We start from the raw sequence: 43,749 nt of genomic DNA, 5'->3' as shown, positions 1-43,749 counted from the left end.
GGTATTGCTGCGATTATGGCGGTCCGCTCTGCTACCAACATTTCGATCCCTGCAATCCTGTGGTCGGGGGACACCTCATCAGCAGTGCTCAAAAAAGTAGCCGTCAGTGGCATGAAGCTTTTGTCAAAACCGGTTTCTGAGCGAACCTTATTAACCGCACTTGCAAAATATAAGCCAAAAACGTTGACCGAAGGCGCTTAAAAGTGATGGCAGCGAAACATGAAGAGCGGTGCAGAAGAGATCGTCACGACAGTCGCGTATCTGTTGCTCCCCTTCCATGGGTCAGCTCGGCATTGACTCGCAGTGCAGCTTCTACGCGGTTTCTGACTTGAAGTTTGTCGTAAGTAACGCAGGAAACCTGTCTGACGTGTCCTTCGGAGACGCCAAGCTCTCTTGCGATCTGTTTCCCTGAGAGACCACGTGCAATGCAACGCGCCACGTCCCACTCTCGAGGAGAAAGCCCAAGATGACGTTGATTTTGGTTACCTAAGGGAGCTTGAGTCGAGCAGGCAAAGCGGAGCAAGACTTCTTCTGGGATCCAGAGTTCACCTCCCAAGATCCTGCTCAGTCCAACGAACATTTTTTTGTGCGCGCCTCCTTTCAACAAAATTCCTCGAGCGGCGTAGTCACGCATGCAAATTCGCAAAATTTCAATTTCATCATCGTTTCTAGGAGCAAGTCCAGTGCAGATGACCACGGGAACATTGGCTAGATTTCTGGCCTGGAAATGCTCGAGTGTCGCGGCGCCGCGGTTCTCACCATCCAGATTAAGATCCAGGAATACCAAGTCTGGCGGCGGTGTCTTGTTGACTTCTTCAAGCCCGCTGACGAGCGTAAAGACGGGCGTAATGTCGATTGCGGTTGCGCTCAGCTCGGACGCGTGTGTTTGAACATATTCGCAAAGAGCAACGCAAAGAATTTCGTGGTCATCGACCCACAGGATTTTCATGGTCGCTTATCCTCTTCGTACATCCGAGAAAGGCAATCGATCGTACGCTACATTTGCGCGAAACATTCCTTAGCAGCATAGCATGTCGGGCGAAGCCACAGACCCTTGAAAGACGATAGCGAGCCTCCCTTTTTGCGACTCTTGCGAGGGGTTGCTGCCTCACCGCCTTAAAATATTGCGCAGCGGAGTTATTTATTCGTCGAAACAGGAGATGCGTTTGAGTACTGTGCGTTGTAGAAAAATAGGACACTTGGTGGTGGATTCACTTGCAGGGCGTTGCACGAGCGAATCGGGCCTCCGCGGCAGCCGCGGACGTGACTGCGATCCGGGAAGTGTCTGGCGCGCCGACAGCCTCGTCGTTGGATGTCTTGCTGCGTACCGACAGTCGCCTCGCCGATTCTTTGCCAGCAAGCCAACGCCGCATTAGCAACATTCGGCGGTCGCGAAAGATCCCAACACGCATCCCGACCGTTTTGCAGAGTCTTGTCGCCGCCTTGTTCTCCGACGTCTCCGCAAGAATTCGCTGAACTGCGAATTCATGTGCAGTGCTCCCGCGGCTACTCCTCAATCCACTCCAAATGTTGTCGAACGTTCGCTTACTGAGCGATACAGTCGCCCGAATGTCTGAGTACGGCTACCGACGAATGACGGCTCATGGCCGAGAGCGCCAGATCGATCAAAGTTCGATAGAGCCGACCTTGCGATTCGCGACGTCGGCCCTCTGATGAGCGGCTCGAACGCGAGCTGACGGCCATCTGCCGCCATTGCCGCGTGCTTTCTCAAGGACATTCAAATGTCGACTCCCCGCCGGATAACGGCCCTTCGTGCTCGAATCGATTTGATGGCTGTCCGTAGAGCCATTCCGACCCACAGCGAGACCACCACCGATCTTGATATATGACCGTCTTTTAATGCACTGGAGTTGCCTTCATGCAAGTGCTGGTCGACGCTGACGGTTGCATCAAAGCCATGTTGTCGCGACGCTGGTTGCGAACCAATATTTGTGCAGCCCGCCATCTTCCTTGGCCAGGTCGATTCAGGTGGCGGTGGGTTTTAACGCGGCCGACGCTCGGATCGTCGAACTGGTCGCGTCAGGCGACCTGATGAATTCAGGTGACATACCGCTCGCCGCCGGTGGCCATCGCATCGCTGCCTACGCTGGCAGCGATTCGCCGGACTGCTCGCGCGCGAGGTACTGGGCGTACCACTCCGGCCAGTTGTCGTCGTGCTTGCCGCCAGCGCACTTCTCATGTTCGCCGTGTGCAGCGGCGGCACGCCGCAGCGCGGCCGCGAGGTCGTTCGGCGACGTGAACTTCGTATCGAGGCTCACACGACCGGGCAGGCGCGTGGTGACTTCCTGCAGCAGCCAACTGTTGCCGTCCGGGTCGATGAACCTGGCGTATGAGGAGTAGGTGTTGCGCTGCGGATGCGGACCGCTCTGGGCGGGTTCGCCGGGGGTCAGGTGGAACACTTCGCTCACGTCCACGCCCAGGTCGATGAGCTCGGCGCGAGCCGCCTCGATGTCGGACACGACGAGATAGAGCTGGGCCGAGCCCGGTGTGGCCGTCGTGACCCCTTTGCCGAAGTGGATCGATCCGGGCGAGCCCGGCGGCGTGTACTGCAGGATCCGGAAGGCGTCTCCCTTGTTGATCTCGGCGTCAAGCTTCCAGCCGAGGCTGCTATAGAAACGCTTGGCGCGATCGACGTCCGAAACGGGGATGACGACCACTTCGAGCTTCAGGTCGTTCGTGGCAGTGACTTTCATAATCAAACTCCATTCAGGGAGATTTGCTTTGCAGAATGTGAAGGCATCTCCGTCCATACCGCGGCGTCGGCACGCGCTAGCAACCGAGCTACCTGATTGCGGCCGTCAGGTTCGACCGGGCGCCTTCGAGGGTTCGGCGCCAGCAAGGGTCCGATTTGCGTGCCGTCCGGCAGGCGGCCGAAGGCATTCACTTGGAATCATGCGTGGAGAAACATCGATGAGCGCTACTTGCGCAGCGATCTGAGGCCCGCGCGAACCTCCTCTGCAAATAATTGCGGCTGCTCCCACGCCGCAAAGTGCCCGCCCTTGTCGAGCCGGTTGTAATAGATGAGGTTGTGATACGCCCGCTTTGTCCAGCTCAGCGGGGCCTGATAGTTTTCGCGAGGAAACACGCTCACGGCCGCCGGGACGGACACATTGGCGGCGCCTATGAGATTGAAGTGGGACTCCCAATAGAATCGAGCCGCGGAAACCCCGGTGTTCGTGAACCAGTAGAGTGTGATGTCGTCGAGGACGTCGTCCCGTGTCAGGTTGCCTGCGGATTCTCCATTGACGGGGCGCCCGAACACGGCCGAAGTCAGTGCCGCAGCCGGCTGAACGTAGCCGTCACCGTGATCGAGAAGCCAGCTTGCCAGTCCGACAGGTGAGTCTGCGAGTCCGTAGAGCGTTTGCGGGCGTGTGCCCATCTGCAATGCATAGGCGCGTCGCTTCTTTGCCGCGCTGCTCAATTGCTCGTAAGCGTGCCTTTCTTCGTCCACGAGGCCGGCTGGCGGCGGATCACCGGCTTGAAGCGCCTTTGCAATATCCAGCGGAACCGTCGCGGGGAAGTTGACGTGAATGCCCAACAATTCCGGCGGCGCCTGCTTGCCCATCACGTTGCTGACGACACCGCCCAGATCGCCGCCTTGCGCCGCAAACTGCATGTATCCAAGGCGCTTCATGAGTACGACCCAGGCACGCGCGGTACGCTCCGGACCCCAGCCGGTCGTGGCCGGTTTGCCTGAAAATCCGTAGCCGGGCAAAGACGGAATAACCAGGTGAAAAGCGTCCGACGCGCTCGCGCCATATGCGGTGGGATTGATCAGCGGATCGATGATCTTGAGCTGCTCGATGACCGAACCGGGCCACCCATGCGTGACGATGAGCGGCATCGCGTTTTCATGCTTCGAGCGAACGTGGATGAAATGAATGTCCAGCCCATCGACTTGGGTCACGAAATTCGGCAGCGCGTTCAGTTTCGCCTCGACCTTACGCCAGTCGTAATCGGTCGACCAATGACGCGCGAGTTCCTGAATCATCGCGAGCGGCACACCTTGCGAGTCATCGGTGACGGTCTCGCGTTCGGGCCATCTCGTCGCGTTGACGCGTCTTCGCAAGTCGACGAGTTGGGGTTCCGGCACATGCACATGAAGCGGACGAATAGCAGTCTTGGCACTGCCCGTCGCCTGAGAAACTTCGGTAATCGCTTGATCCGTATCCGCAAATGCGAGCCGACTCAGCGAGCCCGCAGCAACGGTCGCCGCAGCCACGCTAATAAAACGGCGACGCGACGGGGTTTGAGGTGGGATATTGTTTGACATACGAGTTCCAGGTGGGGCTAAGGCCCGGTTGTCGAAAACTTCTACTGCTGGTTCAGGGACGCGATGAGTTCGTCGGTCGTCACAATGGCGTGGGCGTACGTGGGGCCGTTGAGCTCATGCGCGGCATGCATCATCTCCGGCCTGAAGGCGGCGGTCGCATCTCGCACGAGCGTGACGTGGTAGCCGAGCTCCGTCGCGTAGCGGGCAGTCGCTTCGATGCAGGTATTCGCCAGCAGGCCGACGACGATCACATGCGTGATGCCCTTCTGCCTGAGCTGATAATCAAGATCAGTATTGGCGAACCCGCTCGAGCCCCAATGCTCCTTGGCGATGATGTCGCCGCTCTTGGGGGCGAAGTCGGGATGCCATTCGCCGCCCCATTCCCCGCGCGCAAAGTGATGGCCGTGCATGACCTTGAGCTGATTGGGATTGGGATGGTCCCAGTCTTCATAGTCGCCCGGCTCCCAACGACGGTGCGGTACGATGACCACCGGAATGCCACGGGCACGGATGGCGCGGTCCAGCGCGCGCAGGTTCTCGAGCAGGCCGACCGTCTGGGCAATCGGTTCGACAAAGGGATAGACCTTTCCGCCTTCCGACAGAAAATCATTGTAGGGATCGACCAGCAGGTAAGCGGTGCGATCAATGGGATATTTCACTTCGCTCATGAGATTTCTCCAAGGATTGTTGGGGTAGGGATTTCAGCTTATTGGCTGAGAGTGGAAGGGATGGCGCCGGAGCGACGCCGTCCGTTTCGAGCGATTTCTAACGCAGAGGCCTGAATGCCGTCCTGACTTCCTGGACGAAGAGCTGCGGCTGCTCCCAGGCCGCAAAGTGCCCGCCTTTGGGGAGACGGTTGTAGTGAATGAGCTTCGGATATGCCTTCTCCGTCCAACTCCGCGGTGCCGCATAGATCTCATCGGGAAAGACGCTCACGGCAACCGGAATGGTGATGTGCTTCGGTGCAAAAAAGTCGAGCGTGTTTTCCCAATAGAGACGAGCCGAAGAGACGGCCGTGTTCGTCAGCCAGTAAAGCGTGATGTTGTCGAGGATGTCGTCTCGCGTGAGGCCCTCGGATTGACCGTCAAAAACGCGTGCAATGAGCGCATAGCTGCGCGCGTCGTGGTCGAGCATCCAGCTCGCGAGGCCGACAGGCGAATCCTCGATCCCATAGAGCGTCTGCGGGCGATTCGCCATCTCCTGGGCGTAGCCCAAGCCATGCTTGTAGAAGACATCAAGCTGGTCGTAGGCATGCTTCCCGTCGGCTGAGAGGCCCGCGGGCGCCGGGCCACCTGACTGAAGCGCCTTTGCAACATTGTCCGGCACAGTGGCCGGCATATTCGTGTGAATGCCGAGCAATTCCGGTGGCGCCTGCAGTGCCATCTGCTCCGATACCGCATCCCCCCAATCGCCGCCCTGCGCCACAAAGTGCTGATATCCGAGGCGCCTCGTCAGCACGGTCCAGACGCGTGCGATGTGAGCAGGATCCCAGCCGGGTGTGGTGGGCTGCCCTGAAAACCCGTAGCCCGGCAGCGACGGAATCACTACATCGAAAGCGTCCGATGCACTGCCGCCATGGGCCGTTGGATTTGTCAGCGGATCGATGACCTTCAACTGCTCGATGATCGAGCCCGGCCATCCGTGCGTGATGATCACCGGCAACGCGTTCCTGTTCTTCAAACGAACTTGGATGAAATGGATGTCCACCCCGTCGATGTTGGTCACGAATTGCGGCAAGGCATTCAGCGTCGCTTCGACCTTGCGCCAGTCGTAATCGGACTGCCAATAGCTCGCGAGTTCGCGCATCGTTGCGAGCTGCACGCCTTGCGATGCATCCGTTACCGTTTCCTGCGTGGGCCACTTTGTCGAGGCGATCCGCCGACGCAAGTCCGCGAGAGCCTCATCAGACACATGGACTTTTGGGAACGGACGGATCGACGTGTTGTCTGCGCTCGACGCCGCTGCGGCGGCCCGGATCCCGGAAGCCTGCGCAGTCGCCGCGCCGGAGTTCGAGGTGATGGGCGACTGCACAGCGACCTCTACGCCACCGGACGTCGAAAGTGTCGTTTCGGCGTGTGCCGCGAGCGCGGGAAGAACAATGCCGATGGCCGCTGCGGCCAATGCGGAAGCGGCAAGATGACGCCGTCTGCCAATCAGCGAATAAAGTCCGAACATGATCAAGCTCCTAATCGGCGGAAGGCGCCCGACGGCTACCGGCACACCCTTGAAATTCGTGGGGTGAAGACGCGGACGGCGGGGAGGAAGACCGTCGGCGTCCCCTGGCTCAACGCAGCGGCCTGAAGGCCGCCCTAAGTTCCTGGGCGAAGATCATCGGCTGCTCCCATGCTGCGAAGTGGCCGCCTTTCTCAGCCCGGTGGTAATAGACGAGGTGGAGGTAGGCCTTCTCGGTCCAGCTCCGCGGCGCCTGATATTGCTCGCCGGGGAACACGCTCACGGCCACGGGGATCTTGACGCCTTTGGCGTTAAAGAAGCCGCCCTTGTATTCCCAGTACAGACGAGACGCAGATACCCCGGTATTCGTCAGCCAGTACAACGTAATGTTGTCGAGTATCTCGTCACGCGTCAGGTCGCCCGTGGCGCTCGTGGTCCGGTTCAGGGCCGAGACGACTGCCGCGGCCGGCTGGCCATCGGCATCGTTGTGATCGAGGAGCCACGCGGCGAGGCCAACAGGTGAATCGGCAATGCCGTAGAGCGTCTGCGGACGCGAGCCCATCAACCGGGCGTAGTCCACTTCCTTGAACGTCAGGGCGAGCTGCCCGTAGGCGCGTTTCTCCTCCGCTGACAAACCGGCTGGCGCCGGGGCGCCGATCTGGAGCGCCTTGTCGACGTCGGCTGGAACCGTCGCGGGCATGTTGGTGTGGATGCCGAGCAGTCCCTGAGGCGCCTGCAAACCCATCTGATCGACGACGAACGCCCCCCAGTCGCCGCCCTGAGCGACGTAGTGCGTGTATCCGAGACGGCGCATCAGTTCCGCCCAGGCGCGCGCCATATGCTCGGGCCCCCAGCCGGTGGTCGTCGGCTTCCCAGAGAAACCGTAGCCCGGCATCGACGGGATGACCACATCGAACGAATCTTCGGCTTTCCCGCCATACGCGACAGGGTCGGTTAACGGTCCGATCAGCTTGATCTGCTCGAGCACGGAGCCGGGCCAGCCGTGGTTGATGATCAACGGAAGCGCATTGGGGTTCTTCGAACGAACATGGATGAAGTGAATGTCCACCCCGTCGATGGTCGTTACGAACTGCGGAAGTGCATTCAGCTTCGCTTCAGCCTTGCGCCAGTCATAGTCCGTCGCCCAATAGCGTGCGAGTTCCTGCATGGTCGCGAGCGGCACGCCCTGCGAAGCATCTGTGACGGTCTCCTTGTCGGGCCATTGCGTGGCGGCGATCCGCCGACGCAGGTCCGCGAGAGCCTCGTCGGACACATGGATCTTCGGGAACGGACGGATCGAGTCGTCCTCAGCCGTTGCGCGCTGTGTCGCGGAAGGCTGGTCCGCAACCGGAGCCGCATGGACGTAGCTAAAGGTAGCGGTCAGGACAAGGCCGAGGGCAGCCGCCGTCGATGCAAGAAAGCTGCGCCTGATTGGCGCTGGCGATATGATAAACACGGTCATTCTCCGAAAAGAGCGCACGGCCTGCGGCGCGCGCCGGGTTATGCGCTCGGTTAGCGTTATCGAAGGCAGATGTTGCGAGGAGCACGCGACTTTGCGACACGGCCAGATCACGAGATGCCGCACGGGTGGACCGAGCGCTCTGGGCTCTGCCGAAGGATGGAATGCGATCGGCGCTCTGTTGTCGCTCGGGCAACTGCCGGTCAGTGATGGTTGTACAGCGCGTTCCGGTCAGCCTTCGAGATGGCCGGGCGACCCGCGTCCGACGAACCGCCGGCGACGCCGCCGATGCCTGTCGCGGCATTCTGTGCAGCTACCTTTGCTTCGGCTGCCTGAATGTCGGCCGGGTAATAGGGGTCCTGGCCATGGGCCGGGTTATAGCCGGCCTTTTCGAGCTGTATCAGCTCAGCGCGCACCTGCGCACGGGTGACGGGCTGGTTCGCCTGGGCGAACACCGCGACAGGCGCAGCGAGGGCAGTGGCAACGGCAATGGCTTGAATCAGAGATTTCATGGTAACTACCTCCAGCGGGTTTCAAATTCGGTAGGCGGGCGAGAAATCACCCGTTTTTTTGGGAGCTCAACAAACTGCGGGTGGCTTGCGTGTAACTGAGGGCCATCAGGAAGACATGATCGGCATACGCGGCGCCGATGCCGGTGGACGTGCCCGTTATGAGCACCGCGGCTTTTGCGGACATATCACTTCTCCTTTCGAGACCGTTGAGCGTAAGTGCATATGCACATGTCAACCCGAATGGTTGCCGTTCACGCGGCAAAGTTACTGGCCACGATAGATGTCGTTGAACCCGATCGGCGCAGTGGCGAACGAACGGGCACGCGTCGCGCGGAAACCCGAATCGGCGCTGCCGTTCGCCGACGGGCCATACGACGTTGCGGCGACATCATGCGAGCGATGGAACACATGCGGCACAGCGACCGGGTAGTTCGCCGGTTCCGGATAGCGCGTGTCGCTCTGCGGAAACTGACCGGCCTGTTCCGCAGCGACGAGTTCGGCGCGAACCTGGGCGCGCGTCACCGTCGATTGGGGTTGAGCTTGGGTGGCAAGCGGCAAACAAAGTGCAGCCGCGATAAGTAGAGCGTGATAAGCGCGATTCATGTTAAACACCTTTTCCAGACGTTGCGTCAGCAACGGGTTAGTGAGTTACGGATTTCCACCCGCGCGCAGCTATGGCGCCGGCGGATGCCTGCCGGAATCAGGCCTTCGACAGTTCGCCGTCCACCAGCCGCCAGAGGCCGCGCGGGTTGTCGTGCCGGAGCGCCTCCGGCAACAGCTCGTCGGGGAAGCCCTGGTAGCAGACCGGCCGGAGGAAGCGTTCGATCGCGCTCATGCCAACCGACGTGAAACGGCTATCGGAAGACGCCGGGAACGGGCCGCCGTGAATCGATGCGTAGGACACTTCCTGCGGATGCGCAAACGCATTGATGACGATGCGGCCAGTGCGGCGTTGCAGGACAGGCAAGAGCCTTGCAGCCAGCGCATGATCAGCGTGTTCGATATGCATCGTCGCCGAGAGCTGGCCGCGGAACTGCCTCGCGAGGGCAACCAGTTGCCCGTCATCCCTTACGCGCACCAGCAGTGCCGCAGGGCCGAAGACCTCTTCCGACAATGCCGGCTCTTCAAGCAGGCGCGAGCCATCAATCTCGAAGAGGAATGACTGGCCATCCCACTCGCTTTCGGGACGGCCACCCGCCGCGATCTGCTCCGCCCCCGCGGCGAGCTGACGGGTCACATTCTTGTGGTACGCCATGTTGATGCCTGGCGTCAGCATCGTGCGAGATGGCATCGCGTTGATACGGGCAATCATCGCCTGCTTCAGTTCGCTGTAGCCCGGGCCGCCGACGGCGAGCAGGATCGCCGGCTTCAGGCAAGCCTGGCCCACGTTCACCAGCATGCGTTCGGCGAAGCCGTCGCCAATCTCGCTGCCACGCGAGAGGAGCGCGATGGGCAGCACGAAGGTGGGGTTGACGCTGGTCATCTCCGTGAAGACCGGGATCGGATCCGGACGCTGCTGAGCGCGCCGGAATAGTGCCATGCCGCCCGCCTCGGAACCTGTGAAGGTCACGCCCTTGACCAGCGGATGGTCCACCAGCGCTTCGCCGATCGCATTGCCGTCGCCGCGCACCAGGGAAAAGACACCTTCATGCAGCCCCGAGTCCGTTATGGCCTGCTGGATGATGCGGCCCATGATTTTCGATGCGCCGGGATGGGCGTTGTGAGCCTTCAGGATGACCGGACAACCGGCCGCCAGCGCGGACGCCGTGTCGCCGCCCGCGACTGAATACGAGATGGGGAAATTGCTTGCCCCGAAGATTGCAATCGGACCAAGGCCGATCTTCTGCATCCGGTGATCCATGCGTGGCCGGGGCTGACGCTCGGGCTGCGCGGGATCGATCGTTGCCTGTCGAAAGCGTCCCTGACGCACGACCGTGGCGAACTGACGGAACTGCGCGGCCGCCTTGGCGGCTTCCGCTTCGAGCTGCGCGGCCGGCAAGCCGGTTTCTAGCGCGGCACGTTGGGCCAGGGCCGGGGCATTGGCATCGAGCCCATCGGCAATGCGCTCCAGGAAAGCGGCACGCACATCCAGGCTGGTGTCGTTGTAGCTGTCGAAGGCGTCGTCGGCCAGTTGCGCCGCGCGGTCGACTTCCTCGATGCCACCAAAGGCGAAGTCCGGTGCGAAATAGAGATTGGTTGCGGGATTGAGCGCCTGCATTGTGCCCGCCGTAGCACGCATTTCCTGCGCGCCGATCAGGAGATTGCCGGTCAGATTCATGCTGCGTTCCCCTGCGATGAAATGGGCAGGGCGGCAACCAGCTCAGCCGTCGTCAGGATTTCGTGGGCATATGTCGGCCCGTTCAGGTGGTGCGCGGCGTGCATCATCTCCTTAAAGAATGCAGCGGTAGCATCGCGGACGAGCGTCACGTGATAGCCAAGCTCCATGGCGTAGCGCGCGGTCGATTCAATACAGGTATTCGCCAGCAGGCCCACGACGATTACGTGCGTAATACCTTGCTGCTTGAGCTGGAAGTCGAGGTCGGTATTGGCGAAGCCGCTTTGCCCCCAGTGCTCCTGGATGACGATGTCGCCGTCCTGCGGCACGAAGTCCGGATGCCATTCACCGCCCCACGTCCCCTTCGCGAACGTGTGTCGCTGCTGAATCAGGCGTTGCGTCGGATTCGGGTGTTCCCAGTTGTCGTAGTCGCCAGGCTGCCAGCGCCGATGCGGTACATAGAACACCTGGATGCCCGACGAGCGTGCGGCCGCGACCGATGTGCGCAGGTTGTCGAGCAGGCGAACGTCGTCGGCGATGTCCTTGAGCATCGGGAACACCTTGCCGCCATCGGACAGGAAATCGTTATACGGATCCACCAGCAGCAGGCCGGTTCGCTCCTTGCGATAAACAGGGTTAGCCATTTTAGTACTCCTTCAAAAAGGGTGTGCGACCGGGGTCGGGTGTCCCCGTGCCGCCGGACTGCCTTGTTCGGAATGCGCGACGTCTCGCGCATCGGTATGGCCTAGTATAACTATGAAAAGCATAGTGAAGACGCAAGAATAACTATGATTGTCATAGTGAAACTAAACGCAGGCCTTCCCGAGCGAAGCGGCGCGACAGGCGCAAATGCGCCGAGCATGCTACTATGAAAATAATAGTTACTATTGGAGAGTCGTCGTGGCTTCTGTATCGGATGACAAGGCAGATACGGTGTGCCCAGTGGCACGCTCGGTAGATGTGGTGGGCGATCGCTGGACCATCCTTGTACTGCGGGAGCTGTACATGGGTGCAACGCGGTTCGAGGACATACAGATCCAGACCGAAGCTACGCCACAGATGACGACCACGCGGTTGAAGGCGCTCGAAGCGGACGGCATGGTCGAACGCCAGCCGTACAGCGAAAAGCCGTTGCGCTACGAATACCGCCTGACGAAGAAGGGCTTGGCGTTCTATCCCGTGATCTACGCGCTACGGGCATGGGGCGAAACCTGGCGCAAGGAGAAGAATGAGGAAGTGGCGATGCATTTCGTGCATCGCGAATGCGGTCACGATGTCGGGCTCGCCAACGTATGCCCGCACTGCGGGAAACCAGTGGAGCGTAAGGATCTGGACGCCTCAATGAGCGATAGTTTCGCGACGGAACGCGCCGCGCGACGCACTTCCTTCAAACGGAAATGACGAGAAGTCAGAAAGGCGGCACCGGACTCCCATGTGGCCACTGGGAGCATGCCTCAATCTAACGGGAAAGGAAGTTCAGTAACGAACCGGCTTGCTACCAGCTGATTTTGATATCCGGGACTTGGCACACTCTGCCGCCCGGTCAAGAGAGGTTGCAAGGTCGCCATTCGACCGAGGTGGTCTTCGACTGATCGCGCCGCCGTCACTCCTCCCGATCCGCCGCCAACACGAGCAGGGCCGGGGTGCATCCGCGCAAGACGCACCGGCTAACCTTTGGCGGCACGGCAGAAGGCCGTCGCGTCATCGTGACCGATCGGCCTTCCCCGGCGACGTGTCGCGCCGAGCAAGGAGTCGTGTGTCAGCGGCGGCGCAAATGCTTCCGCCGTCGCCGCGCCAACGATGTGTCTTCCAGCGAGTTGAACAAATGGTTGGACGTACATCGATCAGAAGCAGGATGCGCACCCGGCGATACCGGTGCCAACCTGCGTCACCTAGCGTCTTCGCTGTTGTTTCATGCGATGGGGCTACCACCACATCAGATACGCCAGCAGGACTCGGGTGCTCATCTGCGCCGTCTCGCTGCACTCGCTTGACCGTAAGCGCCAGCTTTAGCACACCGTATCGAGAATTGTTTGCAAGTGACGATCGAGCGGTGCCGCACCGCGGCGGTTGATATCGACTCGTGAGTCTGCATCGGGGTGATGGAAGCGCGCAGTCACGATGACCGGCGCGCGGCCTGTAAGTCAGCCGGTCTCCGCCTTGGCCTGCTGTTGCCGTGCATAATTGAACGGCAGCAGGTCAGTCACGTCCGCATCCGGCGCACGCTGCGGCAGCTCCGTGAGGACATGCAGCAGGTAGTCGTACGGCTCGACGCCGCAAGCCCGGCATGTCAGCACCAGGCTGTAGATCGTGGCGCTGGCCTTTGCGCCATCAACCGTGTCACTGAACAGCCACGATCTTCTCGAAGTGGCAAACGGCCTTACGTCGCGCTCGATCACATTGTTATCGAGCGCGGCGCGACCATCAGTGACGTAGCGACTGAGATATTCCCACTGGTTGCGCGTATAGGCAATCGCCTTGCCGAGCAGGCTCTGCGGCGTCACCTTCGGTGCCAGTTCATCGAGCCACGCCTTGAAGGCCTCAAGCAGCGGCACACTGTGTTTTTGCCGCAAGTCGTACGTATAGTCCACACGTGTCTGGCCGGCGGGCAGATCGCCTTTGGCCAGTGCCTCAACGCGGTATAGGGCCTGGAAGTACTCAAGCGCCTTCGCCACGCGAGCGTTCGGCATCTTCTGCTTGCCAGAATCCGTCTTTTTTGTAGCCGCCTTATCCGCCTTGACGAATAGCCTGCGCGCGTGCGCCATGCATCCGAAGTGCGTTGCCTTTTTAAGCGTGCGCCAGGCACTGTAGCCGTCGCTCATCAGCATGCCGCTGTAGTCGCCCAGAAACTTCTTCGGATGCTCCTGGCCGCGTCCCGACTGATACTCGAACAGCACCACGGGCTCGGCGCAGTCCTGGGCGCTGCGGTAGCACCACTACAAGGGCTTCCCCATTAAGCGCAAGCTCGACAAATTTTCAGATCCTCTTGTTTAACTGTCTGCAAAGTGTGAAGGTGAAGGACTGCGATACTACAAACGGTCATGTTGGGCTAGTGCCCGGACCCTGATGAAAGACGCGCGCGAGGGCCTCATTCATGTATCGGGAACGAACTCCCCGTGGTGCTAACAGGCACTCCCCGCGCGGGTCCAACCCACTTCACATCACTGCTGGCAGCGCAAAGTGATCTTCTATCTGCTCCGATATTGCTTCTCGTTGCGAGATTCCTAATTTAACGGGTGTTCGGTTGCCTCGTTCAGGCGTTCACTGGCTCGTACTTGAAGTCGTCGCCGTATCGAAGAACCGCCCATGCCATTCGCGCGTTCTTGGCCGCAATCGCGATCGCCGCACGCCAATAACCACGGCGTTCCACGAGACATCTGACCCAGCGGCTGAAACGGTCCTGCTTGTCTCGTAGATTTGACATCACGGCGCGAGCGCCACTTACGAGAAGAGTACGCACGTAGGAATCACCTGCCTTCGTGATTCCCCCGAGTCGCGCCTTGCCGCCACTGCTGTACTGTGACGGCGTTAGCCCGAACCACGCAGCGACCTGACGGCCGTTCTTGAAGTCGCGTGCTGCACCAAGGGTCGCGAGCAATGCGCTGGCCGTTGTTGGTCCGACGCCTCGCAATTGCATAAGCCGACGACTACGTTCGTCTTCTCGCGCCAGCGTGCCGATGGCGCGATCATATTCTTCGAGACGTTCATCGAGGCGATCGACGTGCTCGAGCATATCGCGAATGCAGCGATTCGCCCAACCTGGCAGCGCATCCAGACGGGCCGCGATATTGCTTCGCAATTTTTCCGGACTTTGTGGCAAGACGATCCCGAATTCCGACAGCAGGCCGCGCAGTCGATTATAGGTAGCTGTGCGTTCCTGAACGAAGCCCTGCCTTGTGCGATGCAGACAAAGGGTCGCCTGCTGATGTTCATCCTTGACAGGCACAAATCGCATGCTGGGTCGAGTCACGGCCTCACAGATGGCGGCTGCATCGGCCGCATCGTTCTTGCCTTGTTTGCCGGACATCCGGTATGGCGCAACAAGCTTTGGTGCCATCAATTTGACGGTGTGCCCGTACTGTTGAAATATGCGCGCCCAGTGGTGGGCGCCCGAGCATGCTTCCATGCCGATCACACACGGCGGCAGCTGTGCGATTAGCGCCACTAGCTGATCACGCATGACCCGGGGCTTGACCAGAACGGCTTTGCCCGACGCGTCAACTCCATGAATCGCAAATACGTTCTTGGCGAGATCGATTCCGACGGTGGCAACAGACATGAGATTCCTCGCTTGTTCGTGTTGATCGGGTAGTTTCGCTTTGCGGCGCGGGGTGAGGCCGGCTTTCGCCGCAGCCTCGGGGCGGGGAGGCCCTTTCATTCATGTAACTCTTGCTCGACGCGGACTTGCCGGGCTCTTTGAGTACCTGCACGGTTGTTTCATCACCGTGGATGAGCGGTTGCGACAGCAACGTTTTATGCAGCGCGTCGTACAGGCGGCCATAGTGCAGTTCGCTGGGGCGAATGACCCAATGGGCAAGCGTGCCGCGACTCACCGGAATCTGCCAGCGTGCGAGTGCCGCCTGCATCCGGTACAACGGCATGCCGTCGACGTATTTCGCGGTCGCGACCGTCGCGATCACCGACGCGTCCGCATGACTGCCCGGAATCGGCTGAACCGGCATCGGCGCAAGCACGACCGGGGTATGTTCAGCGTGACGCTCGCAGTGCCGGCAAGCCCATTTGGAACGTATGTTTTTACGGACCGTCCATTTGACCTCGACGTGCAACTGTTCGCTGACGTCCTCGCCGATGCGATGCATCGGATTGCCACAACAGGGGCAGCCTCGCTGGTCCTCCGGTAGGTCGTATTCGACTGGTTCACGCGTCAGGTACGCCGGCAACGGCTTGCGTCCTGCCTTGCGTCGTTCAGGCTGGCTGGCCGATGGCAATCCGGTGTCGGGCAGCGCGGACTGGACTCCCTCATCGTTCTCGTCGCAGGGTTCGGTCCGTACAATTTGCTCGGCTTCGTCGAACACGCGATCCTTGCGCTTTTCGCTCTTCGGCGCGTAACGCTCGGCCTGCAGCAGGCGGACCTGTTCCTCAAGTTGCTCGACGCGCTGGTTCAGTTCGCCGATGTGTTTCGCGTCGTCGGCTACACGCGCCTCGAGGGCCTGGATATAGCCCTGAACGCCCGTAGGTACGTGCTTGAGGTCTGGTGCATTCTTCATGCGCTCCAAGGTAGCGAAGCGCGGCGCGCCGTAGGTTTACGTAATTCGTAAAAGGCGCGCCTCCCGTTGTTTACCTGCAACGCACCGGGCTAGCTGGCGTGCTGGTAATGGCGCACAGGATGACGGCAAAGCGCGTCGATGTCGATGCCATCGAGCAGCCAGTGAAGCTGCTGGGTCGTCAGTTCGATCACCTCCTGATGCCGTCGCGGCCACACGAAACGGTCTTCCTCAAGCCGACGCAGCAGCAGCCAGAATCCCGTGCGATCGTACAACAGGAGCTTGATGCGATCGCATTTGCGGTTGTGGAATGCATACACGGCGCGGGCGAGCGGGTCCATCTGCATCGAGTCCTCAACCAGGGCGGCAAGGGTATTGATGCCACAACGGAAGTCGATCGGCTCGCGGTAGAGGTAGACACTCAGGTCATCGGCGAAGCGCAGCATCAGCGACTCCTCAACGCGTCGATCATCGCCGTGAGCAGCGCGGTATCCTGTTGGCCACATTCAAGTTCAAGACTCACCCCGTTGGGCAACTGCGCCACCAGACGTGAGGGCAACGGCGGTCGGTGCGAGGGCCGCACTGCTTCGCGTCGCGTTGAGGCTGGCAAGGCTTCGGACGTCGCCGCCCCGGAAGGGGCGAGCTCTACGACCGGCACGAACGCCGGCATGTGGATGTCAAGAGGCTTCTCCGTGCGGTGGCACTCTGGTCCGCGCTCGCGCTGGACCCATTTGCGCAACTGGTTGGCGTTCACGCCAGCCTTGAGGGCTAGCCCGGACACTGACGCTCCCGGTCTTTGGCATGCCTCGATCAACCGGCGCTTGCCCTCTGGATCAAAGCAACGCCGGCCGCCTTCATCGATGTGCGTGACTTTGAGAGGAAGGAAATCAAGATCGTCTGAGGTCATGTTTGCGTCCGCAAGTTGTGGTTGCGGACACAAGCTTGACCCTCCTCAACTGGGCTTACCAGATGCGGAGGAATTACCGCTTACGCTTGACCTACTTAACGACTCAAAAAGATCGATGACCGATGTGCCCTCGGAAGCCGCCGTTCACCTCGCGCCAGCCTCAACGGCCGAAGAGGGTCGTTAGTGTGAGTTCGCTGACGCAGACAGTTGCAGTCCTGCCGTGCGACACCGCCAAGGTCAGCAATCCGATAGGCTGCCGACTTTGATCGCGACCAGCGTCAATGTCGGCGATGGCCGAGGCGAGAGCATTCGCGGAGGGTAGGGCCCGCCCACTTAGCACGCTTCACGGCCTAGGAGGGGAATGTTCCGGACGACAATCAAGCACAAGTTCACCTGCCTTGCGGGCTCCTAATCGTTGCTTAAGCTGGTTGCGAGTCATACCTGGATTAGCCTCTTTCGCGGAGACAACGTTGTCGAGTTCGTCGTCCGGAAAAGGGACAAGTAATGCGAGGTCGCCGGCCGTGAAAAGCGCTTCCACTTGCGAGCGGTGCTTCGAGTCAGCGAATCGCTTGTAAACGCGGACATATTGTGCTGTTGTTGCTTGCGAAAATCCCATTTCTGTCTGCACGAGCTTGTAGAAAGCTGAGGCGATCTTTCGCTCCTCCACGACGCTCACCCCTTCAGCTCCTGCGGCTGCAGCGCGACGCTTGATCATGTCCTGCTTGACGATGTGGAGTCGTTGACCGACTTCGAAAACGTTGACGGTTCCCTTGAGCACGATTGGTTTCTCCGCGGTTTGAATCGCGTATTCGGTTGAGCTGTCCCGGACAGCTGTACTGGCTTTACCCGGTGTATGACGGCATGCGAGCCCGTTTCTTTTGCGTTAATCCGTTGAGCGCGGTCGAATGTCGGAGGCTGACCTCGTTTGGCGGGCTCTAGCCCGTTCACGTTTTTGGGAGGTCTAGCGGACTGCTGGCGAATCGGCGATTCCCATGGGTGACGCGAGTTTGTCTCGCCAATCGACGACATAGGGCAGTGGACTTGCAACGCAGCTGAACTCATCGCGGTGGACATGGAAGCTACGATCGTCTTCAAGTACTTCTGCATCCTCGTCCGTTGGAAAGGGCGGCCAGGGCCACGCTCTCGTCGCCCAAGGAGGGGGGCGCTTTGCGAACGAACTGAAATCCTTCCGGCTCGTCTCCAGATCCAGTTGTATGCCTCGTCGAGTATCTGCTGCGTGTATGCGACATGCTTCAGGCTCATTGGCGACCGACGACGACGGATCCAATCTTGGCATAGCGATGACCACGCGGGATTCCATGTCCAGCAAGAACCGATGCTTCAGAAGGCTCGCTGGACCAAACAGACTCCCATTCGCAAATTGCATATCGCTGCATAAAAAATGCTCCGAAGCGAATTTTAAATCACGACGCCTACTTGCGCGATTGCGCGATACCGAAAACGCCAATCGCTCGGGCTACCGAATCATCGTAAGCCGAGGATCGAGCGCAAATCGTTCATGGTTCTTCAGAGACACCAGATCTGAGGCTGAGGAAATGTTAATCAGCAAGTTCCACGAGTGGTTGCTTACGGTGCTCGGCACAATGGCGAGCGGGCTTGCAGCTAAGAGCGCGTCGCCGAATTTTTGTTGATTTGGACTGACGGCACCCGGGCTCAACCAATGAGGATTTGGAACCTCCGAAGGGAGGAGGACTTTGATCGGAGTGGTTCCGAGTTCAATTTCCAGTAGTCGATGTGGCACGCTATCCAAGACGTTAAAGCCCTTGTGCACGGCCACTTCCAATATCGTAGTGGCTGGGTCCAGCGAGGCATAGATCACACGCTGACCGGGCGACGACCACCGTCCGCCAACGAGAAAAGCACCCTCGGCCGTGTTCCAGGTAGGGAAGTGCTTCTCTCGTTCGAGGCGCCAAACCGTTAGTGCGCTCGTTCCAAGCCCCGCCGGCAAAGGCGTCAAGAGTAGACCCCGTAGTCCATGCGCGTAAGCAGCGTCTTGACCAGTTCGGCACCCTCTGAGCTTTGCAACAGATCGATTGGCCGACGCTGGTCGAGCCCGATCGCGGGCTGCGATAGCCATTGTTCGGCTGCTTCTTTCGATCCAAGCACATCGATCGACTGTTCCGTAATGGACGCAAGCCTGAGCAGCCGATCCGTGGCATTACTGTCGAGCAGGCGGCTTTCGTCTTTGCCTCGCTGCAGGGTTCGCTCACTGACGCCGATTGCAAGAAGTAACGCTTCCCGGCTGACCACACCATATTCGTCGATCATGTCGCGCGCGAGGGCCACCGGTAGACCCCTCGTTACAACATCATGAGCTTGTAACGGGGTCATGTCGGCAATTTTGGTCATGTCTGCGACCAGCGAGGTCCCATTGCTGACGTAGGCTCCGAACGACGAAATGCGCATCTGAAGGGCAAGAACAAGGCTGCGAAACGGCTTTGCATTCTCCCTCCCGCGAGCGGTCTGCTTCATTTCGGCCCTCCAATCTGCCACGTGTCGCTGTATTTTACGCCACGTGGCGAAATTTTACCACCGTCGACGCCCGGGACCATGAGAGCTTGATGCCAATGCGCTCCGGGCCCAGCCGCCGAAGTTGCTCGGGGCAGCCGCAAGGTGAAAAATCGCGTTTCGCGCGAAACGACCAATTCCACGGCTACGTCGTTGCGACGCGCTCCGCGTGTTTCCTGGGCTCAGGCCTTTTCAAAACGCGGAGTGCTGTGGCAAAGCGACCGCCGCCAAGGACTGCGTGCGGGCCAGCACGATTGCCGTCGGCTGAGCGTGACGATGTCCATGGGGTACTTTAATTTGGCTACCACGTGGTAGCAGGCGAACGGTCCGCTGCGGTGTCGAGGCGTTCGTGCTCGGCGCTGAAAAATGTCGATTTTAAGCGTTCTACGAAAAGCAGATAGAAACACTTATGTTCAGTTCGAAACGCGCATTTGACGCCGGATTGAGTGACGTTCGGCGAAGTAGGCCGCATTTGCCCGCTAATTATTATTAGCAGTGAACGATTTAATGGCAAAAATGACGAGTCATCCACTTTACACCCCGTTCTGGGCGCTAATATAAGTCCAACGCGGTGCCGAAATGCGTAAAATGCGTATTGATACAAATCGCAGGAGCTAAGCATGCAGACCATCACGGCCACCGACCTGGCGCGGCAAACCCGCCAGATCCTCGACGCCGTCGCGCGTAACGGCGAGACGGTGATCATCGAGCGCAACAATTTGCCGGTCGCGCGCCTCGTGCCGCCCGAACCGGTGATGACGGCGGCGCAAGCGCTCGCGGGACTGCCGGCGGTGCTGACGCCGCAACAGGCCCAAGCCTGGCTTGAAGAGAGCCGCGTCGATTTCGATGAGGGGGTGCGGGATCCGTGGGCGTAACCCAGGCCATGTCCGCAGCCGGGCACGTGGGCGTGCACGAAGGCGTGATCCTCGACAGTTGCATTTGGGTCGCGCTGGCCGCGAAAACTCTGGCGGGTCAGACAGTAATCGATCTGGCCGGCGAGGCCCCCGTGTTCATCTCGGTGATCTCGCTCGGCGAACTCGGCTTCGGTGTGCAAGCCTGTGTTGACCCAGTCGAGCGGGCCGGGCGCGCGGCCTACCTCCAACAGCTCGAGCGGCGGCCGATTCTTGAGGTATCCCGGCACACGGCAGCGGCCTTCGGTGTCCTCGCCGCGGCGGTCAAACAATCGGGTCGTTCGCCACGGCCTCGGTACAACGACTTGTGGCTCGCCGCGCAAGCCATCGAACACGGTTACGCGCTGATGACCCTGAATAGCGCCGACTTCGCTGACCTGCCAGGGCTGCGCCTCGTCGTTCCCGAGTAAAGCCATGGAGCCGAGCAGGCCCAACGTGACCCCGCCGCGGAAAGTCGAATGGTCACCGGAACCGGCGAAGCGCGAAGCGCGAAGCGCGGGCATGGGCGGGGGTGCGTTCCGCGTCGCCGGGTTGGGGGGCCGTGGGCGTCGAGCGGAATGCCATGCCGTGGTCAATCCGGCGCATCCGGATGCGGCGCGTCTGGCGGTCTCGGCGCCGCAGCTAGTCGTGTGGGACCAAGTTGTTCACGGCGGGCGGGGCGCGCCTCCATAGCCCTACCGTCCTTCCCTGAAAAGCCGCACCGGTTCGGACACGTGTTGGAAGCCACTTGCTTCCTTCGAATTGCAGACAAGAGCGCCTCGCGATGGCCAATCAACCGCAACAGCTGACCCTGCCGCCGCCGCGCACCTATACCCGCACCGACTTCACGGCGCTGCGCGCGTTCGTGCAGCGCCTGCCGGCGGCGACCATCGCGCGGCTCTACTACGATCCGGAGCGCTCGCCGCACGCGGCCAGTGCCGACGCGATGGAACGGTTTTTGGGCACGATGCGCGATGACCTGGTTCATCTCGCGCTGCTGCATGGCTCGTCGGTCCTAGCCGATCATCTGCGAGCATCGATCAAGCAGCACGGCAGCGCGAAGCTCACGGCCATGACCTTGCGCATGGTCGAGCAGGCATCGACCTTGGCGGCGGCCGTCCCGCTCGTGACACACCCGGTACACCTGTGGTTCCGGCCGCTGATCGCGCAGCGCCTGAACGGGGAGGGGATCGGCACGCTCGGCGCGCTGGTCGACTACTGCAATGCGCGCGGCGGCAGCTGGTGGCGCTCGGTGCCGCGCATCGGCGCCTTGCGCGCGCGGACGCTCGTCGCGTGGCTGCGGCGGCACGAGGCGACGCTCGGGGCGAAGGTCGCCGCCGACGTCGACACCACGTCGTTGGTGCCGGCCAGTGCGAGCGAAGGGAAGGGAGACGAGCGTGTCATTGTCATCGGCGGCGATCCGAGCGAACCGCGGCTCGCGCCCTTCGAGCACCTGGTCGTGCCTGCAGCGTTGTCCGGCGCGACGGGCGTCAACCGAGCGGCCAACTTCGCTTTCGTCCGCGCCGAGCACGACCTCGCAGCGGTGCACGCATATCTACACCGCTATCGCGATCGGCCGACGACCTTGCGGGCCTGCTTTCGGTGGGGCGGAGCCGCAAGACGATGACGAGCTCAGGCAGTGGCGCGCCGCGCGCGCGGCGATTTTGCTGATGGGCGATTCCGGGTTGCGGCGTGCGGAAGTTGCGCTCGCGCGTCGAGAAGACCTGCGGATCGCTGAGGCGCCCGAGGAGGGGCGAACGTCGCGCCGCACCGCGTCGGGTTCGACCACGCAGACGACGCCGGGCGGGACAACGCAGGCCAAGCCCATGAGCTCGACGGCACCCGGCCGTGGAGCCTCATCAGTGTGGACGCTCAGCATCATTGGCAAGCGTCGCAAGCAGCGCACGGTGCCGGTCAGCGGGGCGACGATCGGCGCCCTGCGGGCACACTGGAACGACCGGGGGCGCGACTTCGACGCCCCACGCGCTGACGGGCCGCTGGTCGCGCCGCAGTGGATTCCGGGTACGCGCGCCGCGCTTGATCGGCACGACGTGAACGCGCAAGACGTGCCGTACACCGTCGATGCCCTGGGACGGCTCGTGCGCATGGCGGTGCAACGCTTGAGCGCGCAGACCGCTGCGCTGGCCGACTTCAGCGCGGACGACCTGGTGCAACTGGCGAACACCTCGGCGCATGCTTTTCGGCATACTTTCGGCACGCGCGCCGTTGCGCGCGAGATGCCCACCGATGTCGTGCAGGCGATCCTCGGTCACGCCTCTTTGCAGACGACTTCCATTTACGTGCGGGCGGAGCGTCGACGGATGCTCGAGGCCGCCGCGCGCTACTATGACGAGGACGAGCTATAGGGGCGGCGTCGTTCGGTGGCGCAACGAACCACGGAACCGTTGGCGAGATAAACGACTGGAATATGCCATCATGCTCACCGATGCGAACGACATCCAAGCTGACTTCCTGAATGCCCTCATGCGCGAACGGGAAGTCGTTTGGGTATTTCTGGTGAACGGGATCAAACTGACCGGCCAGTTGATCTCGTTTGACAAATACGTTCTTGCATTGGAGTCGCCGACGGGTATCCAGACCGTCTATAAAAGCGCCGTGTCGACCGTCTGCGAATCACACGTTGTAGAGAAGCCACGAACGAGAGATCGTCCGGCGACGCCGCATGAGCGTCAACCGGCCAGGGGACTCGAGCGGTAGTCGAGGTTCCCGGGAGTGGACCTCAAAATACAGGAGCGGCGTGCAGAACATAGGGAGGACCCCTGCACGCCGAACCGGCAATTCGGCTGGGCCAAGCAGCCGACAACGGTTAGCGTCAGTATTGCCGGGCGGCTCGCAATGACAGGAGCGGCACCGCACACTATCGATCCACCTGTCGAACATCACAGGCGCAGGCCCTATGACTATCCTCCCGCGGAGCCCGTGCACGATTTTCCGCAGTGGATTCGTACGAGACGCGCGGGTGTCCGTCTGACGACAGTGCCCACGCGCTCGTTCAGATGTAGATGAATCAGACCGTACCGGCGATGAAGAGTTCTTCGGGGCGTGGGCGCGGTGGCGACGCTTCGTCTTGGATTAGGGCTGCGGTAGCCTTGAGAGAACCGCGAGGGGTTCTTCCTGCCTGCCGCACCGCTCGCTCGTCGCGTGGGCGCCACGACCCAGGCCCGCGATTCTTCTGCATGACAGGCGCTCATGGCGCGTTAAATCTGACCGTAGGCCGCCATCGAAGTCCAACGGCTTCATGAAACTATGAAGCACGCACCTCAACCCTGTCCGGGCACATACCGGTTTCACGAATCGCCTGCTCCACCTCCGTAGGCGAGGCACACCCCGAAAGCCAACCAAGATCCTCGTTGCCGATCATTAGTCGCCCCACCCATTGTCCGTTCGGGGTTTGATAGATTCGAAGGACAATGGGTTCAAACGAATCTTTCATGGGTCTCTCTCCATGCGCCGTAGCGGCTCTGGCTTATGTATGAAGAAAGTAGCTGGACCTGATTCCTATGTCCAGGGTCCTGTCGAGCCTCACGAATTCGTGGAAGGCCGTCAACGATCCGGTGATGATCAAGCGGGAGCGGCGATCAAGATCGAGCGCCTTACCGGCTGAGCTGCGGCGCAAGCTGCGTGGTGAACTCGGTGCGGGCCGGCCGAAGCGGGGGCGCGCCGGGCCTGCGAATCAGCCTCTGGCGTGCAGTGGCCCGATCGCCAAGAAGTCAAAAACTCCGACCGACGCCGTCGTCGGACGGCGATGGATTGGTGGGCAATCGCGCGGGCGAACCAACTTAACTACCACCCGAACGTCGATGATGTCGCGCAGACATTCGTGAAGAGCCAACCGAGCGATCGGGGCAGCTGAGCTGGACCAGGGAAACCGCTACGCGTGAGCCAGCAGCAAGAGAACCGGATCATGCAAGCCATCGCCGAGCGGGGCTATAAGCCCAGATGTCTTCCCCCAAACCGTCCGGGCAGAAATCAGGGCATGCCTGGTTGGATGCCTCACAAGCAACGCCTTTCGAAAGGCACGGGATCGATTGCGCGAAGGCAAACAGATTGCGTACGAGATCGACGAGCCCTCAAAATAACTGACGACGGTTAGCAACTCGAAGGCATTCCACGGGGCAAGCCGTCGCTCAACGGCCGGCGCGGGTTCGAACTTCCGGGCGGAGGATGGTCGATTCGTCTCGTTAGGTGCCGTGCGCGTTTTTGCCAACGAAGACTCGCGGTGGATTTGCGGTTCGCGTCGCGACCGGGTTCATTGACGGCGACGAACTGCTGGCGCTTCTCGCGAAAAGATAAGCACCCAAACCGCGACGTCGTGGGAGTAGGAACGGCGTTTCCGAAACGAGCTGGGCAAAGGGTCCGCTGTAACCCAAGATCACGTCTTGCCCGGCGCGAGGAGGTAGCGGCGTAACAAGCCGCCTGTCATCCAGGACCGATTCAACCGCCGGTCGGTTTGGCAGTCTTATCCCTCATAAAGGACGCCTCAGAGGTTCTGCCAACCTGAATCAAGGGCTACCTCGAGCGATGCTCGGCACGCTCGTTCAGCTTGCGCTCGCGAACGGCGCGACTACTTAAAGTAGTCTAGACCGGCTCGCTTTTGCTTCCCGTCACGTCCGGCGGCCTCCTCGGGATTGTGATTGCAGCGATCGCCGCGAGGAGCGTGAAGGCGTTAACAGGCTTTTGTAAAAAGGAGTCGTGCGCCGTGGCATTTTTTTCGACCGCCGAGGGGTTGGCGGACGCGAGGATGATCGGCACATTCGCAAGTGCTGAGTCAGTCCGAAATGCGAGACATAGCGACAGCCCGTCCATTTTCGGCATGTCGAAGTCGGTGATGAGAAGATCTGGCCTGGCTTGTCGCGCAAGCAGGAGCGCTGCGGCACCGTCCGGTGCCCATACCACCTCCCATCCGTTTAGGCGCAGAACGCCCGTCCACGCTGCGGCTGATTGAGGATCGTCTTCCGCAAGCAGGGCGACTGGCAAGCTGGTTCGTCCTTCCATTGAGATCCGCCCGGCGCTTTGTCTGCTGAATATTGGACTGATTCCCCAGCAATAATCAAGCCAGTTGCGACCGCGAGCTTCTGTCATGCCCGCGCGATGCTTCTAAACGGGACGTCCACATGCGTGTTTCCATGATGGCTTCGTCTTCCTGTCGACGAAAATTCCTAACGGCCCCGACGGGTCCGTGGGTCGTTCGACCGCAGATTGCCGGTCGACGCGAAACGGGACGGCGCACGATACCGCGAAGTCGTCAACGACGTGCGTCATGATCGGTCAATTCGTTTGACGATCTGCAGAACGCGCCCTGCGACGGCCGTGCCGCGCACAGGACGCACAGGATGTCCAGGCCCAAGCTCTAGAGCCCTGGTAAGGCACAATGACGGTTAATGTGAAATGGCTGGGGCAGCGCTCAGCGGAGGGTGGGTGCAGTCTCGAAGGCTATGTCTGACCGTTGATACTCAACGAGGGGTCGAATGCAGAGCGACGATGACGACATCGATTCAACATGGCAGCCGCTGCTGATCGCGCGCGTATCGGAATACGCGATCTTCAGGCTGACCGCAGGCGGCGAGGTTGCCAGCTGGAACCCTGGTGCGCGGCGCATCAAAGGCTTCGAAACCAATGAAATCCTTGGGCGACACTTTTCCGTCTTTTACACGGAAGAAGACCGGCGCAACGACGTTCCAAACGCGGCGCTGCGCGCAGCGCGGGAGCACGGCCAATATGATTTAGAAGGGTGGCGCGTACGCAAGGACGGCACGACGTTCTGGGCCAGCGTGCTCATCACGCCGCTTCATGCGGCCGATGGCACGTTCATTGGTTTCGGCAAGATTGTGCGCGATACAACCGACAAACGCATGGCCCATGAGGCCGTGATCGAAAGCGAGCGACGGTTTCGGCTGCTGGTGCAAGGGGTCACTGATTACGCGATTTTCATGCTGTCCCCTGAGGGACTGGTGACGAACTGGAATCTGGGCGCCGCGCGCATCAAGGGCTACGAGGCGCACGAGGTCGTCGGAACGCACTTCAGGCGGTTCTACACGGCCGAAGACGCCGCTCAAGGTCTGCCGGAGCACGGCCTACGAACAGCCGCAACGGAAGGGCGGTTTGAGACCGAGGGTTGGCGGGTCAGGAAAGATGGTAGCCGGTTCTGGGCCAATGTCGTGATTGACGCAATCCGCGACGAGGAAGGGACGCTGGTGGGGTTCGCCAAGATCACCCGCGACATCACGGAACGCAAGACCGCTCACGAACAACTGGAAAAGGCCCGCGCGGCGCTGCTTCTGTCACAGAAGATGGAGGCGCTTGGAAAACTGACGGGCGGCGTCGCACACGATTTCAACAATGTTCTGCAGGTGTTACGCGGCAATCTGGAATTGCTCGAAGGCCGCCATGGCCGCGACGCCTGGAGCAGAGAACGCCTGTACAAGGCAATCGATGCGGTCGAGCGGGGAGCCAACCTCGCCTCTCAACTGCTCGCGTTCGGACGTCGCCAGGCACTGCAGCCGATGGTCGTGAACCTGGCTGTGATGCTGCGGAGCATGGACGACCTGCTCCGACGGGCGTTGGGTGAGATGATTGACGTCGAAACCGTTATTGCCGGCGGCCTCTGGAACACGCTGGTCGATCCGAACCACCTCGAGAACGTGGTGTTGAACCTGGCCATCAACGCGCGCGACGCAATGCCGGAAGGCGGCAAGCTGACGCTCGAGCTGTCGAATGCAATGCTCGATGCGCATTACAGTGCGCTGGCCGCTGACGTTCGCGAGGGGCAATACGTACTGCTCGCCATTACCGACACCGGGACGGGCATGGCGCGCGATGTCCTCGAGCGCGCTTTTGAGCCGTTTTTCACGACCAAGCCCGAAGGGCAAGGCACGGGTCTGGGCCTGAGCATGGCGTATGGTTTCATCAAGCAAAGCGGCGGTCACGTCAGGATCTACAGCGAACCTGGGCACGGGACCACCGTGAAGATCTACCTACCGCGCTCGATGGAGAAAGCCATTGACCTGGAACCCAGGCAACCAGTGGTGCTCACCGGCGGATCTGAAACCATTCTCGTCGTTGAGGATGACAGAGGCGTTCAGGCAACCGCGGTCGAAACGCTCAGGCAATTTGGCTATACCGTACTGAAGGCAGACGATGCACAGAGCGCGCTGGTGATCGTTCAAAGCGGCATACACATCGATCTTCTTTTCACCGACGTGGTAATGCCCGGCACGATGCGCAGCACCGAACTTGCGAAGCTTGCAACCAGGATGCTGCCGCATTTGAAGGTGCTGTTTACGTCGGGATATACCCAGAACGCCATCGTGCATGGGGGCCGACTGGACGAGGGTGTGCATCTGCTGAGCAAGCCCTACAGCCGCGAGCAGCTTGCGTCCAAGATTCGCCGGATGCTGGGGCCGGTCGACACGGCGAAGGTGCCTCCGCCGGCCGGATCACCGGCCGCCGAGCCGTCGTCTTCGGTGCAGTCTTATACACCCGCGAGCCTCGCAATTCTCGTCGTGGACGATGACGACAGTTCGCGGGAGGCAGTCAGTGAACTGCTGACCAGCATGGGCTATGAAGTGCGTCAGGCTGCGGATGCAGACGCAGGGATGCGTGCCTTAACGACGGCGAAGATCGACGTGCTGCTTGCGGACATTGTCCTGCCGGGGCGCTCGGGCGTTGAATTGGCCAGAGCTGCGATCGAGCACGACCCGGGCATCAGGATCGTTTTTGCATCGGGCGGCGATGCTCCGACGCCGGAACAAGTCGGGTTCAATTGCGCGTCGCTGCGCAAGCCATTCACAATGGAGCAGTTGCATGCGCTCATCGCGGCGATGCACGGATCGGGCAATAAAGGGGGAGGGACTTAAGTGCGGAAACATTCCGCCGGTGAGTCGGGCCGCGTAAATGTCGACGTCTGGAATCAAGACGGCGCAGGCGATGACCATGCCACTCGTGTTCGCATCGCGTAAAAAGCTCGCGACCGCCGGCTTCGACCCTGCGCGGTTTTTGGTCCGGGACAATATGTTTGTCGCAAAGGCGCTCGCGAATCAGTTCGCCAGGGCCGACTGTTCCCCACGCTGAGTCTGCTCTTCCTCGAGCGTCTCGGCTGGCTAAGCCGCATGGCGTGGAGGTCCATCACTCGGCGAGCTTTGAAATGAACGTTGAAAGCTACCGTCGCCGTACCGCCCTGGAGCGCAAGCAGCAGGATCCGGGACGCCCGGCCAGTATAGCGACCAAAGAACGTCGGCGTGCCGCCCAAACAGGAGGATCAGCTATGACGGGCAATTCGCAGCTCACGGGCGTCACGCGTTACGGCATCGACTCCGCCGACTGACGCGCTGTTCCCATCCAGATTGACGCGCGGCTGGCAGGCAAAGCTCGCCGGCGTCAATCAACACCGGCATCATTACCCGCGCCACTACATTCTTATCCTGATTGTCGCGCTGCCAGAGTATCTGCAACGTCACTTGTTACACAGTAATCCTGAACAACTGCGGGGGCTCGCCCGCGACTTTTAGCTTTTTTCGCCGCGAGCGACGCGGCGACAATCAATGGCTGCCTGCACTCGTTGTCCAGAACTGAGCTTATCGCGTCGGATCCGTTGCTCCTCGCTCCTTATTGAGAGGCGACTAAAGGTCCAGTGTCCCGGAGAAGTTCGTGAGATTCGTGGCTCGACGTGGACCGCCTTGGTGAGGACGCGGAACGGGAAGCCGCGCTTTGAGCAGGTGGGGCGCTCGCGCCGGAGGGCGATGCTTTCCGATCGCGAGGAGGCGGCTTCGTGTGGTGAGCGGAATAATATTCCATCAACGATCGGTCTTCGGTGTCGCCTCGTTCAGCATAAGCCGATCCGATAGCTAAAAGAGCTATCACGAACAGGAAGAATTGCTTCATGTGGATCTCCTGACGCGTCCATGTGACCCCTAAAATCCCTGCTAATTTGAGTGACGATTCGGAGCTCGATCAGGTAGGCGTTTTGAGCGACTGCCGCCATGCGGGGAGCAATGTGCGGCTACGCAAAATCAGGCATGTGCGAGCGATCAGATCTTCGGCCGTTCACGACCTCGCAAGTAATCGCCCGCTGCGCCAGACGGCGAATGCCTCGTTCATGAAGGCTCGTGACGGTGCTTTCGCGATCTCGCCCGCCTGTTCCTGCTGCAACCAGCAACGCTGACTGGCCGCGTCGTATGCAAGGTGTCCACGCGCAACCTGTGTCGCCAGCCACTCGTTCACGCGCCGCAGATTCGAGCTCGTCCTCTTTGCGAGCCGCTTCGCCGATAGCGGATTTTCAGCTAGCGCTTCGTACAGCCGGAGTGCGTCCGCTTCATTAATCGCGGCTCCTTCATCGGCAATCGATCGATGAGCGCTACCGCCGATGCACTCAGTGAGCCTTTCCCGGAACCCATCCACGATTTCACCTCCTCCGTTTAGGCCACGTACGGTCTGAATCAGGTGAATCAGGACGCTTACGCGGAATCGGACCCGGCTGGCGAAGCGTCGCAGTCTGGTAGTAATCTTCGTCTAATGACTCAGTGATGGCAGACTCTCTGATGACCATCGTCGCGATTGCGACAGCATCAGACTGCGCCCGAAACGTTGTATTCACGGTGGGAGCCAGCGTGGAAGACAAGGGCGTTGCCAGTACCGGATCCGCGACTTTGAGCATTCGCCTGCTCGGCGAACTCGAAGTCAGGCGCGATGGCGCAATCGTGAGTTTGCCTGCCTCGCGCCGAACTCGCGCGTTGCTGGCCTACCTTGTATCGTGCGATGGCGCCGTCGTGAGATCGACCTTATGCGATCTCCTTTGGGACGGTCCCGACGATCCGCGCGCCGCGCTTCGTTGGAGCCTGAGCAAGTTGCGACCGCTGGTCGACGATGCGTTGGACGACCGTATCGCGGCCAACCGCACGCACGTCGCCTTCGACCCCGCCGGCGCACTGATCGATACGACGACGGCGCGGACGCTGCTCGCACCGGGAACCGATGCAATGCCGTTGCCGACGCTCGAGCATGCAGCAGCCCTGCTGCGAGGCGATTTCATCTGCGGACTTGATCTTCCGGCCTGCTATCGTTTCCATAACTGGTGCGTCGGTCAGCGGGAACACTTCGGCCGTATGCGCAAGACTGTGCTTCGCGCGCTCATCAGCAGATTGGGCAGCGATCCGGCAGCTGCCATGCAGCGCGGACGAGAACTGGTTGAGGCCGACCCGCTTGACGAAACCGCACACACCACGCTAATCAGGCTGCTATACGGCGCGGGCCGTCCTGCGGACGCGGAACATCACTACGACTATGCGCGTGAGCTCATGCGCCGTGAGCTTGGGGCAGGGTCGTGTGTGGCGCTCGACGATGTAATTCGACACGTCCGTGACGACCTCCGCGTTGCAACCAGGGCGCATGGGCCCGCACGCGGCGATTTTGCGGAAATCATCTGCGATCAACAGTCGCCTTGGGCGCCGCCGCTCGTCGGGCGCAACGTGGAACGCGTAAAGCTGGACGCTTTGTTGTCTTCGCCATTTGCGTCCGGCAGACTAACTTTGCTGACCGGCGAGCCGGGCATCGGCAAAACGCGGCTGCTCGATTACTTCAGCGAGAATGCGTCGAGCGCGGGTGTCGTCGTGCTTCGGGGACGCTGCTATGAAGCGGAGACGATACGTCCGTACGGTATTTGGATCGATGCGCTACGCCCCGTCACGACCGATATCCTATCGGCGGCCGACGAAGCGCTGACGCCTCTTCTTCGCCCGATGTCCACCGGCACGCCCGAGGTCCAACGCGACGAGAGAAGCCGCGAGCGCTTCTTCGAGGCGATCGTCGTGCTGCTCGAGCGCTTGTGTCATGAACGTCGGCTAGCTATCGTCCTGGACGATCTCCACTGGCTTGACGAGGCGTCGGCGGCGCTGCTTCATTTCGTTGCGCGACGGCTCGATGGCCGACCGGTCGCCTTTCTGGCGGCGGCACGAATCGCCGAAGCAGACGACAACCGATGGGCGAGAACCTTGCTGCAGTCGCTTGCCCGCGATAGCAAGCTCGATCGCGCGCCGCTGTCGCCGCTTACCCCCACGGAGGTCGAAACGCTGATTGCGACATCGGGCACTGACGTGTCGCATGAGTGGACCTTGCGCCAAAGCGGCGGCAATCCGCTCTATGTGCTTGAGTTGACGCGCGCGAAGAACGCCGGTTCGAGGCCTGTGGCGCGGTCCATCGACACCTTGATCGAGGAACGTCTTGCGCCGCTGGACCACGTCACGCGCGACTTGCTTTCTTACGCGGCAGTCATCGGCCATGGCTTCACTCCCGAGCAACTTGCAGGACTTTCAGAAAGGCCGCTGCGCGAGATTCTTCCTTGCTTAACCGATCTCGAACGCCGCGGGTTGATCGCGCCTGCCTCTGAAGCCGAATTCGATTTTGCGCATGACCTCGTGCGTCAGACGGTCTATCGGACGCTTTCGCAGCCCCACAAGCGTGCCATGCATCACCAGATCGCGCGGCAGTTACTGGCTGCGAGCAAGCACGATCCGCGTCTGCACGGCGAAGTGGTCCATCACGCCACCTTGGCAGACAACTCGCTGATGACCGCGCGCGCGTGCGTTGAAGCGAGCAATCACTGTCTTCGTGTTTTCGCCGTCGCCGAAGCTATCTCGGTCGCTGAGCGCGGGCTCGCTCACGTCCACGCGTTGCCGGAGGACAGCGAGCGTGTCCGTCTCGAGATCCGACTTTTGACGGCCCGGCTCGTTGCAGCCGCCAGTTCTGGTGACAGGCGCCCGGCCTTGCTAGAGGAAGCGTTCGAGCGAGCGATTCAGGAGGCCGAAGCCTTGTCGCTTCATGCGGACGTGGTCCAGGGGCTTCACAGCCTTTCGTGGCTCACCCAGCAGGCGAACGACATCGAGCGTACGCGACAGGTGACAATCAGAGCGGAGAGCGCAGCGCGCAAGGCGGATGCAACCACGCGCTGCAAACAGCTCGCGAACACGGGCCGATGCCTGCTCGAACTGGAGCGCGATCTTCCTCGCGCCCGCGCTGTTCTACACGAAGCGAGCGCGATGGCGGAGCGCCGCGATCTGCGCGTGGTGGAACTGATGTGGGGCGAGGCGCTGCTCGCGCGAGCCGACGGGCAACTGGATCTCGCGTGCGCTAAGCTCAGCGATGCCGTATTGCAAGCGCGTGCAACAGGCGACCATTGGCGCGAGTATCAGTGTCTCGTCTGGCTGGCGACTATGAACCTCGAGCGCGGCGCTCACGCCGACGTAATCTGCCTGTCGGGTGAGATCGTCAAAGTCGCACGGAAAATGGGCGACTCTGGCGCACCTTTCGCGGACGTTCTCGGCAAAATTGCATCACTGCGCCTCGTCCGAGACGAGCCGGGCTCTCCAGCCTTCGATGCCTTCGATGCCCTCGATGCACTACGTCGGGCCGACGACAAGCGACACCTTTGTTACGCGCTCAACGAAGCGGCCCTGGTCTTGTATGACGGGGGATGCAATGCGAAGGCGCGCGACTACGCAACCGAGGCGCTGGCGGGGGCGCAAGTCCTGCATTCAACGACCGAAATGATCGTGGCCACGGTCATGCTAATCGAGTCCGCGCTGATGATAGGGGAGGTCGAGCGGGCAGAGTCGCACGCCAGGTCATTGCTCGCGCTGTTGAACGAACGTGCGCCAAGTCCCCGCGGCGAAGCCGCCATCCGACGCCTGCGCAACCGCTTTCCCACGATTACAACGGCGATTTCAACGCAAACGAAGTAGCCTTGATCACGGCTGTCAGTGAACGGGAGAATTGAAAATGACGCACGTGGTGGTCGAACGGAGCTTTCCGATGCCGCAGTCGGACGAAGACCTGGCGGCGGCCGAAGATCGGTTAGCGCCATGTAGCGAACTTCGTGGCGTCGTGTGGAAGCGCAGTGTCGTTTCGCTCGATCGCAGACACATGATCTGCGAGTACGAAGCGCCCGATGCGGAAACGGTTCGCGAGGTTCAGAGAGAAGCCGGCGCCGCGTTCGATCACATTTGGTCTGGCGAGATCATTAGCGGGTAAGAACGACTTGAGTTCCAGTGCGCAAGCGGTTCACGACGATGGGGACGCCGGTCTGCGAAGTGGTGCTCGTCGGATCGGAAGATACGCCGATGGCACCGGTGACGGTAGACGCATTGAGCTTGCCCCGGAGGGGCCCGGCCGACGGTCGCCGAATTCGCCAGAAATCTCACGGACAGCCTGCTGCCTCACTGGGCTTACAGGCGTGCGCACGGTCGTTGCCCCAGCGCGGCCTCATCAATCGCGCGCGCCAGGGCGGCCGACGGAGTCCACCGGCCCCCTTGCGCGATGAATCGAGCTGTCGCGTCGACGACAGGTTGGTTGTCCTCATCTGCGGATGAAGCAATGACAGGGGCAACAATTGATTCCACGAGAGCAAATTGTTGCTCTTCGAAGCGACCGGGGTCGACTCGACCTTCAGCGTCAAGAGAAAGTACCGAATACGTGGTTCTAATGATGCGCGTCGGTTGCCTGGCCACTAATTCAACGACCACGTTGGCCATTCGCGCCCGTTGCCCTGCAAAGGCGGCCAAACTGTGACTCGCCGGATCTCGAAGCATCCGGTCGAACTTGCTGGTTGACAGCCGCCAGAGGGCATCGTCGGGGCCGACGAGAAACGTGCGAGACGAAAATCGCATGGTGGTACCTCTTGCTCGTATCAACGCTGAGACCTCACGCTCGGTACGAGAACGCCAGCGTGGCGCCACCCGTACAGAGTCGGTTCCCACAATCGACGATACGCAGTTGGACCCCGAGTTGGCAAGAGGACACGCGTATTGGAACCAGGTTCGCCAAGGGGGCAGCAACCGGCCCATGAACGGCCTTTCGAGGTCGTCCTCCAGTTTCTATGCCCGGGGCTCCCTAGGCCCTTGCTCAACGACCGTTTTGCGGCGGCCAAATCACGGGTGACAGTGCCGCCATCCGGCCGCGTGCGGCCGGTAAGGCACGTCGGGACGGGCTGCCCCAGCAGCCGAAAACTTACACCAGGTAGTTTACTTTTTCATCAAGCAAACTACACTATGCGGTGTACTTCACCAAAGTAGTTCCTTTGGGGCTCCCGGACTGGCCAGCACCAGATCCATTTCTTATCCGCACGTGCCTTGGCGGCTGGAGCTGACTGCCTGCCACCTGTCCGCTTCCGAGCCCCGCCTTATCGAATGAAATCATAGGAGAAGCGCGAATGTACCGAGCTCCTGATCAGCGGGGGCGCCGTATCGTCATTACCGGAGCCAATAGCGGCACCGGCAAGGAGGCGACTCGGCGATTGGTGGCAGCTGGGGCCGACGTCATCATGGCTGTACGCAGCGAGTCGAAAGGCGATGCCGCCCGGCGGGATATACGCAAGGAGTTTCCAAGGGCATCGATTGAGGTCCGTATGATGGACCTCTCCAGCCTCGCGAGTGTGAGGGATTTTGGCAACCACCTGCTCAGGGAAGGACGCCCTCTTGACGTGCTCGTAAACAACGCAGGGATTATGATGCCGCCAAGGCGTGTACTGAGCCCCGACGCATTCGAGCTACAGTTTGCGACCAATTTCCTTGGCCACTTCGCACTGACCAATCTGCTGTTGCCCCTTTTGCTTGAAGCGAAGTCCCCTCGCGTCGTCACGATGACAAGCAGTGCCGCAATTGGTGCCAAAATCGTTTTCGACGACCTTCAAGGCGAAAGGTCGTACAAGCCCATGACGGCGTACGCGCAGTCCAAGCTAGCCTGCCTGTTGTTGGCAAATCGATTGGCAGAGATTGCGCGCGAGCGTAGCTGGCCCCTGCTCAGTACGAGTGCCCATCCAGGTCATACACGCACCAATCTACAGACGAGCGGTCCGAATATGGGTACTGATTCAACCCGCAAGAGGCTAGGGTTCCGACTTGTACCGTCCATGGACGTGAAATGGGCCACGGACTCGCTCTTGCAGGCGGCGGTCGATCCCAAAACGACTCAGGGCGAATTCTACGGCCCCCGCTTTCTGCTCGTCGGGAACTCGCACGTTGCCAAACAGCCCCGATCCGTCAAGAGCGCGGATTCAATTCGCCTGTGGCAAGTAGCAGAAGCATTGACGGCGACGAGGCCACCGCAGGTGTGACGAGCCCCCGCTGTGCGGCCGCCATTACCCATTGGTACCCCCGCCGCGACGACAGCATAACGACCTTGCAAACCAGTCAATAGTTGCTCGCGAATGTCCGCAAACGGGACCGCTGAAGGTCTCCTCCGGGTCGCGTGCTGCCCGTCGTGCAAAACCGGGAGCGGTCTGGAACGGCGGGGCAATGCATCTACGCAGTCGCCGGGAGATTTGCGTCGGCTCGTGTTCGGCCACCCTTATAATCCCGCATGACTCCATCCATCTCCCACGCAGCAAGTTTGCGGTCGCCCGCACCGGCTTCTCGATTCACCGGTTTGTTGGTCGTGTATACCTCAGCGGGCCATTCACCATCCACGGGTGTGGAATGCACGTTCCACGCGCCGCGGTCGACGATCGTATGAAAATACCCAAACGACTTGCACCGCTTCTCGAAGAAGGACTTATCGACGAAGTCATCGGCCAGTTGATGAGCGGCAAGGAGGCAACAGTCTATGTCGTGCGCAGCGGCGAATCGACGCGTTGCGCCAAGGTCTACAAGGACGCGAAGCAGCGCAGTTTTCGGCAAGCCGCGTCGTATCGGGACGGTCGCAAAGTGAAGAGCAGCCGGCAGGCGCGGGCGATGGAAAAAGGTACGCGCTACGGCCGTCAGATGCAGGAAGCGTCATGGCAGAACGCTGAAGTGGACGCGCTGTTCCGGCTCGCCAACGCAGGTGTGCGCGTGCCGCAACCCTATATTTGTACCGACGGCGTGTTGCTGATGGAACTGGTGATCGACGAGGTGGGTGACGTCGCACCGCGGCTCAACGACGTCGATCTAACCGAAGCCGGCGCCCTCGAACTGCACGCGCTGTTGCTGAACCAGGTTGTCCGCATGCTCTGCGCGGGCGTAATTCACGGCGACCTGTCGGAATACAACATCCTGCTGGGAGCGGATGGGCCGGTGATCATTGATCTGCCACAGGCCGTCGACGCGGCCGGCAACAACGAAGCTGCCTCGATGCTCAAGCGAGACGTCGACAACCTGGCCACGTACTTCGGACGGTTTGCACCGCAAATACTCACCGCGAGTTATGGCTCCGAGATCTGGGCGCTCTTCGAAGCAGGGCGGCTGCAGGTCGATGCCGAACTGACCGGTCGCACCGAAGTCGACACGCGCCCTGTGGACCTCGACGGCGTGCTGCAGGAACTCGAAGAGACACGTCTTGAGGAAGACGCGCGAGTGCGGCGACAGCAGGAACTGAGCGCACGCCGGTAACCGTGCTCGGTGTAGCCCGAAATTGAAGGTCTTCGAAGACGTCGCCCGCCCGGGCAGGTACCCAAGCTCCAAATCATAGCCGTATTCTATGAAACGGCAAGCCTGATAGCGTCTATTATCGGGATAGCGTTTCAGGGGTAAAATCGGGCTTTTCTGATTTACTAACGAGGGGAGAGGGCCGTGGTGCAAGGCTTGCCGCCGGATCGCGACGAAAACGACGGTTCGAACGGCTTTGAGCGGTGGCCCGCCGAGGCGCCGACCGCCGCGATCGCGCGCGTGGTGCTGCAGCTCGACGAAGCGATCACGCTCAAGCGGCGCGCGGCCGCCGCGCGCCTCACCGCCCAGGGCGACGCGGTGCCCTTTCTGCCGATCAAGCCGTCGCGCCTCGAACTGGCGGTGGTCATTGCGCTGGCCGAGACCTATGGGGCCGCGCTCTATCTTGATGCGCGCTTTCTGCCCGTGCTCGACTTCATGGCCGACTATGGCGCGGTGAAGTTGGTGCAGCGGGTGATGTATGGCGCGCGCCCGACCACCGACTTCGAGGTCACGGTGTACGCCGCGGAAAACGCGCGCCTGGCCGCGCTGCTGCGCGACGCCCGCACGGCGTTCGAGTTTCTCTGCGCCACCTGGCCCGAGGTCTTCATGGGGCAGGCGAGCGAGGCGCTCGCCAAACTCGGGCTGCCGCGGCTGCATGCACCGGCGCCCCCCGCACCGCGTGAACCACCCCTCGAATCGGAGGACGGGGAGCCCGACGATGGGTAGGCACGATAAGCGCGACACCGCCGCCCGGCCCGCCCCAAAAGCACCCCCCGAAGCACGCCCCAAGGTGGCCCCGCAAAAGTTCACCGCCAAAACGCCGCGCGCCCCGGAAAAGCTCACCGAAAAAGTCACCGAAAAGCTCACCGAATCACTCACCCTCGAGCGCCGCTACACGACCAAGGATTTCACGGCACTGCGCGCGTACGTGCAACGCATCGCGCCGGCGGTGATCGCGCGTACCTACTACGATCCCGACGAGGATCCGCACGCGGCGACGCCCGGCGCGATGGAGCGGCATCTCAACACGATGCTGGGCGCCCTGGTGGCGCTCGCGCTCGCGCACGGCTCGAGCGCGCTCGCGGAACACTTGCGCGCGTCGATTCGGCAGCACGGGCGGCCGTTGCTCACCGCGGTCACATTCCGCACGGTCGCCGACGCCGCGCAACTCGCCGCGGCGCCACCGCATCCGGATCATCCGATCGGCGCCTGGCTGCGTCCGCGCGTGGCGCGGCGGTTGAAAGGCGAGGGCATTCAGACCCTGGGCGAACTGGTCGCGTTCTGCAATCGGCGCGGCGGCAGCTGGTGGCGCTCGATTCCGCGCATCGGCCCGGGCCGGGCGCGCGCGATCGTGAGCTGGCTACGCAAGCAGCGGGCGTCCCTGCAACTAACGATCGAAGCCGACGTCGACTCCGAGGAACAGGACGGCGTGCCGCTCGTCGCGGCCGACCTGGTCGAGGTCGTGCCGGCTGCCAAGGTGTCGGGATCCGGCCCAGGCGGCGGCCCGAGCAGTGGTCTAGGCGGGAGCGGTCCAGGCGACGGGTCTGCAAGTCGACTCACCGAGCGACTCACCTTGGCGCCGCTCGAGCGCCTCGCAGTGCCGCATGCGCTCTCCGGCGCCGATGGTCCGTACCGAGGCGAAAACCGCGCGACGGCCTTCTGTTATATCCAGGCGAACCACGATCTCGATGCGGTGCGCGCGTATCTGAACCGCTTTCGCGATCAGCCTAAGACACTGCGGGCGTACACCAAGGAGCTCGAGCGGTTCCTGTTGTGGGCGGTCGTGTTGCGCGGCAAGGCGCTGAGTGATCTGCGGGTCGACGACTGCGAGGCGTACAAGGACTTTTTGAAAAGCCCCGATCCGCGCTTCGTGGGTGAGCGCTTCCCGCGGCACTCGCCGCGTTGGCGACCCTTCGCCTCGTCCACCTCCGCTGCGGCCGCCGACGGTCAGGCTTCGCTGTCCGCAACGCTTTCACCTGAGTCGCAGCGTTACGCGGTGCGTGCGCTGCGTGCGGCGTTCTCGTGGTGGGTCGATGTGCGCTATCTCGCCGGCAATCCATGGAAGGCCGTCAACGATCCGGTGGTGATCAAGCGGGAACGCGCGATGAAGATCGAGCGCGCCTTACCGGCTGAGCTGTGGCGCAAGCTGCGTGGTGAACTCGATCAGCGGTCGGCCGAAGTGGGGGGCGCGCAAGGCCGTATCGACACGAACAAGCGCAGGTCCGGCGTGCCGTGGCGCATGGACACGAACAAGCGCCAAGCCGGCGTGCAGTGGCGCGATGGTCGAAGCGGCGTGCAGTGGCGCGCCGTGCGCGCGGCGATGCTGTTGATGGGCGATTCCGGTCTGCGACGCGAAGAAGCCGCGAGCGCACGGCGCGAACATCTGCGCCCTTCATCCTTTGGAACACCCGAGCGACCAGTCTGGGAGCTAACCATCGTCGGCAAGGGCCAGCGCGAACGCACGGTGCCGGTGAGCGCCGCGACGCTGAACGCGCTGCGCGCGCATTGGGCCGACCGGGGGCAGGATTTTGATGGCGCGACCGAAGAAGACAAACAGAGCGGGCCGCTACTGAGCCCCATCGTCATTCCGTGGACGGACGCGTCACGCCGGCGACATCGAGCGGGGCAGGGCGCGGAAAGCGGGGAGGGGCAGCCTGTGGGGCAACGTGCGAAGGAGGCGGGCTACACCGCGGATGGACTGAACCGGCTGATTAGTCGGATGGTCACCGAACTGATTGAGACGATGGACGACTTGAGCCTCGATGAGCGGCGGCGACTTGGGCAGGCCAACGCGCATGCGCTCCGCCATACCTTCGCCACCGAGTCCGTCGCCGACGAGGTGCCCGTGGATGTTGTGCAGAAGGTGCTGGGGCATGCGTCGCTGCAAACGACGACGATTTACGTCCAGGCCGAAAAGCAGCGGGTGGTGGAAGAGGTGGCGCGCTACTGTGCCGGCGTCGCTGCGCATAAGACGGGGCCATGAGCAGCCCATCCGTCGCCGCACCGCGTAACTGCAAAAACAATCGCTTCCCGGCGCTTTCTCCCAGGCACCCGCATCATCGTCGTCGACAATGAGCACCGCGATCGGCGGCGAGACTCAATCAAAAAAACCACGAGTCCATAAACCAGGGGTTGAAATCATGACGGCAAATAATAGTGTCACGCGATTGAGCAACGCGTATGCCTCGCTTCGTGGCTTGCTCGGGCCTTTGCACCACACGGCACCCCTCCGATGCGCTATAGTATCTAAAGGTACTACCTCCGAATACAGGTGCCGCATGGCAACAAGTATCAAGCTCGATGACGAGTTAAAAAACCGCGTTCAGCAGCTTGCTGGTCTGCGTGACCGATCAGCGCACTGGATCATGCGTGAAGCGATCACCCAATACGTTGATCGCGAAGAGAAGCGGGAGGCGTTCAAGCAGGACGCAAAACGCGCGTGGGACGAGTACCGGGCGACAGGCCTTCATGTCACGCACGAGGAAGCTGACGCATGGTTGGCCAAATTGGAAGGCGGCGAGGACACGGAGCCACCTGAGTGCCACGAGTGATCTGGGCTCCATCTGCGCTCAATGATGTGCAGCGCCTGTACCGCTTCCTCAAGCCCCAGAACATCAACGCTGCGCGACGCGCTGTCGCAGCGATCCGTGCCGGTGCGAAGGTTCTAGCGGACCAACCTCGCGCGGGGCGCCCGGTTGATGATATGGATTCTGAATTCCGTGAATGGATCATTGACTTTGGAGACAGCGGTTACGTCGCTCTCTATCGTCTCGACGACGAAACTGCTGTCATTCTGGCTGTCCGCCACCAAAAGGAAGTCGGCTACTAGAACATCGTCGGGCCGGCAGTTCGTTGATCGAACCGGCCGCTAAAACACGCTTCTTCACGAACTTAGGATTCCTGATAAGGCATATTATCGGGATGGCGTTCACGGGTAGAATACTCGAATTCGCATTTACACTTCAGGGGAGCGGGCCGTGGGACAAGGTTTGTGGCCGGATGACGCCGACTCACGCGACGATCCGGACCACCGGCGCGATCGAGCGAACGACGCGTCACAGCATCCATTCCACGACACCTCGCCGATCGACGCGCGCTGGCCGAGCGCGGCGGTCGCGCAGGTGGTGCTCGCGGTCGACGCGGCGATTACCCTCAAGCGCCAGGCCGCCGCCGCGTGGCTGACCGCGCACGGCGATGCGGTGCCGCTGCTGCCCGTGAAACCCTCCTGGCTCGAACTGGCGGCGGTGATCGCGCTGGCCGCAACCTATGGCGCCGCGCTCATTACGCTGCCGCGCTTCCTGCCGGTGATCGACTTCATCGCCGACTATGGAGCGGTCAAGCTGGTGCAACGGGTTATGTACGGCGCCCGGCCAACCACGGACTTTGACGTCACCGCCTATGCCGCCGAAAATGCACGCCTCGCGGAGCTGCTGCGCGAGGCGCGAACGGCGTTCGAGTTCCTGTGCGCGAGCTGGCCCGAGGCGTTTCTGGCGCAGGCGAGCGCGGCGCTTGCGCAACTCGGACTGCCCCGGCTGCGCGCACCGGCGCCACCGTCAACGAACGGTCAACGAAGCGGCCGCGACGAGTCAGGAGACGAGCCGGGCGACAAGTTAGATAAGGAGGAGGGCGATGCCTGAGCGCGCGCATCTGGCGACCGCCTCGTCCCCGGAAAAGCTCACCGGGTCACTCGCGCTTGAGCGGCGCTATACGACCAAGGACTTCACGGCGCTGCGTGCGTATGTCCAACGCATTCCGCCCGCGGTGATCGCGCGTACCTACTACGATCCCGACGAGGATGCACATGCGGCGACCCCCGGCGCGATGGAGCGGTATCTCACCGCGCTGCTCGATGCGCTGGTGGCGCTCGCGCTCGCGCATGGCTCGACCGCACTCGCGGATCGCCTGCGTGCGTCGATTCGCCAGCATGGGCAGCCGAACCTCACGGCGGTGACGTTTCGCATGGTGACCGAGGCGGCGCAGCTGGCGGCGGCGCCGCGGCTGAAGGGCGAGGGCATTCAGACGCTGCGCGACCTGGTGGCGTCCTGCAACCGGCGCGGCGGCGGCTGGTGGCGCTCGATTCCACGCATCGGCCCGGGCCGGGCGCGCGCGATTGTGAGCTGGCTCCGCAAGCAGCAGGCATCGCTGCAACTAACGATCGATCGCGACGTCTACTCTGAAAAACAAGACGGCGTGCCGCTGATCGCAGCCGAATTGGTCGAGGTAGTCCCGGCCGTCAAGGTGACAGGAAGCGGCCGAGGCAGCGGTCCAAGCAGCGGTCCGGGCGATAATCGAGAGGAGGCTCGATTGACGCTCACGCCGTTCGAGCGCCTCGCCGTGCCGCACACGCTCTCCGGCGCGCACGGGGAAAACCGCGCGACGGCCTTCTGTTATATCCAGGCGAACCACGACCCCGATGCGGTGCGCGCCTATCTGGACCGTTTCAGCGATCAGCCGAAAACCCTGCGCGTTTACACCAAGGAGTTCGAGTGCTTCCTGTTATCGGCGGTGATGCTGCGCGGCAAGGCGCTGAGTGATTTGCGGGCCGATGACTGCGAGGCCTTCAAGGATTTTTTGAAGAGCCCAGATCCGCGTTTTGTGGTGAGCGCGTCCCCCGGCACTCGCCGCGCTGGCGGCCGTTCGAGGCGTCGACTGGCGGATCAGCTTCACTATCAGCGGAACCGCACCGCTATACCATCCGGGTCCTTCGCACCCCGTTCAACTGGTGGGTTGATGTGCGATATCTGGCCGGAAACCCGTGGAAGGCGTTCAATGATCTAGCCGTGATCAAGCGTGCGAGTCCGATGAAAATCGAGCGCGCGTCAGGAGCGATCGCTAACCAGTGAATTGTAGAAGGATCCATCAGCACAAAACTCGACGACGACCGGCACCCGCTTGCGGTTCCATGGGTATGAGCAAAAAGAGAACAGACATTGAGCAAGAAAGCTAAAAACCAATCTGCGAAAAAGCAGTCTGGAAAGCCGCCTGCCGCTATGCAGCTTTTTCGACGCATCGTGCATTCAGCAAAAACGCCAAGAAGTGGCTTGTCGCGAGCGCGTGCAGCGCTGCCTCCAGAGAGCTTCCCGGAGATCGTGCGTGAACTGGGTCGGCAGTCCATCTACAAGCCCCTGTTGGCGCCCACTGCCTTCGCACGAACACTAGGTGACTTCACTTCTAAGCCACGATTGATTCGGCTGGAAGCAGACGCTGAAATTTTGTGGACTGCTTCAATCCTCGCTTTGTACCGGGACGAACTTTGCAGTTTCGTTACCCTGCGCGACCAGTTCTATGAGTCGTATCTTCTTGGTGACTTGGTGGGGGCGCTAGATTCTCTCCAAAAAATAGAGGAGCAGTTCGGCGTCTCAATTTGGCTGCTTAACCAGAAGGTTCAGATTCTCCAACTACACGAAGGACTCAAAGCACAAAAAGACTTGCTGGAAGATGTTGTGAACACGCCAGGTTTCAGCCAATACGCGGCGTGGCTTGTCTACTATTTTAGTGTACGCGCCGAGGAGAATGTCTCATTCGCAAGCCTCGAACAACAGGCGGGGGACATCCTTCAAATTCCAGAAATGGGCGACTATTGGTTAAGTCATGTGCTCCCGTACGACCTCACGCAGGTTGAAAATGTCGCGACGCCGATCGCTCACGAAGAACCTCATCCCATCATTGATCGATACGAGACCTTCGTCGCGATGCTTCAGGTCTACGCCGTTCGAGTCCAAGCATCGGCTATGCCTCGTCTTATCCTGGCACTCAAGCAAATGGACGGCTTCCCAGACGTTCGCATAACGCGGCTGCAAGAGGTCTTTAGTCTGCGCGAGCTCGGCTCGGTCGACGTGACGCTGCCGGCTGCCGACGCCTACACAGCCGGTCGCTATGAAGAGCTTCTTCCTTCTCATGGAGACAACCTCGAGCTCATCGCTCGCGCCAGAGTGATGTCTGGCCTCGGTGATTCGGGTAGTGTTGAATGGTCGATAAAAAGGGCTCTTTTGAAAATGAAGTGGGGTGTGCCAAGAACGCGAGCATCAATCGACCGATGTTTGCGGAGCTTTACCAAAGATGAAGGAAGGCCCTTCG

Annotated in this window: 38 protein-coding genes and 5 pseudogenes; 20 read left to right on the top strand and 23 right to left on the bottom strand. The window is 61.2% G+C overall.

Annotation, left to right across the window (positions count from 1 at the left end; genetic code table 11):
• Positions 1 to 201 (top strand): annotated as a pseudogene (locus tag AWB75_RS38890) (hypothetical protein); the annotation flags it as partial.
• Between the two features lie 43 nt (positions 202 to 244).
• On the opposite strand, the gene AWB75_RS30895 reads toward AWB75_RS38890, so the two are convergent.
• Positions 245 to 949 (bottom strand): LuxR C-terminal-related transcriptional regulator, encoded by a 705-nt coding sequence (locus tag AWB75_RS30895; protein WP_087087040.1) that lies wholly within the window; start codon positions 947 to 949, stop codon positions 245 to 247.
• A 930-nt stretch (positions 950 to 1,879) separates the two neighbouring features.
• On the opposite strand from AWB75_RS30895, the pseudogene AWB75_RS30890 reads away from it, so the two are divergent.
• A pseudogene (locus tag AWB75_RS30890) lies at positions 1,880 to 2,082 on the top strand (DUF188 domain-containing protein); the annotation flags it as partial.
• Between the two features lie 20 nt (positions 2,083 to 2,102).
• Here AWB75_RS30890 and AWB75_RS30885 read toward each other — a convergent pair.
• The 10 genes from AWB75_RS30885 to AWB75_RS30845 all read right to left on the bottom strand — a co-directional run bounded on the left by AWB75_RS30885 (position 2,103) and on the right by AWB75_RS30845 (position 11,356).
• Positions 2,103 to 2,714 (bottom strand): VOC family protein, encoded by a 612-nt coding sequence (locus AWB75_RS30885; protein WP_061127809.1) that lies wholly within the window; start codon positions 2,712 to 2,714, stop codon positions 2,103 to 2,105.
• A 224-nt stretch (positions 2,715 to 2,938) separates the two neighbouring features.
• Positions 2,939 to 4,294 (bottom strand): epoxide hydrolase family protein, encoded by a 1,356-nt coding sequence (locus AWB75_RS30880; RefSeq protein WP_061127808.1) that lies wholly within the window; start codon positions 4,292 to 4,294, stop codon positions 2,939 to 2,941.
• Positions 4,295 to 4,335: 41 nt separating this feature from the next.
• Complete coding sequence (locus AWB75_RS30875) at positions 4,336 to 4,962, bottom strand: isochorismatase family cysteine hydrolase (RefSeq protein ID WP_061127807.1); 627 nt, start codon at positions 4,960 to 4,962, stop codon at positions 4,336 to 4,338.
• Between the two features lie 97 nt (positions 4,963 to 5,059).
• Positions 5,060 to 6,469 (bottom strand): epoxide hydrolase family protein, encoded by a 1,410-nt coding sequence (locus AWB75_RS30870; protein ID WP_087087038.1) that lies wholly within the window; start codon positions 6,467 to 6,469, stop codon positions 5,060 to 5,062.
• Positions 6,470 to 6,578: 109 nt separating this feature from the next.
• Positions 6,579 to 7,928, bottom strand: a complete 1,350-nt coding sequence (locus AWB75_RS30865) for an epoxide hydrolase (RefSeq protein ID WP_061127806.1) — start codon at positions 7,926 to 7,928, stop codon at positions 6,579 to 6,581.
• 200 nt (positions 7,929 to 8,128) lie between these two features.
• Positions 8,129 to 8,437 carry a DUF4148 domain-containing protein gene (locus AWB75_RS30860; protein WP_061127805.1) on the bottom strand — a complete coding sequence of 103 codons (309 nt, stop codon included), beginning with the start codon at positions 8,435 to 8,437 and terminating at the stop codon, positions 8,129 to 8,131.
• A 46-nt stretch (positions 8,438 to 8,483) separates the two neighbouring features.
• Positions 8,484 to 8,621: a hypothetical protein gene (locus tag AWB75_RS37815; RefSeq protein WP_159462821.1), complete on the bottom strand. Its 138-nt coding sequence runs from the start codon at positions 8,619 to 8,621 to the stop codon at positions 8,484 to 8,486.
• Positions 8,622 to 8,701: 80 nt separating this feature from the next.
• Positions 8,702 to 9,040, bottom strand: coding sequence for a DUF4148 domain-containing protein (locus tag AWB75_RS30855; protein ID WP_061127817.1), 339 nt, complete (start codon positions 9,038 to 9,040; stop codon positions 8,702 to 8,704).
• 97 nt (positions 9,041 to 9,137) lie between these two features.
• Positions 9,138 to 10,715, bottom strand: a complete 1,578-nt coding sequence (locus tag AWB75_RS30850; protein ID WP_061127804.1) for an aldehyde dehydrogenase (NADP(+)) — start codon at positions 10,713 to 10,715, stop codon at positions 9,138 to 9,140.
• Positions 10,712 to 11,356 carry an isochorismatase family cysteine hydrolase gene (locus AWB75_RS30845; RefSeq protein ID WP_061127803.1) on the bottom strand — a complete coding sequence of 215 codons (645 nt, stop codon included), beginning with the start codon at positions 11,354 to 11,356 and terminating at the stop codon, positions 10,712 to 10,714. Before AWB75_RS30845 ends, AWB75_RS30850 begins: the two co-directional genes overlap by 4 nt.
• A 256-nt stretch (positions 11,357 to 11,612) precedes the next feature.
• Here AWB75_RS30845 and AWB75_RS30840 point away from each other — a divergent pair, with 256 nt between their 5' ends.
• Complete coding sequence (locus tag AWB75_RS30840; RefSeq protein WP_061127816.1) at positions 11,613 to 12,113, top strand: winged helix-turn-helix transcriptional regulator; 501 nt, start codon at positions 11,613 to 11,615, stop codon at positions 12,111 to 12,113.
• Positions 12,114 to 12,856: 743 nt separating this feature from the next.
• On the opposite strand, the pseudogene tnpC reads toward AWB75_RS30840, so the two are convergent.
• The 8 genes and pseudogenes from tnpC to parS form a co-directional block, all read right to left on the bottom strand.
• Positions 12,857 to 13,648: pseudogene (gene tnpC / locus AWB75_RS30835) on the bottom strand (IS66 family transposase); the annotation flags it as partial.
• A gap of 317 nt (positions 13,649 to 13,965) precedes the next feature.
• A complete protein-coding gene (locus AWB75_RS30830; RefSeq protein ID WP_061127802.1) occupies positions 13,966 to 14,991 on the bottom strand; it encodes an IS110 family RNA-guided transposase in 1,026 nt (341 codons plus the stop codon).
• Positions 14,992 to 15,091: 100 nt separating this feature from the next.
• Positions 15,092 to 15,940 (bottom strand): annotated as a pseudogene (locus AWB75_RS30825) (IS66 family transposase); the annotation flags it as partial.
• A gap of 89 nt (positions 15,941 to 16,029) precedes the next feature.
• A complete protein-coding gene (tnpB, locus tag AWB75_RS30820) occupies positions 16,030 to 16,383 on the bottom strand; it encodes an IS66 family insertion sequence element accessory protein TnpB (RefSeq protein WP_061127799.1) in 354 nt (117 codons plus the stop codon).
• Complete coding sequence (gene tnpA / locus AWB75_RS30815; protein WP_061127798.1) at positions 16,383 to 16,844, bottom strand: IS66-like element accessory protein TnpA; 462 nt, start codon at positions 16,842 to 16,844, stop codon at positions 16,383 to 16,385. Before tnpA ends, tnpB begins: the two co-directional genes overlap by 1 nt.
• A 343-nt stretch (positions 16,845 to 17,187) precedes the next feature.
• Complete coding sequence (locus tag AWB75_RS30810) at positions 17,188 to 17,622, bottom strand: hypothetical protein (RefSeq protein WP_061127797.1); 435 nt, start codon at positions 17,620 to 17,622, stop codon at positions 17,188 to 17,190.
• A gap of 699 nt (positions 17,623 to 18,321) precedes the next feature.
• Positions 18,322 to 18,813, bottom strand: coding sequence for an RES family NAD+ phosphorylase (locus AWB75_RS30805; protein ID WP_235012307.1), 492 nt, complete (start codon positions 18,811 to 18,813; stop codon positions 18,322 to 18,324).
• A 5-nt stretch (positions 18,814 to 18,818) separates the two neighbouring features.
• Positions 18,819 to 19,337, bottom strand: coding sequence for a type II RES/Xre toxin-antitoxin system antitoxin (gene parS, locus AWB75_RS30800; protein WP_061127815.1), 519 nt, complete (start codon positions 19,335 to 19,337; stop codon positions 18,819 to 18,821).
• Positions 19,338 to 19,993: 656 nt separating this feature from the next.
• Between parS and AWB75_RS30795 the strand changes: the two genes are divergently transcribed.
• The 5 genes from AWB75_RS30795 to hfq all read left to right on the top strand — a co-directional run bounded on the left by AWB75_RS30795 (position 19,994) and on the right by hfq (position 22,981).
• On the top strand, positions 19,994 to 20,248 hold the full coding sequence (locus AWB75_RS30795; protein WP_061127796.1) for a type II toxin-antitoxin system Phd/YefM family antitoxin: 255 nt from the start codon (positions 19,994 to 19,996) through the stop codon (positions 20,246 to 20,248).
• 32 nt (positions 20,249 to 20,280) lie between these two features.
• Entirely contained in the window at positions 20,281 to 20,694 is a 414-nt protein-coding gene (locus AWB75_RS30790) for a type II toxin-antitoxin system VapC family toxin (protein WP_235012306.1), read from the top strand.
• Between the two features lie 353 nt (positions 20,695 to 21,047).
• A complete protein-coding gene (locus tag AWB75_RS38885; RefSeq protein WP_061127795.1) occupies positions 21,048 to 21,890 on the top strand; it encodes a phage integrase family protein in 843 nt (280 codons plus the stop codon).
• Between the two features lie 43 nt (positions 21,891 to 21,933).
• On the top strand, positions 21,934 to 22,629 hold the full coding sequence (locus AWB75_RS38880; protein ID WP_061127794.1) for a tyrosine-type recombinase/integrase: 696 nt from the start codon (positions 21,934 to 21,936) through the stop codon (positions 22,627 to 22,629).
• A 70-nt stretch (positions 22,630 to 22,699) separates the two neighbouring features.
• Positions 22,700 to 22,981: an RNA chaperone Hfq gene (hfq, locus tag AWB75_RS37810; protein WP_061127793.1), complete on the top strand. Its 282-nt coding sequence runs from the start codon at positions 22,700 to 22,702 to the stop codon at positions 22,979 to 22,981.
• Positions 22,982 to 23,528: 547 nt separating this feature from the next.
• Here the strand turns inward: hfq and AWB75_RS37380 are convergent.
• On the bottom strand, positions 23,529 to 23,717 hold the full coding sequence (locus tag AWB75_RS37380) for a hypothetical protein (protein ID WP_143746541.1): 189 nt from the start codon (positions 23,715 to 23,717) through the stop codon (positions 23,529 to 23,531).
• A gap of 1,145 nt (positions 23,718 to 24,862) precedes the next feature.
• Positions 24,863 to 25,261: a response regulator transcription factor gene (locus tag AWB75_RS30770; RefSeq protein ID WP_235012305.1), complete on the bottom strand. Its 399-nt coding sequence runs from the start codon at positions 25,259 to 25,261 to the stop codon at positions 24,863 to 24,865.
• 491 nt (positions 25,262 to 25,752) lie between these two features.
• On the opposite strand from AWB75_RS30770, the gene AWB75_RS30765 reads away from it, so the two are divergent.
• Entirely contained in the window at positions 25,753 to 28,140 is a 2,388-nt protein-coding gene (locus AWB75_RS30765) for a hybrid sensor histidine kinase/response regulator (protein ID WP_061127791.1), read from the top strand.
• Positions 28,141 to 29,326: 1,186 nt separating this feature from the next.
• On the opposite strand, the gene AWB75_RS30760 is transcribed toward AWB75_RS30765, so the two are convergent.
• On the bottom strand, positions 29,327 to 29,680 hold the full coding sequence (locus tag AWB75_RS30760; RefSeq protein ID WP_061127790.1) for a hypothetical protein: 354 nt from the start codon (positions 29,678 to 29,680) through the stop codon (positions 29,327 to 29,329).
• 140 nt (positions 29,681 to 29,820) lie between these two features.
• Between AWB75_RS30760 and AWB75_RS30755 the strand changes: the two genes are divergently transcribed.
• Together AWB75_RS30755 and AWB75_RS30750 are read left to right on the top strand one after the other, a co-directional pair.
• On the top strand, positions 29,821 to 33,015 hold the full coding sequence (locus AWB75_RS30755) for an ATP-binding protein (protein WP_087087044.1): 3,195 nt from the start codon (positions 29,821 to 29,823) through the stop codon (positions 33,013 to 33,015).
• A 37-nt stretch (positions 33,016 to 33,052) separates the two neighbouring features.
• Positions 33,053 to 33,304 carry a DUF4242 domain-containing protein gene (locus AWB75_RS30750; protein ID WP_061127788.1) on the top strand — a complete coding sequence of 84 codons (252 nt, stop codon included), beginning with the start codon at positions 33,053 to 33,055 and terminating at the stop codon, positions 33,302 to 33,304.
• 194 nt (positions 33,305 to 33,498) lie between these two features.
• On the opposite strand, the gene AWB75_RS30745 is transcribed toward AWB75_RS30750, so the two are convergent.
• Positions 33,499 to 33,939 (bottom strand): hypothetical protein, encoded by a 441-nt coding sequence (locus tag AWB75_RS30745; RefSeq protein ID WP_235012304.1) that lies wholly within the window; start codon positions 33,937 to 33,939, stop codon positions 33,499 to 33,501.
• Between the two features lie 542 nt (positions 33,940 to 34,481).
• On the opposite strand from AWB75_RS30745, the gene AWB75_RS30740 reads away from it, so the two are divergent.
• The 9 genes and pseudogenes from AWB75_RS30740 to AWB75_RS30700 form a co-directional block, all read left to right on the top strand.
• Entirely contained in the window at positions 34,482 to 35,384 is a 903-nt protein-coding gene (locus AWB75_RS30740) for an SDR family oxidoreductase (RefSeq protein WP_061127786.1), read from the top strand.
• Between the two features lie 394 nt (positions 35,385 to 35,778).
• Positions 35,779 to 36,636, top strand: a complete 858-nt coding sequence (locus tag AWB75_RS30735; protein ID WP_061127813.1) for a PA4780 family RIO1-like protein kinase — start codon at positions 35,779 to 35,781, stop codon at positions 36,634 to 36,636.
• A gap of 180 nt (positions 36,637 to 36,816) precedes the next feature.
• Complete coding sequence (locus AWB75_RS30730; protein WP_061127785.1) at positions 36,817 to 37,398, top strand: hypothetical protein; 582 nt, start codon at positions 36,817 to 36,819, stop codon at positions 37,396 to 37,398.
• Positions 37,391 to 39,655 carry a site-specific integrase gene (locus AWB75_RS30725; RefSeq protein ID WP_087087029.1) on the top strand — a complete coding sequence of 755 codons (2,265 nt, stop codon included), beginning with the start codon at positions 37,391 to 37,393 and terminating at the stop codon, positions 39,653 to 39,655. Before AWB75_RS30730 ends, AWB75_RS30725 begins: the two co-directional genes overlap by 8 nt.
• 295 nt (positions 39,656 to 39,950) lie before the next feature.
• Positions 39,951 to 40,223: a CopG family ribbon-helix-helix protein gene (locus tag AWB75_RS30720; RefSeq protein WP_061127784.1), complete on the top strand. Its 273-nt coding sequence runs from the start codon at positions 39,951 to 39,953 to the stop codon at positions 40,221 to 40,223.
• Positions 40,211 to 40,501: a type II toxin-antitoxin system RelE/ParE family toxin gene (locus AWB75_RS30715; protein WP_061127783.1), complete on the top strand. Its 291-nt coding sequence runs from the start codon at positions 40,211 to 40,213 to the stop codon at positions 40,499 to 40,501. The genes AWB75_RS30720 and AWB75_RS30715 overlap by 13 nt, the downstream gene beginning before the upstream one ends.
• 148 nt (positions 40,502 to 40,649) lie before the next feature.
• Positions 40,650 to 41,309, top strand: coding sequence for a hypothetical protein (locus AWB75_RS30710; protein WP_235012303.1), 660 nt, complete (start codon positions 40,650 to 40,652; stop codon positions 41,307 to 41,309).
• On the top strand, positions 41,302 to 42,450 hold the full coding sequence (locus AWB75_RS30705; RefSeq protein WP_061127782.1) for a phage integrase family protein: 1,149 nt from the start codon (positions 41,302 to 41,304) through the stop codon (positions 42,448 to 42,450). Before AWB75_RS30710 ends, AWB75_RS30705 begins: the two co-directional genes overlap by 8 nt.
• Positions 42,451 to 42,602: 152 nt before the next feature.
• A pseudogene (locus AWB75_RS30700) lies at positions 42,603 to 43,749 on the top strand (hypothetical protein); the annotation flags it as partial.

Origin of the sequence: Caballeronia catudaia, from assembly GCF_001544755.2 — a bacterium.
Taxonomy (GTDB): Bacteria; Pseudomonadota; Gammaproteobacteria; order Burkholderiales; family Burkholderiaceae; genus Caballeronia; species Caballeronia catudaia.
Note: the sequence above shows the minus strand (reverse complement) of the source record. Positions and strands in the feature narration are given on the sequence as shown.

What these genes read in the sequence shown, in the direction of transcription:
- AWB75_RS30725 (WP_087087029.1), top strand. Translation starts at nt 37,391, where the DNA reads ATGGGTAGGCACGATAAGCGCGACACCGCCGCCCGGCCCGCCCCAAAA.
- AWB75_RS30745 (WP_235012304.1), bottom strand. Translation starts at nt 33,939, where the DNA reads ATGCGATTTTCGTCTCGCACGTTTCTCGTCGGCCCCGACGATGCCCTC.
- AWB75_RS38880 (WP_061127794.1), top strand. Translation starts at nt 21,934, where the DNA reads ATGGGCGATTCCGGGTTGCGGCGTGCGGAAGTTGCGCTCGCGCGTCGA.
- AWB75_RS30705 (WP_061127782.1), top strand. Translation starts at nt 41,302, where the DNA reads ATGCCTGAGCGCGCGCATCTGGCGACCGCCTCGTCCCCGGAAAAGCTC.
- AWB75_RS30850 (WP_061127804.1), bottom strand. Translation starts at nt 10,715, where the DNA reads ATGAATCTGACCGGCAATCTCCTGATCGGCGCGCAGGAAATGCGTGCT.
- AWB75_RS30880 (WP_061127808.1), bottom strand. Translation starts at nt 4,294, where the DNA reads ATGTCAAACAATATCCCACCTCAAACCCCGTCGCGTCGCCGTTTTATT.
- AWB75_RS30740 (WP_061127786.1), top strand. Translation starts at nt 34,482, where the DNA reads ATGTACCGAGCTCCTGATCAGCGGGGGCGCCGTATCGTCATTACCGGA.
- AWB75_RS30860 (WP_061127805.1), bottom strand. Translation starts at nt 8,437, where the DNA reads ATGAAATCTCTGATTCAAGCCATTGCCGTTGCCACTGCCCTCGCTGCG.
- AWB75_RS30750 (WP_061127788.1), top strand. Translation starts at nt 33,053, where the DNA reads ATGACGCACGTGGTGGTCGAACGGAGCTTTCCGATGCCGCAGTCGGAC.
- AWB75_RS30795 (WP_061127796.1), top strand. Translation starts at nt 19,994, where the DNA reads ATGCAGACCATCACGGCCACCGACCTGGCGCGGCAAACCCGCCAGATC.
- AWB75_RS30735 (WP_061127813.1), top strand. Translation starts at nt 35,779, where the DNA reads ATGAAAATACCCAAACGACTTGCACCGCTTCTCGAAGAAGGACTTATC.
- AWB75_RS30855 (WP_061127817.1), bottom strand. Translation starts at nt 9,040, where the DNA reads ATGAATCGCGCTTATCACGCTCTACTTATCGCGGCTGCACTTTGTTTG.
- tnpA (WP_061127798.1), bottom strand. Translation starts at nt 16,844, where the DNA reads ATGACCTCAGACGATCTTGATTTCCTTCCTCTCAAAGTCACGCACATC.
- AWB75_RS37815 (WP_159462821.1), bottom strand. Translation starts at nt 8,621, where the DNA reads ATGTCCGCAAAAGCCGCGGTGCTCATAACGGGCACGTCCACCGGCATC.
- hfq (WP_061127793.1), top strand. Translation starts at nt 22,700, where the DNA reads ATGCTCACCGATGCGAACGACATCCAAGCTGACTTCCTGAATGCCCTC.
- AWB75_RS37380 (WP_143746541.1), bottom strand. Translation starts at nt 23,717, where the DNA reads ATGAAAGATTCGTTTGAACCCATTGTCCTTCGAATCTATCAAACCCCG.
- AWB75_RS30765 (WP_061127791.1), top strand. Translation starts at nt 25,753, where the DNA reads ATGCAGAGCGACGATGACGACATCGATTCAACATGGCAGCCGCTGCTG.
- AWB75_RS30720 (WP_061127784.1), top strand. Translation starts at nt 39,951, where the DNA reads ATGGCAACAAGTATCAAGCTCGATGACGAGTTAAAAAACCGCGTTCAG.
- tnpB (WP_061127799.1), bottom strand. Translation starts at nt 16,383, where the DNA reads ATGCTGCGCTTCGCCGATGACCTGAGTGTCTACCTCTACCGCGAGCCG.
- AWB75_RS30755 (WP_087087044.1), top strand. Translation starts at nt 29,821, where the DNA reads ATGACCATCGTCGCGATTGCGACAGCATCAGACTGCGCCCGAAACGTT.
- AWB75_RS30885 (WP_061127809.1), bottom strand. Translation starts at nt 2,714, where the DNA reads ATGAAAGTCACTGCCACGAACGACCTGAAGCTCGAAGTGGTCGTCATC.
- AWB75_RS30870 (WP_087087038.1), bottom strand. Translation starts at nt 6,469, where the DNA reads ATGTTCGGACTTTATTCGCTGATTGGCAGACGGCGTCATCTTGCCGCT.
- AWB75_RS30895 (WP_087087040.1), bottom strand. Translation starts at nt 949, where the DNA reads ATGAAAATCCTGTGGGTCGATGACCACGAAATTCTTTGCGTTGCTCTT.
- parS (WP_061127815.1), bottom strand. Translation starts at nt 19,337, where the DNA reads ATGAAGCAGACCGCTCGCGGGAGGGAGAATGCAAAGCCGTTTCGCAGC.
- AWB75_RS38885 (WP_061127795.1), top strand. Translation starts at nt 21,048, where the DNA reads ATGGCCAATCAACCGCAACAGCTGACCCTGCCGCCGCCGCGCACCTAT.
- AWB75_RS30875 (WP_061127807.1), bottom strand. Translation starts at nt 4,962, where the DNA reads ATGAGCGAAGTGAAATATCCCATTGATCGCACCGCTTACCTGCTGGTC.
- AWB75_RS30865 (WP_061127806.1), bottom strand. Translation starts at nt 7,928, where the DNA reads ATGACCGTGTTTATCATATCGCCAGCGCCAATCAGGCGCAGCTTTCTT.
- AWB75_RS30830 (WP_061127802.1), bottom strand. Translation starts at nt 14,991, where the DNA reads ATGTCTGTTGCCACCGTCGGAATCGATCTCGCCAAGAACGTATTTGCG.
- AWB75_RS30845 (WP_061127803.1), bottom strand. Translation starts at nt 11,356, where the DNA reads ATGGCTAACCCTGTTTATCGCAAGGAGCGAACCGGCCTGCTGCTGGTG.